A 55,069-nucleotide genomic window follows, 5' to 3' on the forward strand; every position below is an offset into this window, starting at 1 on the left:
TGGGCTGGATCGCCAGCGGGCTTCCCTTTGACTGCAACCATGCTGTGTTCAATTTCCTGCTTTGCCTGTTCCTGTACCGTCCTTTGCGGGCGGCGCTGGAAAAGCTGCAAAAGCAGATCGCGGGAAATCGGCAGGTATAGAGCAGGAAAATTTTTGACCTGCGATGGGCAGTGAAAGCGGCAGCCATCATAAAGCATACAAAAATTCCCCCGGAGACCCTCCGGGGGAATTTCCTGTGTTCTATGAGTTATTCTTCGTCATCTTCCTGCTGTTTCGGCAAAGGCTCTCCCTTGACGGATATCTCCTCCGTGCGGTTGCTTTCCGCCCGAAGCACGGTAAACAACAGCCCTTCATATTCAAAGGAATCTCCTGTTTCGGGGATCCTGTCCAGATTTTCCGTGAACCAGCCGTTGATGGTAGAGGCTTCCGTTTCGGGGTGAATATGGAAAAAGTCAAACAGATCGTCAAGGTCGGTGGAGCAGTGCACGAGATAAGTGTCCTCATTGAGCTTCTGGAAGCTTTCCTGGATCACCGTGTCGTGCTCGTCCCAAATCTCGCCTACCAGCTCTTCGATAACGTCCTCCAGCGTGACGATGCCCTCCGTTCCGCCAAATTCGTCCACGATCACCGCCATATGCAGCTTATTTTGCTGCAGGAGCTTCAAGAGGGCTGAAATTTTCATGGAAGGCGGGATAAACTCGGCGGGCTTCAAAATGCTTTCCACCGGCTGATCCGTGCCCCACACATAAGCGTAGAAATTCTTTTCGTGAATGACCCCGAGGATACTGTCGATGGTCTCCTCGTACATGGGCAGCCGGGAATATCCTGTTTCCCGGAACAGCCGGGCGATCTCCTCCTTGGGCGTATCTTTGGAAATGGCTTCCACGTCCACCCGGGGGGTCATGATGTCAATGGCTTCGATATCGTCGAACTCGATGACGTTCCGAAGCATGGCGCTTTCTTCTTGGTCAATGCCGCCCTCCTGCTCCGCTTCCTCCACGATGGTCAGCAGCTCGCTGTCTGTCACAGAATGCTCCGAAGTGATTCGGAACAGCTTTTTCAGCCCTTTTTTCAGCTGGGTGAACAGGAAGTTCACAGGCTTCAGCACCACGATCAAAATGCGTATCATGGGGGCGGAGACCATAGCGAATCCCTCGGCGTTTTCCTTTGCCAGGCTCTTGGGGGATACCTCGCCGAAAATCAGCACCACTACCGTCATGACAATGGTGGAAACCGTGGGACCGGCGCCATCGCCTAAAGCCGAGGTGAACAGTACCGTGGCAATGGCGGTGGAAGCGATGTTTACCAGGTTGTTCCCCACCAGAATGGTGGAAAGCAGCTCGTCGTAATTCTCAGAGAGGGCATAGGCGAGCTTTGCCCGTTTGTTTCCAGCCGCCGCAAGGTTTTTCAGCCGAATGCGGTTCAAGGAGGAAAAGGCGGTTTCCGTGGCGGAAAAATACCCGGAAAGAATGACAAGAGCGATCAGGATCAAAATAAGCGTCGTACTGTGACTGTCCATAAAAAGGAGAACCAACTGCCTTTCGTGTTTGTTTTTTCCCTGCCCAGTCCAGCGGTGTTTCCGCCGCCGGCAGGAATTTGTCTATTATTTTAGCATAGTCTATAGAACTTTTCAACTTTTCTTTTGGCTGGGAAGGTGATATAATGACAGCGGAAAAACCGATGTCATGAAAAGAGAAGGCATGGGGGAGAAAATGAAACGATTTTTTAGGATACTTGGAAAGAATGCTCTGTTTTTTCTTTTAACGCTGTTCGTGGGGCTGCTGTTTTCCGCCCTCAGCGTAAGCACGCCGCTTCTTTCCGGGAATCTGATCACTGCCGTCACTTCGGATTTTGCACATAGCGGAACAGCCTTTTTTCTTTTTTTATCTGCCAGTGTTGTCAGGATCATTTTCGCACAGCTCGACCAGTATATGGGCGAAAGCCTGAAAATACGGCAGAAATCCCAAATGCGGAAAAAGCTTTATGCCGCGTTTTCCATGGGATCCTTTGTACATGCCGATCGGAAATCGGAGATGATCTCCTTCATCAACAACGACGTTCCCAATATTGCCGAAAGCTATATTCTGGGTGCTGTCGACATTCTGAAATGTATATCGCGCATAAATCTGTGCAAAAATTAGCGCCGCTCTATGATGCGCATTATATTTTGAAGGACGGAGTTTTGCAGAAAGCCGATGAAAAGCCCGATGATTAGCTTTCGCTGTGCGGGCTGTCCGCTCTTTCTTATTTTTCCAAGAGAGGTCTCATCATGTCTCATAGAAAAACCATCAATTTGGGAATCGTTGCCCATGCCGACGCGGGCAAGACCACCCTGACAGAGCAGATTTTATATCAGACCGGGGCGATCCGCTCCGCCGGCAGCGTGGACGATGGAACCGCCAGCACTGACACCATGGAGATCGAACGCCGCCGGGGTATTTCCGTGCGTACCGCCTGTGCGTCCGTCCTGTGGAACGACGTCAGGCTCAATCTGATCGACACCCCCGGTCACGCCGATTTTCTCAGCGAGGTGGAGCGTTCCCTTTCCGTATTGGACGCCGCCGTGCTGGTGATCTCCTCCGTAGAGGGCGTCCAGCCCCAGACCAGAATGCTGCTGGAAGCTTTCCGCCGCGCCAAACTGCCCTGCTTCCTCTTTTTGAATAAGCTGGACAGGGCGGGCAGTAACTGGCAAGCCGCACTGTCCCAGGTGGAGCGGGAAGCCGGGCTGCCCTGCCTGCCGCTGTGCAGTGCCGCAGGGGAGGGGGAAAGCGGCGTGAAGATCGCTTCCCTGGGGTTTGCCGATCCCGCGTGGACGGAAAGCGCCGTTCTTGCCTGTGAGGACAACGCGCTGCTGGAAAAATTCCTGTCCGGCGAAGAAATATCCGGGCTTTTGCGGGAAACGCTTTCTCAAAAAATCAGCGCCGCAGAGCTGCTTCCGGCAGTGTGCGGCGCGTCAAAATGCGGGTTGGGCGTGCCGGAACTGCTTACCGCCCTCTGCTCGTTTTTGCGGGAAACCACGCCCCTGGGGGAAACCCTCTGCGCCCGGGTGTACAAGGTAGAGCGGGACGACGCCCTGGGGAAAGCCGCTTATGTACGGCTGTTCTCCGGCTCCCTCCAAACCCGGCAGACCGTTCCCGTGCTGCAAAACGGGGGGGCGCAGGAAAATGCGCCGGAAGAAAAAATCACCCAGCTGCGCCGGGTGGAAGGGCGCAGGACAGAGGATACCGACGCTGTAAGCGCCAACGATATCGCCGTGGTGTACGGCTTGTCCTCTGTCCGCGCGGGAGATTTACTTGGCACCGCTCTGCCCGGTTTGCGGGAATACCGGCTGGCGGAGCCCCTCATGCTCTGCCGCGTCCAGCCCGCGGACCCGGAGCAGCTTCCCCGCCTGACGGAGGTGCTGTTCCAGCTGGAGGAGGAAGACCCCGCGCTGCACTGCGAATGGAACCGGGAAAAGCGGGAGATATGGGTGCGCCTGACGGGAAAAATACAGGCGGAGGTCCTGCAGTCCCTGCTTTTGGAGCGCTGGGGGCTTTCCGTCACACTGGAAGAGCCCTCGGTCATCTACCGGGAGACCCCGGTGAAAGCGGGGGAGGGCTTCGACGCTTATACGATGCCGAAACCCTGCTGGGCGGTGGTGCGCTTCCTGATAGAGCCCCTGCCCAGAGGGGCGGGGTTCCAGTACGAATGTAAGGTGTCTCCCAACCGCTTGCCCTACCGCTACCAGACCCACGTGGAAACGGCGGTCCCCAGAGCCTTGGCACAGGGGCTGCACGGCTGGCAGGTGACGGATTTGAAGGTGACGCTCATCGACGGCGAATCCCACAATGTGCACACCCACCCGCTGGATTTCTTTGTGGCGACTCCCATGGGCATTATGGACGGTCTCCGCAATGTGGGCACCAAGCTTCTGGAGCCTATCCTGCAGGCGGAATTTTCCGCGCCCGAGGAGTATCTGGGCAAAACCGTCAGTTTGCTGGTCGCCCACCGGGCAGCCTTCGACACGCCGGAGGTGCAGGAGGGGAAATTCCGGCTGACCGCCCGGCTCCCCGCGGCGGAAGCTATGGATATCCCGGTGGAATTTGCCGCCTGCACTGCCGGGACCGGGGTGTACGGCTCCCGTTTCTCCCATTATGACGACTGCCCGGAGGGCATGGGGCGCGACCGCGCCCGGATCGGCGTTGACCCCCTGGACCGTTCCAAATTTATTCTGGCGTCCCGCTCGGCGCTCAGCCAGTGACCTCAGAGGTTCAAAAGCCATACCCCGGCATTCAGATATCCGGCAAAGGTCACCCAAAGCAGATAGGGCAGCATGAGCCAGCCAGCCGCCTTGTTTTCCTTGAAAAAGCGGACCGTGGTAATCAGGATCAGCACCCACAGCACGATGAGCCACAAAAGCGCCAGCCCGTAATTTTGCAAATTGAAAAATACCAGTGTCCAGCCGAAGTTCATGGCAAGCTGCAAGCCGTAAAACAGCAGCGCTCCGTTTCGCCCTGTGCTGTCCCGTACCCAGACAAGGTAAGCGGCAATGCCCATCAAAAGGAAAAGAATGCTCCACACAATGGGGAAAAGCCAGCCCGGCGGGGAAAGAGGGGGCTGGCGAAGGGTCCCGTAAACTTCCATGGAATCGGACGTGAGAAAAGCGGAAATCCCGCCCACAGTGAGCGGCAGAAAAAGATTGATTAAAAGCGCTTTCCATCGTATCATAAAAGTTTTTCCTTTCCGACAGGGAATCAAATTCATACCGTATGGCTACCATAAAGTATGCATCAAATTTCCAAAATAATACGGCAGCGCCCCCGCTCTCCATTTTCAGAGAGCGGGGGCGCTTTACGTAGATAGGCGTTAGAGATAGTCGCGCATATCCTCTACCAGCTTTTCCTCCAGGCTGATCAGCCGTTTGGCAATGTCTTTCGAGCGTTCGTCCGCCGCCGGGTACTCGTTGAGATAGCGGCTTAGGGATTTCACCCCCATGTTGCAGCCGTCGGTGATAAGGTCGGCGACGGTTTCGTCCTTTTCGTCCATGGAAAGCCTGACGTTGGTTTTCATCCAGGACATGGTCCGCGCCATGGGATTGAGCCGTTTCCCGCTGTCGCCGTATTCCTTCAGCAGGGTGTGGGTGTCGTCTCCCAGCTCGCCGTGCTTCTTTCGGCAGCGCTCCAGCTTTTCCCGCATTTCGCTGCTTTTCACCTTGGGAAGTACCTCGTCGATGGACGTGACGCCCATTTTAATGCCCGCGTTGCATTCCTGCAATAGCTTGACGGTATCTTCTTCCACCATGTGTTCCCGCTCCTTTCGCACTGTGTTTTTAACAGTATCCCCAAAGCGGGAAATTTTATTTCAGGCTTTTTCTTCCATGTTGGCAAGGGCAAAGGCAATGCACTGATTGATAAATTCGTTCCGGGATATTCCTGTCTGTGCCGCCTTCCTGTCGATTTCCGCCAGTGTCTCCGTAGAGATACGCATGGAAATTACTTCTTTTTCAAATTTTTTTGGAATAAACTTTTCCATGTTCACACCCCCTTGATAAATTGTATCTTTTCTGATATGCTAGAGCTATATTCTGTATTAGATATCAAAAATAGAATACAAAAGGAAGTGAAAAGATGTCGGGGTGGGAACCCTCCGAAATGGGGGTGCTGCTTCTTGCAGTAATTTTGGTGCTGGCTGTTCTGGCGGCGCTATGTATATCGGCTGCTTCGGAGCCTGCTGACCCTCTTGCTGGGCGCTGGGTCGTTTGGGAATATCAGATCCACGGCGCCGCCGTCAAGCCGGAGGAGCTGGAGACCATAGATAACGGCGCTTTTGCCCATTGGAATTCCCTTTCCTTCCTTTTCAGCGGGGGAGGAAATGTGCGGGCAGATTTCCCGGACGCGGAGGGCGGGGAAGTGATCCTGACCTATCAATTTGACGGGCGCTATGTGGAGCTGTTCCGCCCGGACCGCAAAAGCCAGTACCGTTTACTGGAGCTGTCGGAGGGCTGTTTGAGCTTTACTCCGCCCTACAGTCAGAAAATGATCATTTTCCTGAAAAAAGCATAAAAGAAAGCCCTGCTCCTGTCAGGGGCAGGGCTTTCTCCCAGCTGTATTTTTCTCAGACAGCGCCGCACAGCCGCGCCACTGTGGCAATGATAAAGCAGATCCCCAGCCCGCAGACCGTGGGGATCAAAAATGCGGCGGCGGTCCATTTCAGGCTTTTTGTTTCCTTGTAGATCGTCATGCAGGTAGTGGAACAGGGCCAGTGCATCAGGGAAAACAGCATGGTGCAGAGGGCGGTCACCCAGGTCCAGCCGTGATCCACCAGCAGCGCGTGGAGAGCGTTCAAATCTGTCATATCTACCAGACTGCCCTGGGAGAGATATGCCATGATGACAATGGGTATCACGATCTCATTGGCGGGCAGCCCCAGAAGAAACGCCAGCAGAATCACACCGTCCAGCCCGAATAAACGGGCGACCGGGTCGAGAAACCCGGATAAGTGGGCAAGCAGCGTCGTGCCGCCCAGAGAAACATTTGCCAGAATCCAGATGAGCAGCCCGGCAGGGGCGGCTACCGCCGCCGCCCGACCCAGCACGAACAGCGTGCGGTCAAAAATGGAGCGCACCAGGATTTTCCCCACCTGCGGCCGCCGGTAGGGAGGAAGCTCCAGCGCAAAGGAGGAGGGGATACCCTTCAGCACCGTGACGGACAGCAGCTTCGACACGCCGAAGGTCATGCCCAGCCCTAACAGAATTACCGCCATCAGCAGCAGCGCGGACAATGTAGAGCCGCCGAAGCCGCCGCTGGTGGAAATAAAGAACATGGTGATGATGGAAATGAGCATGGGCAGCCTGCCGTTGCAGGGTACAAAATTGTTGGTCAAAATGGCGATCAGGCGCTCTCTGGGCGAGTCGATGATCCGGCAGCCCACCACCCCGGCGGCGTTACAGCCAAAGCCCATCAGCGTGGTCAGCGACTGCTTCCCGCAGGCGCCGCATTTCTGGAAGCAGTAGTCCAGGTTAAACGCCACTCTGGGCAGATAGCCCAGGTCTTCCAGCAGGGTAAAGAGGGGGAAGAAGATCGCCATGGGCGGCAGCATGACGGAAACCACCCATGCCAGCGTTTTGTACATGCCGTCTACAAAAAGCCCGCAGAGCCAGGTCGGGGTATGGATAGCCAGCAGCAGTTCCCGTATTCTGTCCCCCAGCCAGAACAGCCCGGTGCTCAGCAGCTCAGAGGGGTAGTTAGCCCCGGTGATGGTCAGCCAGAAGATGAAGAGGAACAGCAGGAAAAGAATGGGAAAGCCCGTTGCTTTGCTGGTGAAGATTTTGTCCAGCCTTCTGTCCCGCGGGCTGTACCCGCCGTTTCCCACGACCACCACATCGTTTGCCAATTGCTCTGCCCGCAGGACGATGGAGGAAACGATGTCGTCCTGTAATTTTTCCGGCGAAATGCCAGCTTCTGCAAATTCTGCCCGGATGTCTGCCAGCACAGCGGCGATTTCCTGTTCTTCCCAAGGGGATTTGCCAAATTTCTTTTCCAGCCCCAGCTCCAATCCCTTGTCGCTGTGTTCTAAAAGCCGCAGTGCCAGCCACCGGGCGGGAAGCTTCCCATCGCAAAATTTTTCTGCTGCCGGAAGCAGCCGTCCCACAGCGGCTTCCAGATACTCCGGATAGGTAATGAGCGGCTCCCTGCTCAGCTTCTTGCCGTCCCATTCCGAAACGGTTTTCACCTGCGCCATCAGCTCGGTAAGCCCTTTTCCGCTCCGGGCGGCGGTGCCCACCACGGGCACGCCTAATAGACTGGACAGCTTTTCCAAATTCACCTTTACGCCCTTGTGCTTTGCCTCGTCCAAAAGGTTTACACATACCACTGTGCGCCCGGTGATTTCCAGCGCCTGCAGCACAAGGTTCAGGTTCCGTTCCAGGCAGGTGGCGTCACAGACCACCACCGCCGCGTCCGCTCCGCCGAAACAGAAAAAGTCCCGGGCGGCTTCTTCCTCGGCGGAATGCGCCAGCAGGGAATAGCACCCCGGCAGGTCCACTAAAACATACCCCTGTCCGTGAACGGTGCAGCAGCCCTGGGCGTTAGAGACGGTTTTTCCGGGCCAGTTCCCGGTGTGCTGGTGCATTCCCGTCAGCTCATTGAACACCGTGCTTTTTCCCACGTTGGGGTTTCCTGCCAACGCGATCACCCTGTCGCTGTCCTTCTGCCGGTGGATCACAAGCTCCTCTCCGATGGCGCCGGCTCCCGTTGAATCCTTGGAAAGCCCCATGGGAGCCTCCTAGCGTCCCGCCGTTCCCAGCGGAACGGTGGCGTGGGACCGAAACGGACAGACAGCCGGAGCCGCTTCCGCGCGCTCTATAGCAATGCTTCCGGCGTCGCTTTTCCGCAGGGCGACCACCGCGCCCCGGACCAGATAGGCGGCAGGGTCCCCCAGCGGGCTTCTGCCGATGCATTCTACCTGCGTCCCCTCGATCATACCCATATCCTGCAGCCTGCGGCGCATGGCGCCCTCGGCGGACAAATTTCTGATAACAGCCGTCTGACCCGGCTGTAATTCGCTCAATTGCGGTTTGCAGTTCATATCACAGCACGCTCCCGAATAAAAGTTAGGAGAAGGAAAGTTTTCTCATTTCCACTATATTCGGCAAGCGCAAAAAGGGTGAACGGGCTGTGCGCCCGGCGGAAGAGAATGTGACGGAGGCAGCGGCTATGAAAAAAGACGGATTTTATACGATGAAGGGCTACGCCCTGATAGAGCACGGGCTTTTGACGTCGTCAATGGAGGACTATCTGGAAATGATCTACCGCCTGTCGGAACAGAGCGGGACTGTGCGCGTTTCCACGCTGGCGCATTCCCTCCATGTCAAGCCGCCCTCCGCCTCGAAAATGGCGGGGAACCTCCGCGCCCAGGAGCTGATAGAATTCCCCAGGTACGGCTACATCACCCTGACGGAGCTTGGAAAGCGCATGGGGGAATACCTCCTGCACCGCCATGATCTGATAAACCGACTTCTCTGCCTGATAAACCAGACCTCCGACGAATTGGAGGAATCGGAAAAGATAGAGCATTTCCTCTCCCCCCGAACCGTAGAGAGCATCGAGAGGTTTTTGGGGGAAATACAGGAGTATGGGAAAGGGAGATGACTATTCCCAACTTATAATCAGATATGGCAGAAATAGAATTTCACAGCGCTTACCTGTGAGAAAAAATTGCCGATTTGAGTCCGATGTGGCAACAAAGCTGCCGCGCTGCGCTTGGCAGCTTTGCCGGAGTTTTCTGCGAAAACTCCTATCTTGCAACCGAATACAAAAGCAGCGGCATGACCTACTAGGTCATGCCGCTGCTTTTGGTCCGAGTGGCGAGACTTGAACTCACGGCCTCTTGACCCCCAGTCAAGCGCGCTACCAGCTGCGCCACACCCGGACAACGTACACTATTATAGAGGATATCTCCGAAAATTGCAAGTACTTTTTTCTTTTTCGAAAAAGTTTTTTCTTTCAGCAGCATAATTAAGACTGAAATATCATGCCTGATGAAATCAACCTATTTCCCCTTCCTTGCCGAGACAAAGCTGATCCGTTGATTTGCGGACACTGTAATGCCGCTGGATTTGGCGGACAAAGCATAATAGGTCTTCTTTTTCAGCAGGGGATAGAATACCTGCTGCTCCTGCAGGGTCAGCTCCATGGTGCGCAGGGCTTCCCTGTCAAAGCCGGTACTGTGCAGGGCGGCGTCATAGCTCTCATTTTTCAGCAGCAGAGGAGAAGCGGAGCTGTCAAAAGCCTTCAGCACATTGTAGGGGGTCACGCCGCCGGCGCGGAAGGTGTACAGGGCGGCTTCATAGTCTCCCTGCGCGATACGGCTGTTCAGCTCGCTTTCCGGCAGGGGAAGAATATTGAAGGCGCTCCCCAGTTTGCTGTTCCAGGACGCCAGAAATCCGTTTGTCAACGCGATGGACGCTTCATCGTCCGGGCACAATACGGTAATGCTGGGCAGCTTTTCCAGCCGAAGCAGCTGCAGCAGGGAGGGGATGGTCTGGACGATCTCGTCATTCTGGGCGGGATAGCGGCTTTCACCCGCGGAATAATAGGCTTTCCCGTCCCATAAGACGCAGCTTGGCATAACGCCCACGGCTTGCTCCTCGCTGTCGTAAGGGGCAAGCAGCGTTTCCCTGTCCAATGTTTTGAAAAACAGTTCCCGCATTCCCACATAGCTCAAAGCCTCCGACTGCGGGTTCAGCAGCAGCCCGGCGACCGCGTCTTCCAGCGCCAGCACGGACAGCTTCTGTTCCTCCGCTGCTTTCGCGTCCGTTTCAGACAGCGGCAAAATATCCACTGTCCCGTTTTTCAGGGCGGCAATGGGGTCGCTGTCAATGCTGCCGTCATAGTCGATGAGATAGGTGAGGGAAGCCGGAACCACTTTTCGGTCGCCGCGGTAAGTGCTGGAGCGCTCCAGGCTGATGCTTTTCTCGTTGTAATCCGTGTTCCAGGCGTAAATGTGGGGAAAGGTAAAGGGACCGTTCGTCAGCAGATATTCCGGGGAAAAGCCGTAATGCCCGGCGCATTCCTCAAAAAATTCCTGATTACAGGGGAAATAGTGGTTCCCGGCGGTCAGCGCGGGGAAATCGGGATAGCTGGATTCCAGCTGAAATATCAGCGTCCTGTGATTTTTCACAGTGACGCCCAGGGCGCTTTCCTCAGCTTCCCCGGCGTTTACCGCGCGGGCGTTCCGAATGAGGAACAGGTCGTCCGGCACAGCTGTGCTGGTCTCCGGGCGCAGTGCCCGCAGAATGCCGAACAGGAAGTCCTCCGCCGTCACTGCCGAGCCATCGCTCCACCTGGCAGAGCGCAGGTGAAAGGTAAATTCGGTATAGTCCTTGTTGTGCTCCCAGCGGTCCGCGACGCCGGGCTTTATTTCGTTGCGCTCATTTATGCGGCACAGCCCCTCAAAAATAGAACCGATGACAGCATTGGAAGCGCTGTCGGAGGCGGTCTGGGGGTCGAGGGAGGTCACGTTCTGGGGAAGGACCGCGGTAAAATCCATATCCGCCTTGCCACCGCACCCGGCAAGGGGCAGCAGGAACAGGGCTGCCAGCAGCAAAGCAATCAGCCGTTTCATAGGGTGCCCTCCTTCTCCTTGGAATGACAAAAACATTCTCATTACACCGAGTATACACAGCGGCTCAGGGAGTTTATTTCTTCTGCGGAAATTAAAGATATAAAATTTTTGTAAAGATACGGCAGCTTTCTGCCGCGCTGGGAAAATAAGGGAAAGAACGGGAGAGCCTTGCGCCGGGAAAAGGGAGAGAGTATACTTTTGGGAGAAGCTTCGTCAAAATAGAGCGAATGGGGCGGAAAAAGGCAACAGAAAAAATTTTTTCAAAAATATTTCCCTGAGCGGTTGCTTTTTCTCAGGGTGAAAACTCTATAGGGTAAGGGAAAAGGGGAGGTGAGCACTATTTTGGACAACGGACAGGTGACAGCGCTGGTGAAAAGCGCTGCGAAAGGGGAAAAGCAGGCGTTTGTAACGCTTGTCAATCTGTTTCGGCAGACCATGTACGCCACGGCAATGGCGGTTTCCCGCAATGAGGACGACGCCATGGACGCCATACAGGATACCATTTTAATACTTTGGGAAAAGCTGGATACCCTGCGGGACCCGCGGGTGTTCAAAACGTGGATGACCCGGATCCTGGTGAACTGCTGCTTTGCCCAGCTTCGGGGCAGAAAGCGGGAAACGCCCACGGAAGACATGGAAGCCGCCGGGCAGAGCGTGGCGTATTTGGAGCGAGACACGTCCCTGGACGTGCAAAACGCCATGGAGCAGCTTTCCAAGGACGACCGGCTCGTGCTGCAGCTGTTTTATTTTGAAGATATGTCCGTCCGGGAGATCGCGCAGGTGCTTTCCGTAAAGCCGGAAGCGGTGCGAATGCGCCTGACCCGGAGCAGAAAGCGGTTCAAACAGCAATATGAAACTGAGGTGCGCTATGAAGAATAAGCGAGATAGAAAAATGGTGCGTCGGCTGGAACAGGAGCTTCCCTATCCTAAGCTGACCATACAGGCGGAATTGAAATTTGACGAGATCCTTGCCATGCTCCCCGAAAAGAAAGCCTCCGCTCAAAAAGCAGAGGTCTATGAAGGCGCGCATTTTAAGAAAGGAAATCACGGGAAACACGCGAAGCCTGACGCAAACGGCGCCGGGGCTTCGGAAAACGTGGTATATCTTGAGCCGGTGATCCATCGCCGCAGCGTCCCGAAGACCATTGCGAAATTTGCCCTGGCTGCGGCGGCAATCTGCCTGGTCTCTCTGGCGCTGCTCCGGCTGCCCTCACTGGGAGCCCTTCGGAGCCAGCCCGGTGCGGGACAGTCCGCGCTGTCTACGCCGGTGTTCCCGAAAGAGACGGCATATACGGTCATGATCGAAAGCGCCGTGCAGAAAGGAAATTACCTGTTCCAGACTGTCCGGCTGGAATTTTCGGAGGATACCTGCCCCAGGACGGAGCAGCTTTTTACCAGCCTTACCGACGAATACGGCATCAGCGTCAGTGTAAACGGTACGCCCGCCATGCTGTACCGCGACCCTGTGTTTGAAAAAGTAGCGGGAAAGCCGGCGTTTGAGGGAAAGGTGATCTCCGTTCTTCCCGAGTATCCCAAAATCGACGCGCAGACAGGGGAAAGGGTGACCGCCACCGTGTCCATCGACCGATTGCTGGGCATCACCTCCGGGCAGAGACAGGACCCCTATGCCGACCCGGACATCTGCCTTTCCACTTCCGTGACCAGCGCGCCCTTTGAGCTGGGCTGTGATACTTCCTACGAGCTGGGCGAGGAAGGGCTTTTCACGTCAAACGGCATTACGCTGCTGGGCTATACCAGCAACGAGAGCGAGTTTGCCCTCAATCTCAGCTACCCTGCCATGAACCAGGCGGAGCCTTATGTATATATCAGGACGGCGGAGGACGATGCAGGGCTGGAATGCCTGTATCAGGGTGGGCAGACAGGAGACACCCGGGAATTGGGAGCCAGGGTGGGGAAAGAATGTACCTTTGCCCCTCTCCCGGAGGACACCTCCCAGGTTACCGTCATCGTGTTTGACCACGACCCGAACCAACCCTATGTGTATGTGAATGGGGAAATGTCGTTCCCTGTTGTGCTGTCGGAATTTACCATCTACCTTGACAGCGGAACGGTTTACGAGACCGGGTCTTCTCTGGGGCAGTTCAGCGACCAGTCCTGGTTCGTGCCGCTTTCCCGCTATGCGACCGTGATGGAAGCCGGGCTGCGGTTCGACCAGCATATTCTGGCTGCCGGGTGGGGGATTTCCAACATAGGGGGGCTGGGCTTTGACAGCGAAATGGCGCTGCATCTGCTGGCTGTCAGCGACCTGAATGCGGACCTGCCCCTGGAGATCGAGCTGTATGTCAACAGCGAGTGTGTGGAAACGCTGCCCACCTATCGGAACGCGGCAACAGACGTCATAGACGAGAACATGTATCGTGTGGCAGGCAGGTATGGACGTTTGGACGTGAGCCTTGTCGGCGAATTTGAGACGTTCGAGGCGGACGGGAGAGAGCGGGACGTCAGGGCTGTCAGCGGCGTTTCCCAAATGCGGCAGTACGCCTATACCCTGGACTCCCAGGCTCTTACAGAGGACTGGGGCGGCATTGACAATTCGCTGGAGATCGTGCTGCGGAACCCTGTTACCGGGAAAATATTGGCGTCTACCTGCAATCCTTTGGCAGAGGACAGCATCAATGCATATCTTGACGTTATCGGCACGCAGGAAGAGCTGCTGTGGAAAAGAGACTTTATTGATCCCCTGTCCGGAACTGTGATGGGAGACGATGGCGGCGTTTCCTCCATGTCGGAGCACAGGGAAAAAGAAGTGCCGGCAGAGGGAGCCGCTGATGACGGAAGCGCTTCCGCCACGCCGGAGCCGTACCCGGACCCGGACACGATATTTGTCGACCCAACGCCGCCGCCCCCGTCCACCTCCGAGGGCTTCCCCTCGCTGCCGGAGAGCAGCCTGCCGGTAGAAAGCACTTTGGACGATACGCAAGGCTGAATAGGAGAAAAACGCCCCGTTCCCGGCAGTGCCGCTGGGGACGGGGCGTTTCTATGACGAAGCACGGTTTTTACTCAAAACATATCACAGTGTTTTAGATACAGCCCGTCAGGGCAGGGTCATATACCAGGGAAACGGGAAAAGGAAAACCAGTTAATTGGTCCCGCAAAGGCTTCGGCATTCCCTCCAGCAGCCAAACACGCAGCTCATCCGGCGACCTGTTCATGCCTGAACGCACCCACTCAATAGACATTTCAATGCCTCCGCTGGTATACAGCCGCAGAAGGAAATCGGTCAGGGGATCCGGCTCCTTTCCTGTGTGGAAGCAGATGACCCGCCGGTATAATCCCTCCGTGTAGTCCCGCATGATTCGATACAATGTGTTGTCGTCTGTGCAGCGGGTCAGGCGGCGATAAAATTCCCGGCGGTTCTGTAGAGCAAAGGTCATTCGGTCGATCATTTCGTCCCAGACAATGTTTGTGCAATCTTGAAATGCGGCTGCAAAATCCTGCCCATAGACCCATCGCAGCAGATCGTCCCGCGTATGGAAATACCGATAAAAAACCTGCCTCGTCAAACTGCATTCTCTGGTGATATCCTGAACGCTGATGTGCCGCAGGTTTTTTCGTTTCAGCAGATTGGAAAGACCTTCGGCAAGGCGAATGCGGACGCTTTCCGTTGGCATAAAAAAACTCCTCTCAGGTTGACAGTTTTCAAAAAGTGCAACGGGACAAATGTCAGGGACTGTGTTACTATATTATCAAACTCGGGGTCACAAATGTAATTCCGGGAAATTCAATTCAAAGGAGAGGTTCCAATGAAAACTGCAATCATCACCGGCGGCTCCCGCGGCATCGGGGAAGCCATGACCCTGAAGCTGGGGGAAATGGGCTACAATGTGGTCGTCAACTACCGTTCCGACAGTTCCAAAGGGCTTACGGAAGCTGTGATCGCCAAGCTGAAGACAGAGTACGGCGTGGAGGGCTTGGCCGTTCAGGCAGACGTTTCCAAGTATGAGGACTGTGAAAAGCTGGTGAAAACCGCGGTAGAAGCTTTCGGCGAAAAGATCGACGTGCTGGTAAATAACGCGGGCATTACAAACAACGCCGCTTTCTGTGAGCTTCCCCGGGAAAGCTATATGGCGGTGCTGGAGACCAACCTGATCAGTGCGTTCCATATGTGCCACTTTGTAGTTCCCTATATGGTAAAAGCCAACGGGGGCTGTGTGGTGAACACCTCTTCCATCGGGGGTCTGATGGGCGTTGCCAATCAGGCGGACTATTGCGCTTCCAAAGCCGGTCTGATCGGCATGACCCGTGCTTTGGCAATGGAATTTGGCAAGCAGAATATCCGTTTCAACTGCATTTGCCCCGGCATGATCTGGACGGATATGCTCCGCGGCGTCAATCAGGACGAGGTAGCTGCTCTGGCTCAGTCCATTCCCATGGGAAAGATCGGCGATGTGGAAGATATTGCAAATGCCATGGAATTCCTTATCAAGGATAAATACATGACCGGACAGTATGTTTCCCCCAACGGCGGAATTTATATGCCGTGATCTTTCCGGGAAAAAATTGATAAAACAGTACCCTGGTTCTATGAAACCGGGGTACTGTTTTTTGATTCAGTTTTTGGGGCGGTCATAAACGCAGATACAGCGTATCAATGACAGTCTCTTATTTGATAATGCTCTTTCCCGTCATCTCATCGGGCTGGGGCAGCCCCAGCACTTTCAGCATGGTGGGGGCAATATCCGCAAGAACGCCGCCTTCCCGCAGCTCACAGGGATGATTGATGACGCAGAAGGGGACGGGGTTCGTGGTGTGGGCGGTAAAGGGAGTGCCGTCCTCGTCGATCATCTTGTCGGCATTGCCGTGGTCGGCGGTCAGCAGGACGCAGCCGCCCATTTCCTTTACGGCTTCCACTACGCGTCCCACGCAGGTGTCCACAGCCTCCACAGCCTTCACCGCGGCTTCAAACACGCCGGTGTGACCTACCATGTCGCAGTTGGCATAGTTCAGGATCAGCGCGTCGTATTTGCCGGACTTGACAGCCTCTACCATCTTGTCCGTCACTTCATAGGCGCTCATCTCCGGCTGCAGGTCATAGGTCGCCACGGCAGGGGACTTCACCAAAATCCTGTCCTCACCGGGATACTGCTTTTCCACGCCGCCGTTAAAGAAGAAGGTGACATGGGCGTATTTTTCCGTCTCGGCAATACGCAGCTGGGTCATGCCCTGATTGGAAATATACTCGCCGAAGGTGTTCTTCAAAGATTCCGGCTTGTACGCCACCTCTACGTTGGGCATGGTGGCGTCATACTGGGTCATGCACACATAGGTGAGGGGGAAGAAGCCGCGCTTCCGCTCAAAGCCGGAGAAGTCCGGGTCTACCAGCGTCCGGGTGATCTCCCTGGCGCGGTCGGGGCGGAAGTTGTAGAAGATCACGGAATCCCCGGCGGAAATGGGGGCGGCGCCCTCGCAGACCACCGGCACCACAAATTCATCGGTCACTTCCTTGTCGTAGGAATCCTGCACCGCGCAGACAGGGCAGGGGGCGTGCTCGCCCTCGCCGTACACCATGGCGGCGTATGCCTTTTCCACCCGTTCCCAGCGGTTGTCGCGGTCCATGGCATAGTAGCGCCCCATCACGGTAGCGACCCTGCCAACACCCAGCTCCCTGAGTTTTTCCTGCAATTCCTCCACATAGCCCTTGCCGCTGCTGGGGGGGACGTCGCGCCCATCTAAGAAGCAGTGGACATAGATATCCGTCAGCCCCATGTCCTTTGCCATTTCCAGCAGGGCATAGAGGTGGGTGTTGTGGCTGTGCACGCCGCCGTCGGAAAGCAGACCCATCAGGTGCAGCGCCTTGCCGTTTTCTTTGGCGGAGGTCATCGCCTTGACCAGCGCCTCATTCTTTGCCATGTCCCCGTCCTGGGCGGACTTGGTAATGCGGGTCAGCTCCTGGTACACGATGCGCCCGGCGCCGATGTTGGTGTGTCCCACTTCGCTGTTGCCCATCTGTCCATCGGGCAGACCCACGTCCATGCCGGAAGCCCCGATCTTTGTCACCGGGTTCTCCTTCAGGATTTTATCCAGATTGGGGGTTTTTGCGGCGACAATGGCGTTGCCCTCATCGGGGGCAATGCCGAAGCCGTCTAAAATCATCAAAACGAGAGGTTTTTTCATCGCTTTCTCCTTTATTTCTTTCTGTTTTATAGACCAGTACAGAGTCGGCTATAAGCAGTACAGCACCGCCTGTCAGGCAGATAGCAGCCATAGTAGGCAGGAAAGGTCCTACTATGTCCAGCGACACTTTGTACACATCACGCCCATTGGTCCCGGTCAGAACCGCTACTGCAATATACCGGGCAGCGCTGAAAATGGCTGCCATCAGCAACAGGGTGCAGGAAAGTCTGCTTAACCGATTTTCCATGGCTTATCCCTCGGTAGCGGCTTTCACGATGGTGGCAAAATCGTTGGGCTTCAGGGAAGCGCCGCCGATCAGACCGCCGTCCACGTCGGGCTGCGCCAGCAGCTCCGCCGCGTTGCCCGCGTTCATGGAGCCGCCGTACTGAATGGTGATGCCGTCGCCGGCGGTTTTGCCGTACAGCTCGCTGATAACTTCCCGAATGATATGGCAGACCTCGTTTGCCTGCTGGGCAGTGGCGGTCTTGCCGGTGCCGATCGCCCAGACGGGCTCATAGGCGATGATGACGCGCTTCAGCTCTTCCTCAGAAACGCCGCCCAAGGCGATCTTGGTCTGCATGGCGACCAGCTCGGCGGTAATGCCCTGCTCCCGCTGCTCCAGGGTCTCGCCCACACAGAGGATCACAGTCAGCCCGGCGTCCAGAGCCGCCCGGACACGCTTCTGCACGGTCAGATCGGTCTCACCGAAATACTGGCGGCGCTCGCTGTGCCCGATAATCACGATATTGACGCCCATGGAATGGAGCATCTCGGCGGAAATTTCGCCGGTGAACGCGCCGCTCTTTTCCCAGTGGCAGTTCTCCGCGCCAATTTGAATATTGGTGCCCTCCGCAGTCTTCAGAGCGGGGCAGAGGTCAACATAGGGAGTGCAGGCGATCACATCGCAGCCCGCGTCCTTTACCAGCGGGGCAATGGCGGAGATCAGCTCCTTTGCCTCCTCGGGGGTCTTGTTCATTTTCCAGTTGCCGGCAATCACGGCTTTTCTCAGTGCTTTGTTCATGTTTCTGGTTCCTTTCTGTGTTTTCTAAAATAAAGAAAGGGCGCACACGGTAAATCGTATGCGCCCCTGCAAAATCAGGTCAAGCTTCTGGCGCGGCACGAAATGACAAAAGTATCTCTCGCTTCAGCGCGAATTGGGTGCAGCGTCACGCTGCTTACTTTTCATTCAGGCAGGCGATGCCGGGCAGCTCCAGCCCCTCCAGGAATTCCAGGGAAGCGCCGCCGCCGGTGGAGATATGGGTCATCTTGTCGGCGAAGCCCAGTTTTTCTACAGCAGCCGCGGAATCGCCGCCGCCGATAATGGAGATCGCGCCGCTGTCAGCTACAGCCTTGGCAACGCCGATGGTGCCGGCAGCGAAGTTTTCCCACTCGGAAACGCCCATGGGTCCGTTCCAAACTACGGTCCCGGCGCCCTTGATGGCGTTAGAGAACAGCTCGATGGTCTTGGGACCGATGTCCAGACCCATCCAGCCATCGGGAATATCGTCGGAGGGAACCTCCATGCTCTCGGTGTTGGCGTCATATTCCTTGCCAACCTTGTTGTCCACGGGCAGCAGGAACTTCACGCCGTTCTTCTCAGCGTTTGCCATGGTTTCCCTGGCAAGCTCCAGCTTGTCTTCTTCACAGATGGAGGTGCCAATGGGGTGTCCCATGGACTTCAGGAAGGTGTATGCCATGCCGCCGCCGATAATCAGGGTATCCACCTTGCTGATAAGGTTGTCGATGACGCCGATCTTATCGGAAACCTTTGCGCCGCCCAGAATGGCAACGAAGGGGCGCTTGGGATCCTGAAGGGCGCCGCCCATGACGGTGATCTCCTTCTGGATCAGATAGCCGCACACTGCGGGCAGATAATGGGAAACGCCCTCGGTGGAAGCATGGGCACGGTGTGCTGTGCCGAACGCGTCATTGACATAGATATCAGCCATAGAGGCAAGCTCTTTGGCAAAGGCGGGGTCGTTTTTAGTCTCCTCAGCGTGGAAACGGATATTCTCCAGGATCATCACGTCTCCGTCCTTCAAAGCGGCGGCCTTTGCCTTGGCGTCGGGACCAATGCAGTCGGCAGCCATGATAACGTCCTTGCCCAGCAGCTTTCCAAGCTCTGCGGCAACGGGAGCCAGAGAGAATTTCTTCACATCGCCCTTGGCGGCTTCCAGAGCCTTTTCCGTGGCGGCAGCCTGCTCTGCCTCGGGCAGCTCGGCGATCTTCTTTGCCTCTTTCTTGTCCAGCTTCACAGTGTCGTTCAAAATGTTGTGGGGACGACCCATGTGGGAGCAGAGGATCACCTTTGCGCCGTGGTCAGCCAGATACTTTACGGTGGGCAGGGCGCCTACGATGCGTTTGGTATCGGTGATGGCGCCGTCCTTCATGGGGACGTTGAAGTCGCAGCGAACCAGCACGCGCTTGCCGCTGACGTCGATATCCTCGACGGTTTTCTTGTTCAGATAGTTCATGTTGCTTACACTCCTTTATGAAAATTGAACTAAATAAGGGGACATAAGGTGTTTCTACTGACAATTGTATAACAAACTGCGACGCTTTTCAAGCCAAAATTTGGGAAACGCGCCCACTTTTTTTGAAGTTCTATTTCTCTCCTGTTTTTTTTCAGAAAAGCCAGGGCTTTTGCTCCGCGTGGTTCCCCTGCCGGTATTATACTGTTTTAAGCTGCAGTATCCTCTGCGGCAGTACGAGTTTTTTTGAAAGGGAAGAAGCAAAGTCGGTTTTACCGACGCTGCCGAAGAAAAAATTTGTGTTCAAAATTGCAGAAAGCCTCTTGATTTCAAAAGCTGACCCGCATATAATGTACATATGTAGATAAAAACGCATAGAAAAATTTTGCATCTAACAGAGTTTTTATGGAATATATAGCCTTTTGCGAAAGCTTTGCGCGCCGTACCGCCGACCCGTTTTGCGGATTCAGTAAAATGCACAAATTTTTAGGAGAATTTGAAATTCCACTGGAAGCACTCACAATTTACTTTTCCACGGAAGAATGTTAAAATATTATCAAAGTTTCAATGGGAGACGTCGCCGCTGCAAAAACTCTGCTGAAGAACGCTTCTCCGACAGAATACAACGGTCTTTGGAGAGAGGAGAAAGGGTATGGAAATGGAAAAAAGCATTTCCAGGCAGACATTGCTGCGTCTTCCCAGATACTTGAATTATCTCAAGGGCTTATCTGACGATGGCGCCCAGTATATCTCTGCCGCCGCCATTGCTGAAACGCTTCATTTGAATCATGTGGTGGTGCGCAAGGATCTGGGCGTTGTCAGCGGCTCCGGCAGACCGAAGGTGGGCTACGTCCGCACAGAGCTTGTCCATGAGCTGGAAACGCTTCTGGGCTATGATAAGACAGACGAGGCGGTTCTGGTAGGCGTGGGGAAAATGGGGCAGGCGCTGCTCGCCTATGAGGGGTTTCGCCATTACGGGCTGAATATTGTCGCCGCTTTTGAAATCGACCCCCGGCTGATCGGTACGGAGGTCAGCGGGTGCAAGGTGCTGCCGCTGGAAAAGGTCAGCGACCTGTGCGCCCGTATGGGGGTCCATATGGGGATCATCGCCGTGCCCGGGACGGGCGCTCAGGAGGTCTGCGACCTGCTGGTTGACGGCGGCGTGAAAGCCATTTGGAATTTTGCCAATGTTTATTTGGACGTTCCTGATGATATCCTGGTGCAGAATGAAGATATGGCGCTGTCCCTTGCCATTCTGTCCAATCATCTGAAGGAGCGGTTCAGTACAAAAAAAATCAAGTAAAGGATGGTTCGTCTCATGGAAAGCAGAACGACTTACGAGATCGTGGAAAACTCGGAAACCTTTGAGCGGATGCTTGCCCGTGTCCGGGAAGCGCAGAAGCTCTATGCGTCCTATACGCAGGAGCAGGTCGATGAGATTTTCCGGGCTGCGGCAATGGCTGCCAATTTGCAGCGCATTCCGCTTGCCAAGATGGCGGTCGAGGAGACCGGCATGGGCGTGGTGGAGGACAAGGTCATTAAGAACCACTATGCCGCCGAGTACATCTACAACACCTACAAGAACACGAAGACCTGTGGAGTTGTGGAGGAAGACAAGGCTTTCGGCATTCGCAAGGTGGCGGAGCCCATCGGCGTGATCGCCGCCGTCATTCCCACCACCAACCCCACCTCCACCGCGATCTTCAAAACCCTGCTGGCGCTGAAAACCAGAAACGGCATCATCATCAGCCCCCACCCCCGCGCGAAGAAATGCACCATTGAGGCGGCAAAAGTCGTGCTGGACGCCGCCATTAAGGCTGGCGCTCCCGAAGGGCTTTTCGGCTGGATCGACATTCCCTCTCTGGAGCTGACCAATCAGCTTATGGCGGAAGCCGATATCATTCTGGCAACAGGCGGTCCCGGCATGGTGAAAGCCGCGTATTCCTCCGGCACCCCCGCCCTGGGCGTGGGCGCTGGCAATACCCCCGCTATCATTGACGACACTGCCGACATTGTCCTGGCGGTAAACTCCATCATTCATTCCAAGACCTTCGACAACGGCATGATCTGCGCTTCCGAGCAGTCCGTTATCGTGCTGGATAAGGTCTATAAGCAGGTGAAGGAGGAGTTCCAGAAGCGCGGCTGCTATTTCCTGAATAAAGCCGAAACCGAAAAGGTACGCAAGACCATCATTATAAACGGCGCCCTGAACGCGAAGATCGTGGGGCAGAAAGCCCACACCATCGCTGAGCTTGCCGGGGTAAAGGTGCCCGAGGAGACGAAAATCATCATCGGCGAAGTGGAGAGCGTGGACATTTCCGAGGAATTTGCCCATGAGAAGCTTTCTCCCGTGCTTGCCATGTATAAGGCAAAGAGCTTTGACGACGCCATTGAAAAAGCGGAGCACCTCATTGCCGACGGCGGCTACGGTCATACCTCGTCCCTGTACATTGACCCCACCGAGGAAGAAAAGCGGGTAAAGCACCAGGAAGCCATGAAGACCTGCCGTATCCTCATCAATACCCCGTCCTCCCAGGGCGGCATCGGCGACCTGTACAACTTCAAGCTGGCGCCTTCTCTCACGCTGGGCTGCGGCTCCTGGGGCGGCAACTCCGTCTCTGAAAACGTGGGCGTGAAGCACCTGCTGAATATCAAGACGGTCGCCGAAAGGAGAGAGAATATGCTGTGGTTCAGAGTGCCCGAGAAGGTCTATTTCAAAAAGGGCTGTATGCCCGTGGCTTTAGATGAGCTGAAAACAGAATACGGGAAAAAGAAAGCGTTTATCGTCACCGATACTTTCTTGTACCAGAACGGCTATACCAAGCCCATTACCGATAAGCTGGACGAAATGGGGATCCGCTATTCCTGCTTCTGGAACGTCCAGCCCGACCCGACCCTGGGCAACGCGCTGGAGGGCGTCAAGCAGATCCGTGATTTCGAGCCGGACGTCATCATCGCCCTGGGCGGCGGCTCCGCCATGGACGCTGCCAAGATCATGTGGGTGCTCTACGAGCACCCGGACGCCGATTTCCAGTCCATGGCGATGGACTTCATGGATATCCGCAAGCGTATTTACAAATTCCCGAAGATGGGGGAAAAGGCAATGTTTGTGGCGATCCCCACCTCTGCCGGCACCGGCTCCGAGGTAACGCCCTTTGCCATCATCACCGACGAAAAGACCGGCACCAAGTGGCCCCTGGCTGATTATGAGCTGCTGCCCAACATGGCGATCGTGGACGTGGACAACATGATGAACGCCCCCAAGGGCTTGACCAGCGCTTCCGGCATCGACGTTATGACCCATGCGCTGGAAGCCTATGTTTCCATCATGGCAACCCAGTTTACCGACGGTCTGGCATTGAAAGCGATGAAGGCGGTTATGGAATACCTGCCCTCCGCTTATGAAAATGGCGCGAAGGACCCGGTTGCCCGCGAAAAGATGGCGGAAGCCTCCTGTATGGCGGGTATGGCGTTCGCCAACGCCTTCCTGGGCGTGAACCATTCCATGGCGCATAAGCTGGGCGCTTATCACCACCTGCCCCACGGCGTTGCCAACGCGCTGATCCTCACCGAGGTCATGCGCTACAACGCCGCCGATGTTCCCGTCAAGATGGGCACCTTCTCCCAGTACCAGTACCCCCATGCCAAGGAGCGCTATGTGGAAGCCGCCCGCTTCTGCGGCATTCAGGGCAAGAATGACGATGAAGTGTTTGAGAACTTTATCAAGGCACTGGAGGACCTGAAGGAGAAAATCGGTATCAAGAAGACCATCAGGGACTATGGCGTAGACGAGAAGTATTTCCTCGACACCCTGGACGAAATGGTGGAGAACGCCTTCAACGACCAGTGCACCGGGGCAAACCCCAGATACCCATTGATGAGTGAGATCAAAGAAATCTACCTGAAGTGCTATTACGGGAAATAAGGAGGAGCTTTTTATGAAACTGGATAAGGTTATCGCAGTCAGAACTTCCAAGACCATCTACCGCGACGGTCAGTATGCCATCAAGGTTTTCGACGAGGAATATTCCAAGGCGGATATTTTGAACGAGGCGTTGAACATTGCCAGAGTAGAGGAGACCGGCATTTCCATTCCCGGCGTGGAGGAGGTCACGAAAATCAACGGGAAATGGGCGATCGTCACCGATTTTGTAGAGGGTAAGACCATTGCCCAGCTCATGGAGGAGCACCCGGAGAAGAAAGACGAATATCTGGAGCGCTTTGTGGATATCCAGCTGGAAATGCACAAGAAAACAGCTCCCCGCCTGAACAAGCTGAAAGACAAGATGAAGCGGAAAATTTCCGAAACCGGGCTGGACGCCACCACTCGCTATGAGCTGGACGCCCGCTTGGGCAGCATGCCCAAGCACAATAAGCTGTGCCACGGCGACTTCAACCCCACCAACGTGGTGATCCGGGAGGACGGCAGCTATTCCATTCTGGACTGGGCGCACGCTACCCAGGGAAACGCCAGCGCTGACGCGGCCCGTACCTATCTGCTGTTCTGCCTGTCCGGCGATCAGGAAATGGCAGATCGGTACCTGGATCTGTTCTGCAAAAAGAGCGATACCGCCAAGCAGTATGTGCAGAAGTGGCTGCCCATCGTGGCGGCTTCCCAGTCCGTCAAGGGAAAGCCCGAGGAGCGGGAGTTCCTGATGCGCTGGGTCAACGTGGTGGAGTACCAATAAGAATGCGCTGAAAAGCATTCAGGAGGATTCAAATGAAAGTGACCATCTGTATCGGAAGCTCCTGCCATCTGAAAGGCTCCCGCCAGATCGTGGAGCGGCTTCAGGCGCTGGTGAAGGAGCATCAGCTGGAAGACAGGGTAGAGCTGGCTGGCACGTTCTGCATGGGGAACTGCGTCAATGGCGTCAGCGTCACGGTGGACGGAAAGCTCTGCTCACTGTCCCCGGAAACTACGGAAGAATTTTTCCAGCGTGAGGTTCTCGGCGCGCTGAACGCCTGAAGCGCTTCGGAACAGGAATTGTAATTGAGAAGGCTTCTCCGCGCACGCGTTTTCGGGGAAGCCGCTCTTTACCTATCACAGGGAAAGGGGAACGCCCATGACAGAATACCTGAAGCTGAAAAAATCCAACTGCGTCAACTGCTACAAGTGCATTCGCCACTGCCCGGTGAAATCCATCAAATTTTCTTCGGGGCAGGCGCATATCGTAGGGGACGAGTGCATTCTATGCGGCAGCTGCTTTGTGGTCTGCCCGCAGAACGCCAAGGAGATCCGCAACGATATCGTGCGGGCGCAGGAACTGATAAGGTCCGGCAGGACCGTAGTAAGCCTGGCGCCGTCCTTTGTGGCAAATTATCCCGGCGCTACTGTCAGCTCTATGGAAGCCGCCCTGAAAAAGCTGGGCTTTGCCGCCGTAGAGGAGACCGCCATCGGGGCAGCCATCGTCAAAACGGAATATGAAAAGCTGGTGCGGGAAGCAAAGATGGACGTTATCATTTCTTCCTGCTGCCATTCTCTGAACCTGCTGATCCAGAAATACCACCCCGAGGTGCTTCCGTATCTTGCGCCGGTGCTGTCGCCCATGCAGGCGCACTGCCGGAAGCTGAAAAAGGAAGACCCGGAGGTACATACCGTCTTTATCGGACCCTGCGTGTCCAAAAAGGCGGAAGCGGAGGAATACCCCGGCGATGTGGACTGCGTCCTCACCTTTGAGGAGCTGACCCAGTGGATGAAGCAGGAGGGCGTTGCCATTGAAGCGGGGGAGGACCATTTGGAGGAAAGCCGCGCCCGGCTGTTCCCCACCACCGGCGGTATTCTCCGCAGCATGGCGCAGGATTCCCCGGAATACACCTATCTGGCGGTGGACGGCGTGGAAAACTGTATCCACGCCCTGGAGGACATCAAGCATGGCAAGCTTACAAAATGCTTTGTGGAAATGTCCGTCTGCGCCGGCAGCTGTGTGAACGGTCCCGCCATGGAAAAAAGCCATCGGCTGCCGGTGACGGATTACGTCGCGGTGAACCGTTACGCCGGAAAAAAGGATTTTCAGATATCCATGCCGGCGGAGGAAGACCTTTATAAGAACCACAAATTTTTAGGTCTCCACCGCCAGATGCCCAGTCAGCGGGAAATCGACGCGATCCTGCTGAAGATGGGCAAGGATTCCCCGGAAAAGGAGCTGAACTGCGGCGCCTGCGGATACAACACCTGCCGGGAAAAGGCAATGGCGGTCTATTTTGGCAAGGCAAGCATTGAAATGTGCCTGCCTTTCCTGAAGGACAAAGCGGAATCCTTCTCCGACAACATTATCAATAATTCACCCAATGGCATTATCGCCCTGAATGAGGGGCTGGAGGTGCAGCAGATAAACTCCGCCGCCTGCCGTATTATGAATATCCGCCACGCTTCCGACGTGATGGGGGAGCAGGTCTTTCGCGTTCTGGACCCTGAAATTTTCCTGAATGTCATGCAGACCGGGCAGAGTATCCGGGACGAAAAGGTGTATCTGGCGGAATATAAACGGTATGTGGAAGAGTCCGTGATCTACGACAGGAACTACCATATCATCATGTGTATCATGCGTGATGTCACCGACGAGGAAAACGAGCGGAAGCGGAAAGAAGAGCTTCGCCGCTCTACCGTTACGGTGACCGACCAGGTCATCGAAAAGCAGATGCGCGTGGTGCAGGAGATCGCCTCCCTGCTGGGCGAGACCACGGCGGAAACCAAGATAGCATTGACAAATTTGAAGGATTCTCTCCATGAGGAATGATTTTTGTACCGATATCGGATATAGCAGCCTGAATAAATGGGGCGAACAGCTCTGCGGCGACCGGGTAGAGGTGGTGGAGCAGGGGGAAAATTCCAGCGTCATCGTGCTGGCGGACGGCATGGGCAGCGGCGTAAAGGCGAACATTTTGTCCACGCTGACCTCCAAAATCATCTCCACCATGATGGCTGCCAATATGCGGCTGGAGGACTGTGTCGCCACCATTGCCGCCACCCTGCCGGTCTGCGCCGTGCGGGAGGTGGCGTACTCCACCTTTACCATCATTCACATTATTGACAATGAGGAAGCGGAGATCATTCAGTACGATAACCCGCTGCTCATTCTCATTCGTGACGGGAAGTTTGCGGAGATCCCCAAAACAGGCAGCGAGATCGAAGGGAAAATGATCTACCGCTCCCGGATACGTTTGCAGGAAAATGATTTTCTTGTCACCATGAGCGACGGCGCGATCCATGCCGGGGTGGGGGAAAACCTGAACTTCGGCTGGCAGCGGGAGGACATCATCAAATTTCTGGAAATGATGTACGACAGCTCCTACACCGCCAAGACCTACGGCGCGCTGCTGCTGGAGGAATGCAATCAGCTCTATGGCGGCAAGCCGGGGGACGACACCACCGTATGCGTGGTGAAGATACGCAGCCGTTCGCAGGTGAATTTAATGATAGGTCCGCCCTCCGACCGCCGGGACGTGAACAAAATGCAGTCCCTGTTTTTCTCAAAGGAGGGTAAGCACATCGTCTGCGGCGGCACCACCTCCACCATCACGTCGGAGTATCTGGGAAAGCCCATGATTGCTGAGCTGGATTATCTTGACCCGGAAATCCCGCCCACGGCAAAGATCGAGGGAGTGGACCTTGTCACAGAGGGCGTGATCACCATCAGCAAGGTGCTGGACTATGCCAAGGACTACCTCAAGGACAACGATTCCTACCGGGACTGGGGCTATAAGCGGGACGGCGCTTCCCTGATCGCCAGAATGCTGTTCGAGGAAGCCACGGATATCAATTTCTTTGTAGGGCGGGCAGTGAACCCTGCCCACCAGAACCCCAATCTGCCTATCAATTTCAATATCAAAATGAGACTGGTAGACGAGCTCAGCGACTGCCTGAAAAAAATGGGGAAGCGGATCAAGGTCAGTTATTTCTAAACAGGGAAAGGAGGGGGCAGCATGCCGGGAAAGCCCCTGCAGGACAGAAAATTTGACACCAAGGTGCAGTACCTGAAATACAAGGTGCTCCGCGCCGTGGCGTACTATGCCTTTGAAGATAAGCTTTTGGACGCCTACGCGGAGATTCCCAAGCTGATCGTCCAGAAAAAGCCCACAATGCGCTGCTGCATTTACAAGGAGCGCGCCATTGTGGAGGAGCGTATCCGTCTGGCTTTAGGCGGCGATAAGAACAACCCCAACGTGATCGAGGTCATCGACATCGCCTGTGACGAGTGCCCTGCCAGCGGCTATGTGGTCAGCGAGGCGTGCCGCGGCTGTCTGGCTCACCGCTGTGAGGACGTTTGCCCCAAGGGCGCCATTTCCTTTGACGAGAACCAGAAAGCCCACATCGACAAGACGAAATGCGTGAACTGCGGCAAATGCGCGAAGGTCTGCCCCTACAGCGCCATTATTGACCATAAGCGCCCCTGTGAGCGCGCCTGCAAGATCGGCGCCATCAGCATGAGCGAAAGCGGCGAAGCCCATATCGACAACGACACCTGTATTTCCTGCGGCGCCTGCGTCTATCAGTGCCCCTTTGGCGCCATTGTGGATAAATCTTTTATTTTAGATGTGGTCAACCTGATTAAGAACAGCAACGGCAATCAAAGCTACAAGCTGTATGCCGTGATAGCGCCCTCTGTTTCCAGCCAGTTTTCCTATGCCCGGCTGGGGCAGGTGATCTCCGGCATTGAAAAGCTGGGCTTTTTCCATGTGGTGGAGGCGGCATTAGGCGCCGATATGGTGGCGTACCAGGAATCAAGGGAGCTTTCGGAAAAGGGCTTTTTGACCAGCTCCTGCTGCCCGGCATTTGTAGACTATGTGGAAAAGAAATTCCCGCAGCTGAAGAAGCACGTTTCCCACAACCTGTCCCCGGCGGCGACCATCGCAAAATATATCAAGGAAACCACCCCCGGGGCAAAGGTGGTCTTTATCGGTCCCTGCACCGCGAAGAAAATGGAGTTCCAGAAAGAAGAAGTGCGGCCCTACATCGACAGCGCCATTACCTTTGAAGAGCTGCAGGCGCTGTTCGACAGCAGGGAGATCGACATTGCCGGATTGGAAGACGGCGTACTGGACAACGCTTCCTATTACGGTCGGATATTTGCCCGCAGCGGGGGCTTGAGCGACGCTGTCGCCCAGGGCTTGAAGGAGCAGGAGATCGACTTTGATTTGAAGGCGGTCCCCTGCGACGGGATCGAAGCCTGCCGCATGGCGCTGCTGAAAGCCTCCAAAAATGTGCTGCCCGGCAATTTTATCGAGGGCATGGCGTGCGTGGGCGGCTGTATCGGCGGCGCGGGCTGTTTGACCCACGGGGAAAAGAACCGGGCGGACGTGGACCAGTACGGTCGGGAAGCGTATGAAAAAACTATCACCGAGGCGATCGGGCTCCTCAAAAAATGAGCGGTGACGGCTGTAAATGATCTGCTGTCGGCAAGCTGTTTTCCGGGTTCCCGTATCCGGGACCTGAAATATTGTATTGACAAATCCTCTCCTGCATGGTATGAAAGAACCATATCTGCAAGGGAGGATTTTTTATGCGAGCTTCATTTTTTCTGGGAAACAAAACCTTTGAGGTGAGGGAGCAGGAGCTTCCCCGCGCCGGAGCCGGGGAAGTCGTTATTCGGAACATGGCGTGCGGCGTGTGCGGCACTGACGTGCACATTTACCACGGCGAACCCGGCTCAGCGGACGTGACCCCGCCGGTAGTGCTGGGACACGAATATTCCGGCGTAGTGACGGAAGTGGGGGAGGGAGTTACTTCTCTGCGCCCCGGCGACCATGTCACGGTAGACCCCAATATCTACTGCGGAAAGTGCGACTACTGCCGTGTGGGGAAAAAGCAGCTCTGCGAGCATATGGAAGCCATCGGCGTTACCAGAAACGGCGGTTTTGCCGAATACAGCGTCGTGCCGGAGGGACAGGCGTTCCTCCTTTCCCCGAAACTGCCCATGGAATTTGGCGCGATGGCGGAGCCGGTCGCCTGCTGCCTGCACGGGATCGACCGGGCGGAGATATGCGAGGGAGACACGGTCTGTATCGTAGGCGGCGGCGCCATCGGGCTTATCATGGTACAGCTGGCAAGGCTGGCAGGCGCGGCGAAGATCATTCTCAGCGAACCCAATGAGAAGCGCCGGAGCGTGGGGCTTTCTCTGGGCGCAGATATCACAATCGACCCTGCCGCGCCCGGTGCCATGGACGGTTTTCGGAACGCCGCCGACGTGGTCATCGAATGCGTAGGCAATCTTCCCGCTGTGAAAAGCGCCTTTGCCTATGCCAAGAAGGGAGCCAACATTGTGCTGTTCAGCGTGCCGAAGGTGGATTCCAAGTTCGACTTGCCCCTCTTTGACGTGTATAAAAAGGAGCTGACCATCAAAGGCTCCTTTGTCAACCCGGACACCCATAGCAGGGCGGTGGCGCTCCTGAACGCGGGAAAGCTCAATTTTGACCAGATCATTACCCACCGCTTTCCTCTGGCACAAATGCCGGAAGCAATTGCCATGCAGATGAGCGACCAGTCCATCAAGGTCATTGTCACGCCGCAGGAATAACGGCAAAAGAAGAAAGCCGGAAGCATAAAATAAGTGCTTCCGGCTTTTTAACGTTTTTTGTCAGAATTTTCCTGTGGAACAGAAAAAAGAATTGGAAGCGGCAGCTACAGCTTGAGCTGCGTCCACTTTCCCTTGCGGAAGCGGATAAACGCCATGCTGAACCGCACCACCTGGTCGCAGAAGGTCCCCAGCCACGCGCCCAGCAGCCCCAGCCCGAGAGGATAGCACAGCAGCCAACTGATGCCCGGGCGGACGCAGGTCACGCTGATGAGGGAGACAAGCGCTGTGAACCGGGTATCCCCCGCGCCGCGGAGACAGCCCAGCAGCACTACCTGCTCGATCTGCAGGAACAGCATCAGGCTCAGAATGCGCATGATGATGACTCCGTATTCCAGAATGGGCGCTTCATTGGTGAATAAAGTAAAAATGTTCCGCCCGAAAATGAAGTATACCGAGGAAATGACAAAGGCGCAGATCAGCCCGGTTTTCTGGCACACATTGCCGTAGATCTTCGCCATGTCGGGGCGCTTTCGTCCCAGGCTCTGCCCGATCAGCGTCACCGCCGCTACCGAGAAGCCGTCGCCGATAGAGAAGGACATGCTCATCATGTTCATGCCGATCTGGTGGGCGGCAAGCTCCGTAGTGCCCAGCCGGGCAACAGTCATGGAGAACAGAAGGAAGCCAATGCGCAGGCAGATCTGTTCCACAAAGGCGCTGGAACCTACGCTGATGGTGGAATGAATGCTTGTCCGATCGGCGATCCAGCCCTTCACCGCCCGCAGACAGATGAAACCGTCTCTCCTCATAACAGAGGCAATGCTCAGCGCGCAGGCGCAGACGGTGCCGATCACGGTGGCAATGGCTGCGCCCCGAATGCCCAAAGCGGGGAAGCCGAAATTCCCGCCGATCAGCAGGTAGTTGAACACCACGTTGACGCTGTTTGAGATCACGTTGGTGATCATGGCAATCCTGGTGTTCCCCGCGCCGCGCTGGGCAGCGTTCAGCACCAGAGAAACCGTGGAAAAGCCCATGCCGCCCATGATGATCTGCAAGTACGCCACGGCGGATTCGTGAGTGTCTGGCTGGGAGCCCACCAGAGAAATGATAGGGCTTGCGAACACCACAAACAGAGTGCTGATAATTGCAGTGAGCAGCAGGGTAACCAGCAGCAGCATTCGCACCAGCCGGTTGGCGCTTTCCCGGTCGCCCTCGCCCTTCCTGCGGGCGACAATGGCGGAGACCGCCACATTCAAGGACAGGAAAACAGCCAGCCCGAGAAATTTCGGCTGGGTGGTCAGCCCCACCGCTGCAATGGCATAGGAACCAAGAGACCCCACCATGATGGTATCCACCACGCCCGCGAGGTTGACGAAAAAGGATTCCAGCACCGAGGGCCATGCCACGTGCAGCGCGTCCTTAATAATTTGCCGTTCGGAGGGAATTTCGCCCAGTTCCATTCCCTTGCAGACCTTTTGAGCATTGACAAAATGCACGATACCCCTCCTATAATAGTTGTGTTTACAACTATTATACCATAAGCACGGAACGTGCGTTGGTATAATGTGCCGATTGCCCGTTGCGCTGAAAGCGCAAACTGGGCAAGGCAAATTGAAATTCGTATAATAACCGCTTTGCGGTTATTATACCAGACAAGACAGGATAGGGCAACCCTGATTTTTAGGGAATGAGTGAGTGTTTTTCCCCGCTGTGTTGTATAAGGAGTAAAATTCAAACCCTGAGGGGGAAAGCATCGTGGAAAAAAGTAAAAAAACACTGCTCGTCATGAACAGGAAGAATGAATAACATACAGGTGTGTGCGATGGAGATTGTAAACGAGGAAATCATTTACACATAGTGTTTGATGTATTTTTAGGTTTTTTCGTCTGAAAAGTCCTTAAAAACAGACAATGCAACCTGTAGTTTACATTTAGAACCTCAATGATGGTGGCTTTTTAGACATCAAAAAGGTATCATAAATACGAATAGAATATTCAGATTGGAGGACGCACTATGACATTAGGCGGTAAATTATCAAAACTACGAAAGGAAAACAATTACACGCAGGAGCAGCTTGCTGACATTCTCGGAGTATCTAGGCAGGCAATCAGCAAATGGGAAAGCAACATTACATATCCCGAAACTGACAAACTAATACGAATGAGCGAGTTATTTGACTGCTCGTTGGATTATCTGCTCAAAGACACAGAAGAAACAGACCGCAAAAATCAACCCAATGAAGAAATCCTATTTTTCAGAAGGCGCCTGCGTGAAAGAAAAAGTGAAAAAACAGTATGGGGTATGCCCCTATGGCATATTGGCAGGAACGCAATGGGCTTTATTGCTGTTGGCTTAAATGCCCGTGGAGTAATTGCAGTCGGACTAAAAGCAAAAGGAATTGTTTCCCTCGGTATGCTATCCATAGGAGTGTTATCTCTCGGTATGTTTTCGATTGGCTTGCTCTCAATCGGTATGTTTGCCCTTGGACTTTTGTCCGCAGGATGTTTTTCAATCGGTGTATTTGTGACAGGGGCAATCAGCTTGGGTATTATTTCTATCGGTGCAATCGCAATCGGAGATTTTTCTGTCGGTGCGTTATCCATTGGAAAATATTTTGCCCTTGGTGACAATGCTAGAGCGATGATTGCTATAGGCGATACAGAAGCTGCAGGAAGCGTATTTCAGAAAATCGGCGAGCTTTCCGCACAGGATATTACCACTGTAAAGCAATCGCTTGATACTATTGTTCCGACTTACCTTTTGTGGGCAAAAGAAATCATCAATATTTTTTTATAAGCAAATGAGTTTTACAAAATGAGCAAGATAGTGACTCTATGATTACAAAGCTGTCTCGTTCTGCTCGGCAGCTTTCCCGGAGTTTGCAAAGGGCGCGCAAACTCCTATCCGACCGCAACAGACAAGGGAGAACGGAGTAGCCTTTTAGGCTACTCCGTTCTCCCTTGGTGCCGGTGGCCGGACTTGAACCGGCACGGTATCGCTACCGGTGGATTTTGAGTCCACTACGTCTGCCAATTCCATCACACCGGCAAGTGCATGGTACAGCAGAAGTAATTATATCTCATAGCGGGAAAAAAATCAAGACTTTTCTTCTTCGATTTTTGGACGTGGCGCTTTTCGGGAAAAGCGAAAAAGAGGGGCGTTTCGGGAAAAAGCCGTAGACTTTCTTCACAAAATCATCATAGCAGCCGGGTGTTGTTGATGACCAGCTCAAATTGCAGCCCCAGCACCTGCGCCGCCTTCCGGCAGAGGACCATGCGGTCCAGAAATATCTCGAAGTATTCCATAACGGGGCATATCTCCGTGGCGATGGTAATATTAAATAGACAGACCTTTTTCTCCCGGTCGATCTCCAACCGGGTGTTTTCCACGGCATAATTGACCCTGTCGTGAATGTCTGCGGTCAGCACGGCATTTTTCCGCACCCTAGTGCGGCGCACATCGCTTTTGTCGGAGAGGATCAGCGCCGCCGCTACCGGGTTGACGGGATACGCCGTCTTTTCATCGTGGTGCCCGATGGCGGAGCAGATCAGCCCGATCTCCTCCGGGGGCATGGAAAGCTTATTCAGCAGGGTGAACGCCATCAACGCGCCGCTGTGGGCGTGGTCCGCGCGGTTCACCGTGTTCCCGATATCGTGGAGATACCCGGCAATCGCTGCCAGTTCGCAGGTCCGGGCGGGATAATTCAGCGAGGTCAGGATATGCCGGGCGGTGTCGCCGCTGCGCTTGGCGTGGGCAAGCCCGTGCTCTGTGAAGCCGATGGCTTCCAGACAGTCGTTGCCCTGCTCGATATAGCAGAGAACTTCCCTGTTTGCGAAAATTTCTTCTGCGGTGAGCCTTTGATAGTCCAATGAAGCAACTCCTTTTTTTATGGTAATGGGGCGTTATTCCGCCGTCAGCATTCTGTACATGGATTCCAGACAGATCTTCGCGTGGATTTTGAACTGCTCCAGATCAATGTTTTCGTTTACATCGTGCGCGTGGCTGTCCTCGCCGGGAAAGCCGGGACCAAAGGCAACGCCCTTGCCATGCATCTGCCGGGCATAGGTGCCGCCGCCCATGGAAAAGATGCTGCATTCCTCGCCGGTCACGTCCCTGTACGCGCCGGAAAGCAGGGTGATAAGCTCGCTTTCCTTGGGCAGGTACAGCGGCGCGGCGTCGGACAGCAGGGTATAGGTCAGCCCATATTCCTCCGCAGCCTTCTGGATCGTGTCGGAAACCACAGCGCCCTGCTTCGTGGCAGGATAGCGGATATCCACCACAAGGCTGCACTTCTGTCCGTCCGCGTGAACCAGACCGAGGTTAAAGGTCAGCGCGCCGCTGGGCTCGTCGCTCATATCCACGTGGAGAAGGCTGCCGTCATAGGTCAGCCCGATTTTTTCCTGAATGAAGCGGAAGAATGTCCCCAGCCGCTCTGTGCCGAACACCTGGCTCAGCAGCTTTATGAGATGGGCGGCGGCATTGCAGCCGCCGGAGGGAGCAGCCGCGTGGGCAGCCTTTCCTTTTGCCAGAAGCTTCGCGCCGTCTGCCGTAACGGTCACGTCGATTTCCGTCTCCGCTTTTTTTGCGGCAGCCGCCAGCTTTTCCGCTTCTTCCTTAGAACAGGAAATCTCACATTCCGCCTTGGAGGGAACGGCGTTGGTCACCGTTCCGGCGGCAAAGCTTTTGATAAGCTCGGAATCGTTCCTGCCCGTGATCTTCAAATTAATAATGCCTTTTTCGCAGTGGCAGATCCCGTAGCCGGAATCGGGCGTAAAGCCCATGTCGGGCAGCTGTTCGCTTTCAAAATAGTGGGGGATATCACCCATGCCCACCTCTTCGCCGGAGCCGAAGATCACCCGCAGCTTCCGGTTTCCCTTGACCCCGGCGTCCTTCAGCGCCCGCAGGCAGTGCAGCGCTACGATGGCGGCGCCTTTGTCGTCGGAAACGCCGCGGCCATAGGCATGGTTGCCGTCAATGACAAGGGTAAAGGGATCGGTAGACCAGCCTTCTCCGGCAGGCACCACGTCCACGTGCGCCATGACCACGGCGTTGCCCTCGCCCTCGCCGTATTCGGCGTGCCCCGCGTAGTAATCGGTATTTTTTGTTTTCAGCCCATAGCCCTCAGCCATGGAAAGCACCGTGTCCAGCGCTCTGGCGCACTCGTCGCCGAAGGGGTGCCCGTTTGTGGCTTTTCCCGCCACGGAGGGAACCGCCACCAGCGTGCCCAGGTCCTTCAAAATGTCGTCCCAGTAGTCCAGAATTTTTTCTCCAAACAACATCAAAAACGCCTCCTGTTTTCGCGATTTCACATTTACTTATAGTATTCTTTTTCGGCTGTAAAGTCAAGCAAAAGCCGGGGAAAGGGGAAATCCATGTTAAACGCGATTTGGTTCGGTATGATACTTGCCAGCGTTATCTGTGCCGCCTGCACCGGGAACCTGGGCAGCCTTTCCACGGCTGTCATGGGCGGCGCGGGGGACGCCGTGGAGCTGACGGTTTTTCTGCTGGGCAGCATGTGCGCCTGGCTGGGCTTTTTACGCATTGCGGAAAAAAGCGGGCTGACCGATCTTCTTGCCAGCGCCTTTTCCCCTGTGATCGACCGCCTTTTCCCCGAATATCGGGATGACCCGGAGATCAAAGGCAAAATGTGCATGAACCTGTCCGCCAATTTCCTGGGTCTGGGCAACGCCGCCACTCCGCTGGGACTGGCGGCAGTCAGCGCCATGGCAAAGAAAAACAGGGGAGACACGCCCACAAAGGGCATGATCCTCTTTGTGGTGTTCAATACGGCTTCTATCCAGCTTCTGCCCATCAATATGGCGGCAATGCGCAGCTCCTGCGGCAGCGCGGAGCCCTTTGCCATTCTGCCGGAGATATGGATCACGTCCTTGCTGTCCCTTTTGACCTGCGTGCTGTTCTGCAAGCTGGCAGAGCGCCGCAGCCTGAACTGACGAAAGGGGGAGGGGCACATGGCGCAGGTAGGCGCGGCAGCCATGCCGGTCATCATCGGCGTGATCGTCTTGTACGGCTTCTTAAAAAATGTGGACGTGTTCGACAGCTTTTTGGAGGGGGCAAAGGAGGGAATATCCTCGTCCTTCCGTATTTTGCCCACCCTGATCGGGCTTATCGTCGCGGTGTCCATGGTGCGGGCTTCCGGGCTGCTGGACATTCTCTGTTCTCTGGCGGAGCCTTTGACCCGCGCGGTGGGAATTTCCCCGGAAATCCTTCCCCTTGCCATACTGCGTCCCATCTCCGGCAGCGGTTCTTCCGCCTATACGCTGTCCATTTTGCAGCAGTTCGGCGCGGACAGCGAAACCGGGCGCATTGCTTCCGTGCTGGCTTCCTCCACGGAAACCACTTTCTATGCGATCGCCGTGTACTTTGGCGCCTGCCACTACAAAAAGCTGCGCTATACCGTTCCCGCCGCCCTGCTGGGAGATTGCGCCGCCCTGGTCTTCGCCGTGCTTACCGTAAAGCTCTTCGGATAATCCCACAAAAAAGGAAGCCCTTGAGGCTTCCTCAATTTTTTCAAAGCTCCAGCCGGTAGCCTGCGCCGGTTTCTGTTTTCCCAGCTTCCTGAAAGCCGCAGGAAAGAAACAGCCTTTGGGAAACGGTGTTGTAGCTGAAAATATTTTGCACCTGCAAATGGGACCAGCCCAGCTCCCTTGCCCGCTGGATCAGCCTTTGCAGCACAGCCTTGCCGATCCCCCGTCCTCTGACATCGGGAGACCCCAGGGCGATGGGCAGGTCCCCCTGCCACATAGTCACGTCGCCGATGGGGACAAACTCCCCGTTTTGCAGTTCTTCGATCCAGTACAGCTCTCCATGAGCGTCCAGATAGGTGTACATACGCTTGAGATTTTCCAGCGTGTAGGGCTTTGCTTCAGCCCCCTCAGACATTTTCAGGACCACCGGGTCCCGGTACCAGGGCAGGGCAAAATCAAAAACGCCGTAATATTTGTGCAGCCGCAGGGTGGGGGAGACCACCAGAAATTCCGGCTGTTCCACAGCTTCGATTGGCATGAGACCGCTCCTTTATAAAACCGTAAGATTTCCCTATTTGCATTCTAGCATAGAGCGTGGTAGAATACCAATTACAACATTGTAATGGAGCGATGTGCTTTGACAGACGAAAACAGACAGCAGGAGACCTGCCCCACGGGGAACCCCCTCCGCAAAAAGCGGAAGATTCCATGGGGAATGCTATATATTTTTGCAACGATAATCGCGCTTATCATTTTCGGTATCTGCAATCAGGAATTCGGCAATGTGTTCCGCACCATTTCCAACCTGATCCCCGGCTTCCTGATCCTCGCCGTGGTGATTACCGTGATCTATTTCCTGTTCGAGGGTGGTATCATCTGCCTGCTCATGCGCAGCCAGAATATCCCCATGAAAATCGGCAGCGCCATGAAAATCGGGATCATCGGTATCTACTATTCCTACATCACCCCCAGCTCCACCGGGGGACAGCCCATGCAGGCGGCATACCTTCGGCGGGACAAAATCCCCGTTGGCGTTTCCACCGCCGTGCTGATCGTAAAATTCTTCTGCTTCCAGTGCGCGTTTTTCCTTTGCTCGCTGGTGAGCTTCCTCTGCATGTACGGCAAGCTGACCGTGGACAACCCAGGCATCATTCCGCTTATCATTCTGGGGCTTATCATAAATGGCGGCTCCATCATCTTTTTTCCCTGCCTGTTCATCAAGCCTGTGCTCCATACCATCTGCCGCTTTGCCAAGTGGCTGGTGAACCGTTTTAAGTTCCTGCGGAACCACTTTCATCTGCTGGACTCTATCGACAAATTTGAAACGGATTTCGGCAGCTACCGGGAAACCTTCCGAGAAAACAAGCGCAGCGTCCTGTGGGGCGTATTGCTCTCCATTCCCCAGTTCCTGCTGCAAATGAGCGTGATCTATTTTGTTTTCCTTGCCTTTGGATACAGGAGTATCAGCTATTGGGAGGTTTTCGCCGTACAAAGCCTGTTGCAGGTTTCCGTGTCCTTTATGCCCATGCCCGGCGCCTCCGGCGCACAGGAAATAGGCTTTTCCGCCTTCTTCCGCAATTATTTTGCCAAGGACGATCTCTATTCCGCCGTGATGGTCTGGCGGTTCTTTACCTACTATCTGGTGGTGATTGTCGGCGCGCTGCTGGTGGTAGCGGATCAGTTCCTGTACGGAAAAAAGCAAAAAAAAGAAAATAGGGAAATCTGAAAACAGCAGGGCGATATTTCGCCCTGCTGCTCTTGTTTAACAACTAACTACTCACGACTAACGACTAACGACTAATATCGCACCCCAGCTCGTCGATCTTTTCCCACAGCTTCAAAAAGTCCTCGAAAGCGGCTGTTTTTTTCGGCGGTGTTAACCGCTTTTTCGGTTTACCCTTGTAAATGACTTTTCCCCGTGATATGATAGAGTTGCGTCGAAAGACGCAGGAGCTTGCCATATCACGGTAGGCGGTTTTGGCTACACCACCTAAAAAGGGGGTGTTTCCATGCCTGTTACATTGACCTTTCACATTCTTTTCTTGACTGTGACGATCACTGTAAAAAGCAGAAACCGCCACTCGGCAAAGTGACGGTTTCTATAGACATATAGAAATAATCTCTTGAGCCAAACCGTCTATCGGCAAGCTCTTTTCTGTCTTTAGTATACTCGCTTCTCCCCGGTGTGTCAACCACTTTTTTAACCTGACCTCTTATAAAGGATTATTCTTTCGCAATATCCAGCCCTAACTCATCGATCTTTTCCCGCAGCTTCAAAAAGTCCTCGAAAGCGGCGGGCTTCTGGTTGGAGTTGCGCAGCAGCGCGGCGGGGTGGAGGGTAGGCATCATCAGCACGCCGCCCTTTTCAAAGAAAATGCCGTGCTCTTTCGTGATTTTCAGATCGGGCTTTATCATTTTCATGCCGGCGACCCGACCGAGACAGACAATGATTTTTGGGCGCAGCAGCGCAAACTGGTTCCGCAGCCAGCCGATACAGGCTTCCTGCTCCTCCGGCAGCGGGTCCCGGTTTTTAGGCGGGCGGCATTTTACAATGTTGGCGATATAGATGTTTTTCTTTCGGTCCAAATCTACGGCGGCGAGGAACTTGTCCAGCAGCTGTCCGCCCCTGCCCACAAAAGGCTCGCCCTGTAAATCTTCGTTTTCTCCCGGACCTTCTCCCACAAACAGCACCTTCGCCTGCGGGTTCCCCACGCCGAACACCACGTTGTGCCGCGTTTCGCACAGCCCGCATTTTCTGCATTCCAAGCAGCTTTCCCGAAGCGTTTCCCAGTTATCTATCATGGTAGACCCCCAAAATATCGTCTTTTGTCCAGTATAGCAAAGTCCTTTGGAAAACGCAACGAAAGACAGTTGAAATTTTTTTCGGCAAGTAGTACAATAAAAATGCGAAAATTGCAGAATCACTGATGGACCCTCTGCACGCTTCCATGGGATCAGTGGTTCCCTGAATGAATTTTTAGGAGGAATTTGCGATGAAAGTCATGGTAGAAACATCTGCCCATCATGTCCATGTTTCCGACGCCGATCTGGGGACCCTGTTCGGCAAGGGCGCGACCCTGACCAATAAGAAGGATCTGTCCCAGCCCGGGCAGTTCGCCTGTGCCGAAAAGGTGGAGGTGGTAGGACCCAAGGGCTCCATGTCCATGTCCATTCTGGGACCCACCCGGAAAGAGACCCAGGTGGAAATTTCCCTCACCGACGCCCGCAAGCTGGGCGTGACCGCCCCCATTCGGGAATCCGGCGACCTGGAGGGCACCCCCGGCTGCATTCTGAGAGGACCTGCCGGAGAGCTGGAGCTGCAAAAAGGCGTGATCGCCGCCAAGCGCCACATTCATTTCAGCCCGGACGATGCTGCCAAAGCCGGCGTTTCCGATAAGCAGATCGTATCCGTCAAGGTAGAGTATAATGGCAGAAGCCTGGTGTACGGCGATGTGGTGTGCCGTGTCAGCCCCTCTTACGCGCTGGCAATGCACGTGGATACCGACGAATCCAACGCAGCCGCCCTGCCCGGCACTGTGGACGGCGAGATCATTCTGTAACCTATGGCGACCCTCACTGTCTTTACCTACAACCTGCGCACCGACGTGCCAGAGGACGGGATCAACTCCTTCCAGAACCGCCGGGACTTTATCCGTGCCCGGTTCCCGGCATATCAGGCTGATTTAATAGGCTTTCAGGAGACCGAGCCCCATATGCGCCAGTGGCTGATGGAGGCTTTCCCGGAATATGAGGTCTGCGGCACCGGGCGGGAAGCGGCGCTGGACGGAGAAAGCAATGTGATCGCCTACCGCCGCAGCCTGTTTGACCTGGTTTCTCTTGACACCTTCTGGCTGTCCGATACACCCTATGTGCCGGGAAGCAGGTTCTCTACCGACCAGAGCCTTTGCCCCCGTATCTGCACCTGCATCACGCTTTGCCATAAGGAAACGGGAAAGCTGCTGCGCCACTACAACACCCACCTTGACCACGAGGGCGCTATGGCGCAGGCACAGGGCATTTCCCTGGTGCTGAACCGCATGGCGGCGGACTATGCCCGGTGGCAGGCGCCCGTTATCCTCACCGGGGACTTTAACGTTGTCCCGGAAAGCCCGGTGTACCGTTCGGTGCAGGGCTTCTCCGGCTGTGGGAAGCCCCTTGTGGACGTGACCGCCGGGGTGGGGGACACCTTTCACAATTTTGAGCCCCAGAACCCGGCGGAGCAGATGAAGATCGACTATATCTTTACGAACCTGCCCTGTGACCCGAAAAAGACCGTCAAGGCAACGGACGAGCAAAACGGTCAGTATCTTTCCGACCATTACCCGGTGGGGGCATATCTGGCTTTTTAAGCTTGTAAAGCAGCGAGTGCGGCACCTCCCGCACCCGCTCTTTTTTTCGGACAAAAGAAAGCGGAAAAAGACAGGAGTTATTTTTTATTTTGGGCTATTCTGACAAAGAAAAGGAGGGAAGCCTATGGAATGGACGGAGACCCTGCGGTCCGCGATCAGCTACATGGAAAGCCATATGGAAGACGCGATTACGGCGGAGGACGTGGCAGCCCATGTGCACTTGTCACCATTCTATCTGCAAAAGGGCTTCGAGGTGGTCACGGGATATTCCGTGGCGAAATATCTTCGCTGCCGCCGCCTGTACCTTGCCGCGCTGGACCTGGCGCAGAAGGGGGAAAAGGTCATCGACGTGGCGTACCGCTACGGCTTTGAAACGCCGGAAAGCTTTACTAAAGCCTTTGTGCGGTTCCATGGCGCCACCCCCACCCAGGTCCGCCGAGACCCCCGGAAGATAAAGCCCTTCCTGCCCCTGAAGATCGCGGTGTCCGTGGTAGGTGGGGAAGCGCTGGAATACACGATAGAAGAGGAAGAAGCTTTTACCGTCATCGGCATTTCCCGGGAATTCTCCTTTGACAGCGGCTATGCGGAGGTGCCCGGCTTTTGGGACGAATTTAACGCCCGGTACTTTTCCGCCGGCGGTTCGGAAGCCCCTCAGTTGGAAGCGGTGCTGCGGCACGGCATTGGGGAGTTCGGCGTCTGTATCGACGAAAATTGCGCCCCCGGAACATTCCGCTATCTGATCGCCGGGCGGTACCGGGGAGGAGAAGTGCCGGAGGGCATGGAGCTGTACCGATTTCCGGCGCTTGCCTGGGCAAAGTTCCCCTGCTGCGGACCTCTGCCCGGCGCGCTGCAGGCGCGAAACGCCCAAATTTTTCAGGAATGGCTGCCCGGCAATACGGAATATTGCACCGCTATGGACTGCACCGTAGAATGGTATTCCGAGGACGACAGCAGCAGCCCCGACTGCCGCTCCGCCATCTGGCTGCCTGTAAAAAAGCTGTAAAAGCATAAAAAACGATCCCGGCTGCACACACAGACAGCCGGGATATTTATTGCTGTTTTGACAGTTTTCCGGCTTCCCCCAGCAGGGATTCCCGTTCATTGGGCAGCGTCCCTGCCAATACGCCGTCCAAAAGCTCTTGTAAGATGTGACCCAGCGCCGGACCTTTCGGGACACCCAGCTCCAGCAGGTCGCTGCCGTTTACCGCCAAATCCCGCAGAGTTAGGCATTCGCCGGCGCGCAGGATTTCCTCTGCCAGCGCGCTTGCCTGTTGCAGAAGCTCCAGCCGCTCCGCCCGAATTGCCGGGGACTGCGCCGAAACATCGGCGTTTATCAGCTCCAGCAGCCGGAACAGCTGCGCTTCGCCCAATTGCCCCAGCAGCCGTTTCATGCGCTTTTCCGAAATGGGCAGCACCTCGCCGTGGCGGGCGATCAAAGCACAGACAGCTTTCCGCTCCCTGTTGGAAAACCGCAGCCGTTCGCAGCAGGCTTCCGCCAGCTCCACGCTTTTTTGACCGTGCCCGTAAAAGTGGGCGGCGCCGTCGGCTGACAGTGTCTTTACCGCCGGCTTCCCGCTGTCATGGAACAGCGCCGCCCAGCGCAGGACAGGGTCAGGGGGGACCGTTCCCACCGCGTGGAGGGTATGCTCCCACACGTCATAGCAGTGGTAGGGCGTTTCCTGGGCGCAGCCTTTCATCGGCGCAAGCTCCGGCAGCACGGTAAAGATCACGCCGCTGTATTGTCGCAGGATTTTTTCCGCGCCGCCTCCCAGCAGCAGCTTTTCCAGCTCTGCTTTTGCCCGCTCATGGGAAATTTCCAGCAGCAGCGTCTTTTTTCTCTGCAAGGCTTCCGCAGTGCCCGCTTCCGGCAAAAAGTCGAGCTTTGACGCGAACCGCAGACAGCGCAGGATCCGTAGCGCGTCCTCGGAGAACCGCCTGTCCGCGTCTCCCACACAGCGCAGCTTCTTATTTTGCAGGTCGGCAAGCCCGCCGAATTTGTCCACCAGCCCGCGCGCCGGGTGGTACGCCATAGCGTTTACGGTAAAATCCCGCCGGGAGAGATCGTCTTCCAGCCGCCGGGAAAATTCCACCTTTTCCGGGTGGCGGTGGTCAAGATACACGCCGTCACTGCGATAGGTGGTGATCTCCACCGGGCTGCCATCGATCAGGACCGTCACGGTGCCGTGCTGAATGCCGGTCTCAATGCAGCGGAAGCCGGAACAGCATTTCAAAATCGCACCTGGGGGCGCGTTGGTGGTGACGTCCCAGTCGCCGGGGGAAAGCTCCAAAAGGGAGTCTCTCACGCAGCCGCCCACGAACCAGGCTTCCCAGCCCGCCGCTTCCAGACAGCGCACCGCCCGCACAGCATATTCCGGCGGCGTGACGGCAAGCTTTCCCTGCATGTTTCGAGCCCCCCTTTCTGAAAAATTTTTCTTACTAACAGTAACATATCATTCTTTTCGGCTTTTTTCAAGAAAAAAGCCAATTTCGGCGGCTGGATTCGTTGACAGACAGGGGAAAAGATGGTAAAATTCTGGCGGCAAGACAGAAAAATTTGAACGAGGGGTGACAGGTCATGGCTTTGTTGGAGCAATGGCGCAAGTACGCGGAGGAACAGCAGCAGGGGAAGGACGGTCAAAAATTCTGGAAAGAATATTTTGACGCGGAAACGGAAATTTACAAGAAGATTCTGAAAAGCAAGCCCAGAAAGAACACGGTAAAGGGCTTTGCGGAAAAATACGGCGTGGACGTTATGACGATGGTGGGCTTTCTGGACGGTGTAAACGACAGCCTGAAGGAGAAAAATCCGCTGGAAGAAATCGAAGAGGACAGCGAAGTCAACCTGAACTACGACAAGGAGCTGCTCTATAAGAATATGGTGGAGGCCAAGGCAGAATGGCTCTACAATCTGCCTGAATGGGACGAGCTGATCCCCGAGGACCGCCGGAAAGAGCTTTATAAGGAGCAGAAGCGCTCCAAAACCGTGGTCAAGGGGAAGAAGATCGGCAGAAACGACCCCTGCCCTTGCGGAAGCGGAAAAAAGTACAAGAAATGCTGCGGCAGGGACGCATAACGCAGGTCGGTGGAAGCCTTTCCGCCCGCGGAAAAAAGTACAAGAAATGCTGTGGCAGGGACGCATAACGCAGGTCGGCGGTAGCCTTTCCGCCCACGGAAAGAAATACAAGAAGTGCTGCGGCAGAGACGCATAACACGCGGTTCCTGACCCGCTTTGGAAAGCAACGCAAAAATAATTTCAGCGCGGCGCACTATATTATTTTTCTCAATAAAGCCCCATGTCGCCCTGTTTCCAAATGGAAGCGGGGCGATTAAACTATCTGAAATATGCAAAGAATACCTTCGTAAGAAAATTTACGGAGGTGTTTGTATGCAGGGCAAGGTTGAAATTTGCGGCGTGAACACTTCCCGTCTCAAGGTGCTGAAAAGCGACGAGATGCGGGAGCTTCTGGTAAAAAGCCATGAGGGAGATATGGAAGCCCGGGAGAAGCTGATAAATGGCAATCTCCGGCTGGTTTTAAGCGTCATTCAGCGGTTCGGCAACCGGGGGGAAAACCCGGACGACCTGTTTCAGGTGGGCTGTATCGGGCTCATCAAAGCCATCGACCATTTCGACGTGACGCAGGGAGTGCAGTTCTCCACCTACGGCGTGCCCATGATCATTGGCGAGGTGCGCCGCTTCCTGCGGGACAACAATTCCGTGCGGGTCAGCCGCTCCATGCGCGACACGGCTTATAAGGCGATCCAGTGCAAGGAGCGCCTCACCGCCGAACGGGGACAGGAGCCGACCATCGAGGAGATCGCCGAGAAGCTGGAAATGCGCCGGGAGGACGTGGTCGTGGCGCTGGAAGCCATTGTAGAGCCTGTTTCCCTGTACGAGCCGGTGTTCTCCGACGGCGGCGATACCATTTATATCATGGATCAGGTTGGGGACGGCAGCGACGACGGGGACTGGCTGGAGGAAATCGCCATCAAGCAGGCGATCCGGAATTTGAGCGACCGGGAACGCAACATTCTTTCCATGCGCTTTTTAGACGGCAAGACCCAGATGGAGGTGGCAGGGGAAATCGGCATTTCCCAGGCGCAGGTCTCCCGGCTGGAAAAGGGCGCGCTGGGGAAGATCAAAAAAGAGATACGGTAATAAAACAGACGGGGCGAAAATCATTCGCCCCGTCTGTTTGTCAGGAAATCCACATATCGGTGATTTCCGCAAAGACCCATTGTCCGTTTTTGTCCAGTGAAGCTGTGTTGGAATAACCGGCGACGCCCAAGCCGCTCCGCCATTTTTGGACGGAATAGGTAACTTTACCGCTTTTGACCTCTTTTTCTTCGATGGTGAAATGTAAGCCGTCCTCCCAATAGAGGTTTTCTTCGTCGATGTACCCCTCGTCCATCAGCTCCCGGAGCGTGCCCTGCAGGGATTCGACCCCGTGGGCTGAGGAAAATTCAAAGGCTAACAGCTGCTTCTCACTTTCGCTGAGTGCGGAAACCTCCGTAAGATCAAATCCAAATTTGGATACGTCTCCGTTGAGACCATCGTCCTCCTTCAGAATATCCTCCAGAATCTGGTAATAGAGAGAAAAATAGTCCGTCTGCTGTTCCTTGAAGGTGACGGTATCCGCATGGATCTGGGCGGGCCAGGTTTCCAGGACGGTCCCGTCAAAGCCAATTTCCACCACCATGCCGGGCAGAGGAGCTTCAGCGCCGCTGAGCTGTTCCGGCGCACAGGAGAAATCGTAGACCTCGGAATATGCTTCCGAAAGCCCCACGCCCCGGACGCTGCTGCCGTTTACCGTGCAGATTTTCATATCCATAGCGGCAGGGGTTTTTGCAGGCTGGGAGCTTTCCGAACCGGCTTGGGATCCGGCGCTTCGCGGCACACTGCCAGTGCCGCTCCCGTTTCCGGCAGGGAGACCATTGTTTCCGCAGGCTGCCATAGTGATAAGAAGCGCCAGCGCCAATACAAGCGTGTATACTGTTTTCAAAATCTTCATTGCAGTGTCCTCCTTTTTCCTTTTATACAACGAAGCGGGAAAAAACACTCACCTAAATGAAAATTTCAACGGCAGAAATCGTTCAAGTACCGTTCCAGGCAGGAGGAGATCACGTCCTTTGCGTCCTCAGGACCCTTCACCTCGCTGATGTCCGTTGTTTTTCCACCCTCCAGCTGCTTGTATACCGAGAAGAAATGCTGCATTTCCTCAAAAATATGGTCCGGCAGCTCTTTGATATCCCGATAGCTGTTGTAGGTGGGGTCGTCAAAGGGGATCGCGATGATCTTTTCGTCCTTTTTGCCGCCGTCGTCCATGATGATGACCCCGATGGGGTAGCACCGCACCAGGGACATGGGCAGGATATTTTCCGAGCAGAGCACCAGCACGTCCAGCGGATCACCGTCGCTGGCATAGGTGCGGGGGATAAAGCCATAATTTGCCGGGTAATGGGTGGAGGTGTACAGCACCCGGTCCAGCCGCAAAAGCCCGACCTCCTTGTCCAGCTCGTACTTTGCCTTGCCGCCCTTTGTGATTTCAATGACCGCGAAAAAATCGTCCCGATTGATCCGCTTTGGAGAAATGTCGTGCCAGATATTCATGCTGCTTTCATCCTTTCCAAACATTTGCCTTGCCGCAAGTATACCATTTCAGGGATAAAAAATCAAATCAAACATACAGTTGCTATATGAGGAAAGGAGGCGGTTTTCATGAACTGTCGAATGGGAGATTTGCGGAACAAGGAGATCATCAACGTGAAGGACGGCGCAAGGATCGGCTTTGTTTCCGATATCGAGCTGGATACCCAAACGGCGGAGCTGACCGCGGTAGTGGTGTACGGCAGGCTGCGGCTCTTCGGGCTTTTGGGCAGGGAGCCGGATTTCGTGATCCCGTGGAAAGATATTTCTCTGATCGGCGACGACACCATGCTGGTAAATTACCACAGACCGGAGCTCGAGAAAAAATCCGGCGTTTTCGCAAAATTGCTGGATAAAATCTCTCTTTAGAGAACGAAGCGCTTCAAATTGCGGAAAGGGTAGAGAAAAAAGCGAAAAAAACCTTGATTCTTCCAAAAAGGCGTGCTATAATATTCCAGCAAAATACGCACAGTCTGCCTCTCACGCCACAGGCGAATTGAAATAAACGGCAGGCTGGAGGAAAAACCAAGGAGGTTTTCAAACATGGCAGTCGTATCTATGAAACAGCTTCTGGAGGCTGGCGTCCACTTTGGCCACCAGACGAGAAGATGGAACCCCAAAATGGCTCCGTACATCTTCACCGAGCGCAATGGTATCTATATCATTGACCTGCAGAAGACCGTGAAAAAGCTGGAAGAAGCGTACAACTTTGTGCGCGACCTGTCCACCGAGGGCAAGAGCGTGCTGTTCGTTGGCACCAAGAAGCAGGCGCAGGAGTCTGTAAAGGAAGAGGCTCTCCGCGCGGACGCTTATTATGTGAACGCCCGCTGGCTGGGCGGTATGCTGACCAATTTCACCACCATTCGCAAGCGCATTCAGCGTTTGGCGCAGCTGCGCAAAATGGAAGAGGACGGCACCTTTGAGCTGCTGCCCAAGAAGGAAGTCGCACAGCTTCAGCTGGAAATCGAGAAGCTGGAAAAGTATCTGGGCGGCATCAAGGATATGAAGGAATTCCCCGGCGCTCTGTTCATCGTCGATCCCCGCAAGGAGCGTATTGCCGTGGCGGAAGCCCGCAAGCTGCATATCCCGATCGTTGCTATCGTGGACACCAACTGCGACCCCGATGAGATCGACTATGTGATCCCCGGCAACGACGACGCTATCCGCGCTGTGAAGCTGATCGCCGGCGCCATGGCTGACGCCATCATCGAGGGCAGAGAAGGTCAGATGGGCGCCGCTGCCCGTGACGACGGGGAAGACGAAGGCGAAGCAGCCGAGGTCGAAACCGGGGAAGCTCCTGAGCAGGAGTGATCCGGAAGCACCAGATTCTCATGAAAAATTAGGCCCCGGCGGCTGCCGCCGGGGGAAAGGATTGAATATCGTATGAATTTTACTGCGAAGGACGTTGCCGCTCTGCGCGAGAAGACCGGGTGCGGCATGATGGATTGTAAAAAAGCCCTGACCGAGTCCAACGGCGACATGGATAAGGCGGTTGACTTTCTCCGGGAGAAGGGGCTTGCCGCCGCTGTGAAGAAGGCGGGTCGTATCGCCGCCGAGGGCGTTGCCTTTGCCACCACCAGTGAATGCGGCAAGGTTGCCGTTGTCATCGAGGTCAACGCTGAGACCGACTTTGTGGCAAAGAACGCTGAGTTCCAGACCTTTGTCAAGATCTGTGCCGACACCATCATTCATCAGAATCCCGCCGACGTGGAAGCTCTGCTCCAGTGCAAGGCTGAGGGCTCTGAGCAGACGGTGGACGCTCTGCTGAAGGAAAAGATCCTCACCATCGGTGAGAACATCAAGATTCGCCGTTTTGACCGCTTTGAAGGCGCTGTGACTTCTTATGTCCACGGCGGCGGACGTATCGGCGTCATCGTGAAGTTCGACACCACCGATGAGATCGCTGCGACCGAGGGCTTCAAGACCTATGCCCACAATGTGGCAATGCAGATCGCCGCCCTGAATCCTGAGTTCCTGGACGAGGCTGCCGTTCCTGCTGAGCGCAAGGAAAAGGAAAAGGAGATCCTCACCCAGCAGATCGTGGACGAGGGCAAGCCTGCCAACATCGCGGAAAAGATCGTTGCCGGTCGTCTCAGCAAGTTCTTCAAGGAAATCTGCCTGGTCGATCAGCAGTATGTGCAGGACAGCAAAATGACTGTCCAGCAGTACACCGACAGCGTTGCCCAGGAGCTGGGCGGTTCCATCAAGATCACCGCCTATACCCGCTTTGAAAAGGGCGAGGGCTTGGAGAAGCGCGAGGATAATTTCGCCGAGGAGATCGCCAGCCTGGTGAAGTAAGCCAATCATTTGACAGCATGAAACAACGCCCTGCGGAGAAATCCGCAGGGCGTTGTTTGTCGTCCACAAAATATTTTTCCCGGTGCGGGAGGGAAGGTCTGCTGTTTTCCTGTAAGCTGGACCTGCTTTTATCTCATTGGTTTATCCGTTTTGCCTGATTCGATTTTTTATCATATAGTATCACAACGAACAGAGACAGCAGCTGCCCAAGTATGATTCTGACGATTTGCATGGAGTCCGCTTCGCCGTTGGAGATCACGTGCAGCAAATTCGTCACGACAACATTGTTGAACAAATGGTCGCCAAGCCCCACCCACAATGAACCTGTCATCTGATATAGAAGCGACCATTTTATGCTCATAAGCCCAGACAACAGGATATATCCGATCCCCATTGCAAGCAGGTTGGCAAGCGAAGCGTTTCCGTCCAGATAATCTCTGAAAGGCATGACCCAATGCCAGATCCCGAACAGAAAAGCAATCAAGAGCGCAGCATGGATAAAGGATAATTTCCCGGAAAGGATTTTCATAAATAATCCGCGGAACACACCCTCCTCCATCCAAACGTTTATCATATTGAATGCAATACATAATAAGAAAAAGAGGGGGCTGTTGTGTTTTACTGTTTCTCCGCTTAGAGAAAAACCGCTGATGTAAAAGGCAAGGGATACGTTTCCGTTGATGCAATAAAGGATAAGGCATTCTATGGAATAAGCAGCGATAAAGCAGCCGCCTCCCAATAGAAGCCCTTTTGCAGCGCCGGATAATATCTTATCCCCGGTAAAGCCGATGCTTTGCCAGCTGCTATGTAGTAAATGCAGAATGATCGCTAAAAGTACGATCCCAAAAACCTTATGCAGGAAATTTTCTGCGAGGACAGTTTCGTCTGTTCTTATTACAAAATATTCTGCCAGTCTGGCAGACCCGCATAGAGCAAATATGATCGCACAGCTCAGGATAGGCCGTTCCTTGATATTCTTTTCCATCAGTTCTCCTTTCACGAACGCTGCTTTTGTCCCGGCAGGGCTTTCCATAGCATTGCGTTTTCTGTTTTGCAGTACAGCAGGGCGGTCTTTCAAAGCGCTTTTGATTGCCGGTATCGCCGCAGCGCGATGCTTGATAGAGTCGGTGCTATCAAAAATCCCGGAAAGTACACAGGCTTCCCGGGATTTTTGATTTTTTACCCGATTTCTTCTGTCAGCTGGCAGATTTCCTCGATCATGCCGCCGATGGTCTCAATGGTATCCAGCAGGGGGGCGTCGGTGGAAATGTCCACGCCGGCAAGCTGTGCCAGCTCCATAGGCGTTTTGGTGCTTCCGGCGGCGAGAACGCGCTTCCAGTCCTCCACAGCAGGCTCACCCTCTGCCTCAATGCGCTTGCAAGCCTGTGTTGCCACGGTCAGCCCGGCGCTGTAAGTGTAAGAGTACAGACCCATGTAGTAATGGGGCTGGCGCATCCAGGTCAGCTCCGAGCCCTCCGGCAGCTCCACGGCGTCCCCCCAGAACTTTTCCAGGGTCTCCCGCATAATGCGGTTCAGGGTTTCCGCCTGCACGCTGCCCCCGGCGTCCACGATTTTATACACCTCCCGCTGATAGGCGGCTTCCAGCAGATGAGTGACAAAATTGTGGTAGTAGGTGTTGCCGATCATACAGCTCAGCACCCAGCGGCGGAAGCGCTTGTCGGGGTTGGTTTTCAGCATATAGTGCCCCATCAGCAGCTCGTTCATGGTGGAGGGCGCTTCCACAAAATAGGTGGACACCTCCGTGTCGAACACAGACTGGGTATGGTTGCAGGACTTGAAATGCCCCGCGTGCCCCAGCTCGTGCGCCAGGGTAAACACGTCGGACATTCTGTCGTGCCAGGTCAATAAAATGAAGGAATGGCTGCCGTAGGGGCTGGCGCAGAAGCCGCCGGTAGATTTTCCCTGGTTCTGGGCAAAGTCCACCCAGCGCTCCCGGTATGCTGTGCGCACCATTTCCTGATAGTCCGCGCCCATGACGGAAAGCCCTTTTTCGATATACTCCCTGGATTCCGCAATGGTCACCTTGGGGTCGTATTCCGGGTCCACCGCGAGCTTCAAATCGGCATAGGTCATCTTGTCCAGCTTGTGGATTTTTTGCAGCAGCCGGGCATATTTCCGCATATGGGGCGCAAGCTTTTCCATAATCAGGTCGATCTGCCGATCATACATTTCCCGGGTGACCTTCTGCCCGAACAGCAGGCTGTCGAACACGGAGGAAAATCCCCTTGCGGTCGCCATGGTCTTTTCCGTCTGTACCTGGCTTTGATAGGCGGCGGCGGTGACGTTTTCATATTCCCGCAGCTTCTGATAAAAAGCGGTAAAGGCGTTCCGGCGCACCTGTGTGCGGGCGTCGTATTCGTAGTCGTCTTCGTAAAGGGAATAGCCCAGCGGAAATTCCTTTCCCTCCGCCGTAAAGGACGGGAAATTCATATCCGCCAGCTTTGCCATATTGTAGACCTGATAGGGCGTGTTAAAGGTGGGGGACAGGGAAGCCAGCACCCGCTCCGTTTCCGGCTGCAGCTGATGGGGCTTTTGCCGGAGTACGTCCTTCAAATAGCCGCTGTTCCCGCCGCCGGAATTTATGGAGCTTTCCAGTACAGCTTCGCTTTGCTCCAGCAGCTCGCTGTCGATAAAGCTCAGCCTGCTGGAAATTTCCGACGCCAGCCGGGAGATTTTTTCGCTTTCCTCCTGCAGCGCCCCGTCACTGTAATCCACGGAAGCCGCCAGGTCCCGGTAATTTACGACGGGGATCAAAATTTCGTACAGCGCCCGCAGTTTGTCGAGACAGCGGTTGACCGCTTCCGGCGTGCAGAGCGTCCCCTTGCAGGTTTCCAGCTCCGCCGCCAGCGTTTTCAGCTTTTCCACGTCCTGTTGCCACGCTTCCTCCGTGGGGTAGATCGCGGACAAATCCCAAGTGAGTTCCACGGGAACGTCTTTTCTTTTTGCCAGTGCCATATAAAATGCTCCTCTCCAGTGCAAAATCAAATTCCAAGTCAAATTCTACCATTCTGAGGGTCAGATGTCAATTTTTGCAAATCCCGCGGAATTGGTTATAATAGAAGAAAGAAAGGGGTGGGTCCCATGCTGCCACAGAGCTTTTTTGCCCGGGATACGGTGCAGGTCGCCAGAGAGTTGATAGGGAAATATTTGATCCGCCACTATAATGGCGTCACCCTGGCGGCGCGCATTACGGAGACGGAAGCCTATATTGGGCGCATGGACAAAGCCTGCCATGCCTACCAGTACCGCAGAACCGAGAGAACGAAACCGCTGTTTTCTTCCCCCGGCACTGCTTATGTCTATCTCATATACGGAATGTACTACTGCCTGAACCTGGTGACAGAGCCGGAGGGCGAACCGGCGGCGGTGCTGATCCGTGGGGCAGAGCCAAGGTACGGAGTGGATATTCTGGCACAGAACCGTTTCGGGTGTGGGGCAGGGGAGATGACAGACTACCAGCGGAAAAATTTTATGAACGGTCCCGGAAAGCTCTGCGCCGCCCTGAACATTGACCGCGCCCTGAACGCCCTGCCTTACGGCTCCCCGGAGCTGGAGGTCTGCGAAAAGCTTTCGGAAGCGGGTCTGCCAGATTTCCCATTGGACAGCAGCCCGCGGGAAATCAAGGTCAGCAAGCGCATCGGCATCGACTACGCCGAGGAAGCAAGGGATTTCCTTTGGAGGTTCTATTGCTGAGACCTCCTCCGCTTTTTCCGTCCCGATTCTCCCACAGCGAGAGGTGTATCGTCACACAAAGACAGCGTGAAAATATGAAAGCACGGCGTTTCTGTTCTCCTTGGGGGAGAGAGAAACGCCGTGCTTGCGTTGTGCTCCGTCCTTAATTTTTCCTTTGCCCCATGCGCCGATATCCGGGCTTGCAGAGTGCTGGGCAGTATCACAAGGCGTTTTCCCTCACAGTGCACTGGTGGAATCCCACTGGAAATCCCGCGCGCCGCCTGTCCAGTACAGCTTTTGAGAGGATCAGCCTTTTCGATAAAATAAAATACCCGCCTGACCGTAATGTGCGTCTCAATAACCTGCTACAAAAAAGCAGGTGGGTGTCCTCCCATGTGGTTCACGCTCCCTTCGTCCAACCCCGGTCAAAGCCGGAGCCGGGAGGTCTGCAATCCGCACACGGAGCGGGACTCCCTGAGATTTGAGTGTAGGGTTATTTGTGCACAGTCCGCGAATCAGGCAGGCAGAAAAGCCGCTGTTATTTCTATAATTTGACGTAGTTTAAGAAAAAAACCGTCCAGGTTTTTCCAGCCGCAAAAAGCCGCTTATTCTTCCGAATCCTCGTAAAACGCTTCGTTAAAGCGGGACTCGAAAATTTCTGCCAGCTCATCAAGCAGCTCGTCATCGTCCACTTCCTGCAGCTGCTCCTCGCCGTCCTCCTCGATCACCTCAAAGATATAATAGGTGCCGGCGTCGGAGGAAATTTCCTCCGGGTTCTGCTGGGTGGGAACCAGTGCCATGTAATGCCCCTCGTCCTGTACCAGCTCATCAATAATTTCAAATTCGTGCTCCTGACCTTCATCGTCGATCAGAGTCAAAAGGTCGGCTTCATATTCGTGATCCATGTTGTGCGCCCCTTTCCGAAGACGCGCTGCGCCCTCTGCGTCTTATTGTGATTCTATTGTACTGACTTTTTGAGGGAAAGTCAAGAAAAAACCGGGAACGCTTTTTCCAGAGGGAAAAAGTCCTGCCTGTGAAAACGCGCTTTTCTCTTTCATTGAGAACCGCCCTGTTATCTTGCCCGAAAACACCGATTCTACTCTGGAAAACAGGCGTTGCAGCGTGGATCCTCCGGTAAAAAGCCCCAATAGAGAGCAGTTTAGAAAAAATCATAAAAATTTTTTATTTTCTGGAAAAAAACTATTGACAAAGCGAAAACTACACTGTATAATAAAGACGAAGAGAAAGGAAGAGGACAAAAAAGTTCAGGATTGAACTGAAAGGAAAAGTCTGAACCGGGTTCTTCACACATCATATTCGCAGAGCCGGAAGTAGCCGAAAGGGTTCGGATGAAAACGGTTGGGAAGGGAATTTGAGAAGAAAAAGCAAGATTTGAAGTCGCTGCGAAAGATGAAATCATTGTGGGAAAGGCGGATGAGTCCAATGGAGAGTACAGAAGCACAGCAGAACAGTGTCCGTGGGCTCGTGGTCCGCGGATAAATACAACAGAAAGAGGTACATGTTTCTGAAGCCAACACAGAACTTTGGAACTCAAACAGGCACGGGCTTACAGTGACGCCGCATTTTTCAAGCTTCGCAAAAGCATTCCGCCTCAGGCGGATCACAAGCGGGACAGGTCGGGTAACACAGATGTGCCGGAACGTGGAGAGAAAACCAATGTACTACGCATTCAGAACCGAGCTTTTTCAGATAAAACTTAATATATAGTTCGCAATCGCAACTAAAAATGACTTCAAGAGCTTTCGGGAAACCGAAAGCTCTTTTGTGTCTTACCCGGGGTTCCTTTTTGCATGGCAAAAATAGAAAAACGGAAAGCTGTTTCCAGCCAGTAATTCCCAGCGGAAAGCCCTTGTGCGGCGTGCGGCTTTTTGATATACTAAAAGCATGCTCTGACAAGGTCACTGTACAAAAGCTTCCCATAAAGCTCGGCTTTGAGATGTATGCCTTCTGTCTTTGGGAACACGCCTAAAAAGCAGGAAGCCTGAATAAGCTGTTTCCAGTATGATCCGCGCCATAAAGAAAGGAACCACGATGAAACGTCATTCTGAAAAGCGGCTTTTCCGCGCCGCCCTTTTCCAAAAATATTATCGGGAGCTTTCCGCTGTTTCCAATTTGCAGCAGATCGCCCAATTTCCCCAGCATGGAACCACCTCCCGGCTGCTTCACAGCGCGGCGGTCGCCTATTACAGCTATCGCCTTGCCCAGCTGAGCCGTCTTACCTTCCACGCTGAAGACCTGATCCGCGGCGCTTTGCTCCACGACTATTTTTTCTATGACGCGCAGGACGGCGACCCAGCCCGCAAAGGGCACTGGTCGAAGCACCCGGCTGTCGCGCTGGAAAATGCCGGGCGGGAGGTAG

General features: G+C 54.7%; 53 protein-coding genes, 2 tRNA genes and 1 other RNA gene (2 of these 56 only partly in view). 30 read left to right on the plus strand and 26 right to left on the minus strand.

Annotated features, from left to right (window positions below; genetic code table 11):
• Positions 1–140, plus strand: the end of a protein-coding gene (locus AB8996_RS06290) for a hypothetical protein (protein ID WP_369298122.1). It extends 373 nt beyond the left edge of the window; the window shows 140 of its 513 coding nt (coding positions 374–513); the start codon falls outside the window, past its left edge; it ends in the stop codon at positions 138–140.
• Positions 141–247: 107 nt separating this feature from the next.
• On the opposite strand, the gene AB8996_RS06295 is transcribed toward AB8996_RS06290, so the two are convergent.
• Positions 248–1,519: an HlyC/CorC family transporter gene (locus AB8996_RS06295; protein WP_369298123.1), complete on the minus strand. Its 1,272-nt coding sequence runs from the start codon at positions 1,517–1,519 to the stop codon at positions 248–250.
• A gap of 193 nt (positions 1,520–1,712) precedes the next feature.
• Here AB8996_RS06295 and AB8996_RS06300 point away from each other — a divergent pair, with 193 nt between their 5' ends.
• On the plus strand, positions 1,713–2,141 hold the full coding sequence (locus AB8996_RS06300) for a hypothetical protein (RefSeq protein ID WP_369298124.1): 429 nt from the start codon (positions 1,713–1,715) through the stop codon (positions 2,139–2,141).
• A 128-nt stretch (positions 2,142–2,269) separates the two neighbouring features.
• Positions 2,270–4,240, plus strand: a complete 1,971-nt coding sequence (locus AB8996_RS06305; protein ID WP_369298125.1) for a GTP-binding protein — start codon at positions 2,270–2,272, stop codon at positions 4,238–4,240.
• Between the two features lie 2 nt (positions 4,241–4,242).
• On the opposite strand, the gene AB8996_RS06310 is transcribed toward AB8996_RS06305, so the two are convergent.
• From AB8996_RS06310 to AB8996_RS06320, 3 genes are all read right to left on the minus strand, one after another.
• Positions 4,243–4,707: a TspO/MBR family protein gene (locus tag AB8996_RS06310; RefSeq protein WP_369298126.1), complete on the minus strand. Its 465-nt coding sequence runs from the start codon at positions 4,705–4,707 to the stop codon at positions 4,243–4,245.
• 138 nt (positions 4,708–4,845) lie between these two features.
• Complete coding sequence (locus tag AB8996_RS06315; protein WP_369298127.1) at positions 4,846–5,280, minus strand: hypothetical protein; 435 nt, start codon at positions 5,278–5,280, stop codon at positions 4,846–4,848.
• Between the two features lie 60 nt (positions 5,281–5,340).
• The gene (locus tag AB8996_RS06320; RefSeq protein WP_369298128.1) at positions 5,341–5,511 is read right to left on the minus strand and encodes a ribbon-helix-helix protein, CopG family; all 171 of its coding nucleotides are present in this window, start codon (positions 5,509–5,511) and stop codon (positions 5,341–5,343) included.
• 95 nt (positions 5,512–5,606) lie between these two features.
• Between AB8996_RS06320 and AB8996_RS06325 the strand changes: the two genes are divergently transcribed.
• Positions 5,607–6,041: a hypothetical protein gene (locus AB8996_RS06325; RefSeq protein ID WP_369298129.1), complete on the plus strand. Its 435-nt coding sequence runs from the start codon at positions 5,607–5,609 to the stop codon at positions 6,039–6,041.
• Positions 6,042–6,093: 52 nt separating this feature from the next.
• On the opposite strand, the gene feoB is transcribed toward AB8996_RS06325, so the two are convergent.
• Together feoB and AB8996_RS06335 are read right to left on the minus strand one after the other, a co-directional pair.
• Positions 6,094–8,253: a ferrous iron transport protein B gene (gene feoB, locus AB8996_RS06330; RefSeq protein WP_369298130.1), complete on the minus strand. Its 2,160-nt coding sequence runs from the start codon at positions 8,251–8,253 to the stop codon at positions 6,094–6,096.
• Positions 8,254–8,262: 9 nt separating this feature from the next.
• Positions 8,263–8,565, minus strand: a complete 303-nt coding sequence (locus tag AB8996_RS06335; RefSeq protein WP_369298131.1) for a ferrous iron transport protein A — start codon at positions 8,563–8,565, stop codon at positions 8,263–8,265.
• A gap of 128 nt (positions 8,566–8,693) precedes the next feature.
• Between AB8996_RS06335 and AB8996_RS06340 the strand changes: the two genes are divergently transcribed.
• Complete coding sequence (locus AB8996_RS06340) at positions 8,694–9,128, plus strand: metal-dependent transcriptional regulator (protein ID WP_369298132.1); 435 nt, start codon at positions 8,694–8,696, stop codon at positions 9,126–9,128.
• 204 nt (positions 9,129–9,332) lie between these two features.
• Here AB8996_RS06340 and AB8996_RS06345 read toward each other — a convergent pair.
• Both AB8996_RS06345 and AB8996_RS06350 read right to left on the minus strand, forming a co-directional pair.
• Positions 9,333–9,408, minus strand: a tRNA-Pro gene (locus AB8996_RS06345).
• Positions 9,409–9,528: 120 nt separating this feature from the next.
• Positions 9,529–11,103: an ABC transporter substrate-binding protein gene (locus AB8996_RS06350; RefSeq protein WP_369298133.1), complete on the minus strand. Its 1,575-nt coding sequence runs from the start codon at positions 11,101–11,103 to the stop codon at positions 9,529–9,531.
• Between the two features lie 330 nt (positions 11,104–11,433).
• Between AB8996_RS06350 and AB8996_RS06355 the strand changes: the two genes are divergently transcribed.
• Complete coding sequence (locus tag AB8996_RS06355; protein WP_369298134.1) at positions 11,434–11,982, plus strand: RNA polymerase sigma factor; 549 nt, start codon at positions 11,434–11,436, stop codon at positions 11,980–11,982.
• Positions 11,972–14,050 (plus strand): hypothetical protein, encoded by a 2,079-nt coding sequence (locus AB8996_RS06360; protein WP_369298135.1) that lies wholly within the window; start codon positions 11,972–11,974, stop codon positions 14,048–14,050. The genes AB8996_RS06355 and AB8996_RS06360 overlap by 11 nt, the downstream gene beginning before the upstream one ends.
• 94 nt (positions 14,051–14,144) lie before the next feature.
• Here AB8996_RS06360 and AB8996_RS06365 read toward each other — a convergent pair whose 3' ends face one another.
• The gene (locus tag AB8996_RS06365; RefSeq protein ID WP_369298136.1) at positions 14,145–14,735 is read right to left on the minus strand and encodes a TetR-like C-terminal domain-containing protein; all 591 of its coding nucleotides are present in this window, start codon (positions 14,733–14,735) and stop codon (positions 14,145–14,147) included.
• 132 nt (positions 14,736–14,867) lie between these two features.
• On the opposite strand from AB8996_RS06365, the gene AB8996_RS06370 reads away from it, so the two are divergent.
• Positions 14,868–15,608 (plus strand): SDR family NAD(P)-dependent oxidoreductase, encoded by a 741-nt coding sequence (locus AB8996_RS06370; protein WP_369298137.1) that lies wholly within the window; start codon positions 14,868–14,870, stop codon positions 15,606–15,608.
• A 118-nt stretch (positions 15,609–15,726) separates the two neighbouring features.
• On the opposite strand, the gene gpmI is transcribed toward AB8996_RS06370, so the two are convergent.
• From gpmI to pgk, 4 genes are all read right to left on the minus strand, one after another.
• Positions 15,727–17,238, minus strand: a complete 1,512-nt coding sequence (gene gpmI / locus AB8996_RS06375; protein ID WP_369298138.1) for a 2,3-bisphosphoglycerate-independent phosphoglycerate mutase — start codon at positions 17,236–17,238, stop codon at positions 15,727–15,729.
• Positions 17,183–17,485, minus strand: coding sequence for a hypothetical protein (locus AB8996_RS06380; RefSeq protein ID WP_369298139.1), 303 nt, complete (start codon positions 17,483–17,485; stop codon positions 17,183–17,185). The genes gpmI and AB8996_RS06380 overlap by 56 nt, the downstream gene beginning before the upstream one ends.
• A gap of 3 nt (positions 17,486–17,488) precedes the next feature.
• Positions 17,489–18,259: a triose-phosphate isomerase gene (gene tpiA, locus AB8996_RS06385; RefSeq protein ID WP_369298140.1), complete on the minus strand. Its 771-nt coding sequence runs from the start codon at positions 18,257–18,259 to the stop codon at positions 17,489–17,491.
• 154 nt (positions 18,260–18,413) lie between these two features.
• Positions 18,414–19,712: a phosphoglycerate kinase gene (pgk, locus tag AB8996_RS06390; RefSeq protein ID WP_369298141.1), complete on the minus strand. Its 1,299-nt coding sequence runs from the start codon at positions 19,710–19,712 to the stop codon at positions 18,414–18,416.
• A gap of 649 nt (positions 19,713–20,361) precedes the next feature.
• Between pgk and AB8996_RS06395 the strand changes: the two genes are divergently transcribed.
• The 8 genes from AB8996_RS06395 (at position 20,362) to AB8996_RS06430 (ending at position 30,223) form a co-directional block, all read left to right on the plus strand.
• Positions 20,362–21,012 carry a redox-sensing transcriptional repressor Rex gene (locus tag AB8996_RS06395; RefSeq protein ID WP_369298142.1) on the plus strand — a complete coding sequence of 217 codons (651 nt, stop codon included), beginning with the start codon at positions 20,362–20,364 and terminating at the stop codon, positions 21,010–21,012.
• A gap of 3 nt (positions 21,013–21,015) precedes the next feature.
• Positions 21,016–23,634, plus strand: a complete 2,619-nt coding sequence (adhE, locus tag AB8996_RS06400) for a bifunctional acetaldehyde-CoA/alcohol dehydrogenase (RefSeq protein ID WP_369298143.1) — start codon at positions 21,016–21,018, stop codon at positions 23,632–23,634.
• A gap of 13 nt (positions 23,635–23,647) precedes the next feature.
• Positions 23,648–24,397 carry a phosphotransferase family protein gene (locus AB8996_RS06405; RefSeq protein WP_369298144.1) on the plus strand — a complete coding sequence of 250 codons (750 nt, stop codon included), beginning with the start codon at positions 23,648–23,650 and terminating at the stop codon, positions 24,395–24,397.
• A 32-nt stretch (positions 24,398–24,429) separates the two neighbouring features.
• Positions 24,430–24,675 (plus strand): (2Fe-2S) ferredoxin domain-containing protein, encoded by a 246-nt coding sequence (locus tag AB8996_RS06410; RefSeq protein ID WP_369298145.1) that lies wholly within the window; start codon positions 24,430–24,432, stop codon positions 24,673–24,675.
• A gap of 97 nt (positions 24,676–24,772) precedes the next feature.
• Positions 24,773–26,446 (plus strand): [Fe-Fe] hydrogenase large subunit C-terminal domain-containing protein, encoded by a 1,674-nt coding sequence (locus AB8996_RS06415; protein WP_369298146.1) that lies wholly within the window; start codon positions 24,773–24,775, stop codon positions 26,444–26,446.
• Positions 26,436–27,611: a SpoIIE family protein phosphatase gene (locus AB8996_RS06420; RefSeq protein WP_369298147.1), complete on the plus strand. Its 1,176-nt coding sequence runs from the start codon at positions 26,436–26,438 to the stop codon at positions 27,609–27,611. Before AB8996_RS06415 ends, AB8996_RS06420 begins: the two co-directional genes overlap by 11 nt.
• A 21-nt stretch (positions 27,612–27,632) precedes the next feature.
• Positions 27,633–29,075, plus strand: a complete 1,443-nt coding sequence (locus AB8996_RS06425; protein ID WP_369298148.1) for a 4Fe-4S dicluster domain-containing protein — start codon at positions 27,633–27,635, stop codon at positions 29,073–29,075.
• 134 nt (positions 29,076–29,209) lie between these two features.
• Entirely contained in the window at positions 29,210–30,223 is a 1,014-nt protein-coding gene (locus tag AB8996_RS06430) for a zinc-dependent alcohol dehydrogenase family protein (protein WP_369298149.1), read from the plus strand.
• Positions 30,224–30,327: 104 nt separating this feature from the next.
• Here AB8996_RS06430 and AB8996_RS06435 read toward each other — a convergent pair whose 3' ends face one another.
• Positions 30,328–31,716, minus strand: a complete 1,389-nt coding sequence (locus AB8996_RS06435) for an MATE family efflux transporter (RefSeq protein ID WP_369298150.1) — start codon at positions 31,714–31,716, stop codon at positions 30,328–30,330.
• Positions 31,717–32,233: 517 nt separating this feature from the next.
• Here AB8996_RS06435 and AB8996_RS06440 point away from each other — a divergent pair.
• Complete coding sequence (locus AB8996_RS06440) at positions 32,234–33,016, plus strand: helix-turn-helix domain-containing protein (protein WP_369298151.1); 783 nt, start codon at positions 32,234–32,236, stop codon at positions 33,014–33,016.
• Between the two features lie 165 nt (positions 33,017–33,181).
• Here the strand turns inward: AB8996_RS06440 and AB8996_RS06445 are convergent.
• The 3 genes from AB8996_RS06445 to AB8996_RS06455 all read right to left on the minus strand — a co-directional run bounded on the left by AB8996_RS06445 (position 33,182) and on the right by AB8996_RS06455 (position 35,499).
• Positions 33,182–33,268: transfer RNA gene (locus AB8996_RS06445), tRNA-Leu, on the minus strand.
• Positions 33,269–33,417: 149 nt separating this feature from the next.
• Positions 33,418–34,089, minus strand: coding sequence for a phosphohydrolase (locus AB8996_RS06450; protein ID WP_369298152.1), 672 nt, complete (start codon positions 34,087–34,089; stop codon positions 33,418–33,420).
• Positions 34,090–34,122: 33 nt separating this feature from the next.
• Complete coding sequence (locus AB8996_RS06455; protein WP_369298153.1) at positions 34,123–35,499, minus strand: Sapep family Mn(2+)-dependent dipeptidase; 1,377 nt, start codon at positions 35,497–35,499, stop codon at positions 34,123–34,125.
• Between the two features lie 93 nt (positions 35,500–35,592).
• On the opposite strand from AB8996_RS06455, the gene AB8996_RS06460 reads away from it, so the two are divergent.
• Entirely contained in the window at positions 35,593–36,171 is a 579-nt protein-coding gene (locus tag AB8996_RS06460; protein ID WP_369298154.1) for a nucleoside recognition domain-containing protein, read from the plus strand.
• An 18-nt stretch (positions 36,172–36,189) separates the two neighbouring features.
• Positions 36,190–36,708 (plus strand): spore maturation protein, encoded by a 519-nt coding sequence (locus AB8996_RS06465; protein ID WP_369298155.1) that lies wholly within the window; start codon positions 36,190–36,192, stop codon positions 36,706–36,708.
• A 40-nt stretch (positions 36,709–36,748) separates the two neighbouring features.
• On the opposite strand, the gene AB8996_RS06470 is transcribed toward AB8996_RS06465, so the two are convergent.
• Positions 36,749–37,243, minus strand: coding sequence for an N-acetyltransferase family protein (locus AB8996_RS06470; RefSeq protein WP_369298156.1), 495 nt, complete (start codon positions 37,241–37,243; stop codon positions 36,749–36,751).
• Between the two features lie 177 nt (positions 37,244–37,420).
• On the opposite strand from AB8996_RS06470, the gene AB8996_RS06475 reads away from it, so the two are divergent.
• Positions 37,421–38,431 carry a YbhN family protein gene (locus tag AB8996_RS06475; protein WP_369298157.1) on the plus strand — a complete coding sequence of 337 codons (1,011 nt, stop codon included), beginning with the start codon at positions 37,421–37,423 and terminating at the stop codon, positions 38,429–38,431.
• 497 nt (positions 38,432–38,928) lie between these two features.
• Here the strand turns inward: AB8996_RS06475 and AB8996_RS06480 are convergent, their stop codons facing one another.
• Positions 38,929–39,507 (minus strand): uracil-DNA glycosylase family protein, encoded by a 579-nt coding sequence (locus AB8996_RS06480; protein ID WP_369298158.1) that lies wholly within the window; start codon positions 39,505–39,507, stop codon positions 38,929–38,931.
• Between the two features lie 191 nt (positions 39,508–39,698).
• On the opposite strand from AB8996_RS06480, the gene pduL reads away from it, so the two are divergent.
• From pduL to AB8996_RS06495, 3 genes are all read left to right on the plus strand, one after another.
• Entirely contained in the window at positions 39,699–40,265 is a 567-nt protein-coding gene (pduL, locus tag AB8996_RS06485) for a phosphate propanoyltransferase (protein ID WP_369298159.1), read from the plus strand.
• Between the two features lie 3 nt (positions 40,266–40,268).
• On the plus strand, positions 40,269–41,054 hold the full coding sequence (locus AB8996_RS06490) for an endonuclease/exonuclease/phosphatase family protein (protein ID WP_369298160.1): 786 nt from the start codon (positions 40,269–40,271) through the stop codon (positions 41,052–41,054).
• Between the two features lie 124 nt (positions 41,055–41,178).
• Positions 41,179–42,057, plus strand: coding sequence for a helix-turn-helix domain-containing protein (locus AB8996_RS06495; RefSeq protein WP_369298161.1), 879 nt, complete (start codon positions 41,179–41,181; stop codon positions 42,055–42,057).
• Positions 42,058–42,103: 46 nt separating this feature from the next.
• On the opposite strand, the gene AB8996_RS06500 is transcribed toward AB8996_RS06495, so the two are convergent.
• The gene (locus AB8996_RS06500) at positions 42,104–43,456 is read right to left on the minus strand and encodes a CCA tRNA nucleotidyltransferase (protein WP_369298162.1); all 1,353 of its coding nucleotides are present in this window, start codon (positions 43,454–43,456) and stop codon (positions 42,104–42,106) included.
• 173 nt (positions 43,457–43,629) lie between these two features.
• Here AB8996_RS06500 and AB8996_RS06505 point away from each other — a divergent pair, with 173 nt between their 5' ends.
• Both AB8996_RS06505 and sigG read left to right on the plus strand, forming a co-directional pair.
• Positions 43,630–44,127: an SEC-C metal-binding domain-containing protein gene (locus AB8996_RS06505; RefSeq protein WP_369298163.1), complete on the plus strand. Its 498-nt coding sequence runs from the start codon at positions 43,630–43,632 to the stop codon at positions 44,125–44,127.
• A 312-nt stretch (positions 44,128–44,439) separates the two neighbouring features.
• On the plus strand, positions 44,440–45,210 hold the full coding sequence (gene sigG, locus AB8996_RS06510) for an RNA polymerase sporulation sigma factor SigG (protein WP_369298164.1): 771 nt from the start codon (positions 44,440–44,442) through the stop codon (positions 45,208–45,210).
• Positions 45,211–45,250: 40 nt separating this feature from the next.
• Here the strand turns inward: sigG and AB8996_RS06515 are convergent, their stop codons facing one another.
• On the minus strand, positions 45,251–46,063 hold the full coding sequence (locus tag AB8996_RS06515; protein WP_369298165.1) for a hypothetical protein: 813 nt from the start codon (positions 46,061–46,063) through the stop codon (positions 45,251–45,253).
• Positions 46,064–46,128: 65 nt separating this feature from the next.
• Complete coding sequence (locus AB8996_RS06520) at positions 46,129–46,662, minus strand: inorganic diphosphatase (RefSeq protein ID WP_369298166.1); 534 nt, start codon at positions 46,660–46,662, stop codon at positions 46,129–46,131.
• Between the two features lie 108 nt (positions 46,663–46,770).
• Between AB8996_RS06520 and AB8996_RS06525 the strand changes: the two genes are divergently transcribed.
• From AB8996_RS06525 to tsf, 3 genes are all read left to right on the plus strand, one after another.
• Complete coding sequence (locus tag AB8996_RS06525; protein WP_369298167.1) at positions 46,771–47,067, plus strand: YlmC/YmxH family sporulation protein; 297 nt, start codon at positions 46,771–46,773, stop codon at positions 47,065–47,067.
• Between the two features lie 174 nt (positions 47,068–47,241).
• Positions 47,242–48,009 carry a 30S ribosomal protein S2 gene (gene rpsB, locus AB8996_RS06530; protein WP_369298168.1) on the plus strand — a complete coding sequence of 256 codons (768 nt, stop codon included), beginning with the start codon at positions 47,242–47,244 and terminating at the stop codon, positions 48,007–48,009.
• A gap of 72 nt (positions 48,010–48,081) precedes the next feature.
• Positions 48,082–48,996 carry a translation elongation factor Ts gene (gene tsf / locus AB8996_RS06535; protein WP_369298169.1) on the plus strand — a complete coding sequence of 305 codons (915 nt, stop codon included), beginning with the start codon at positions 48,082–48,084 and terminating at the stop codon, positions 48,994–48,996.
• Positions 48,997–49,129: 133 nt separating this feature from the next.
• On the opposite strand, the gene AB8996_RS06540 is transcribed toward tsf, so the two are convergent.
• Positions 49,130–50,029 (minus strand): CPBP family intramembrane glutamic endopeptidase, encoded by a 900-nt coding sequence (locus tag AB8996_RS06540; RefSeq protein ID WP_369298170.1) that lies wholly within the window; start codon positions 50,027–50,029, stop codon positions 49,130–49,132.
• 146 nt (positions 50,030–50,175) lie between these two features.
• A complete protein-coding gene (gene pepF / locus AB8996_RS06545; RefSeq protein ID WP_369298171.1) occupies positions 50,176–51,972 on the minus strand; it encodes an oligoendopeptidase F in 1,797 nt (598 codons plus the stop codon).
• A gap of 126 nt (positions 51,973–52,098) precedes the next feature.
• Between pepF and AB8996_RS06550 the strand changes: the two genes are divergently transcribed.
• Positions 52,099–52,710, plus strand: a complete 612-nt coding sequence (locus AB8996_RS06550) for a DNA-3-methyladenine glycosylase (RefSeq protein ID WP_369298172.1) — start codon at positions 52,099–52,101, stop codon at positions 52,708–52,710.
• A 304-nt stretch (positions 52,711–53,014) separates the two neighbouring features.
• On the opposite strand, the gene ssrS is transcribed toward AB8996_RS06550, so the two are convergent.
• Positions 53,015–53,218, minus strand: a non-coding RNA gene (gene ssrS, locus AB8996_RS06555) — 6S RNA.
• Positions 53,219–53,294: 76 nt separating this feature from the next.
• Positions 53,295–53,594, minus strand: coding sequence for a DUF1292 domain-containing protein (locus tag AB8996_RS06560; protein WP_369298173.1), 300 nt, complete (start codon positions 53,592–53,594; stop codon positions 53,295–53,297).
• A gap of 1,147 nt (positions 53,595–54,741) precedes the next feature.
• On the opposite strand from AB8996_RS06560, the gene AB8996_RS06565 reads away from it, so the two are divergent.
• Positions 54,742–55,069, plus strand: partial view of a phosphohydrolase gene (locus tag AB8996_RS06565; protein WP_369298174.1) — the 5' portion only. 182 nt of this gene lie beyond the right edge of the window; 328 of the gene's 510 nt are visible here — the first part of the coding sequence; the start codon lies at positions 54,742–54,744; its stop codon lies beyond the right edge, outside the window.

This window comes from uncultured Neglectibacter sp. (genome assembly GCA_937958185.1).
GTDB lineage: Bacteria > Bacillota > Clostridia > Oscillospirales > Acutalibacteraceae > Acutalibacter.

What these genes read in the sequence shown, in the direction of transcription:
- AB8996_RS06515 (WP_369298165.1), bottom strand. Translation starts at nt 46,063, where the DNA reads ATGAAGATTTTGAAAACAGTATACACGCTTGTATTGGCGCTGGCGCTT.
- AB8996_RS06315 (WP_369298127.1), bottom strand. Translation starts at nt 5,280, where the DNA reads ATGGTGGAAGAAGATACCGTCAAGCTATTGCAGGAATGCAACGCGGGC.
- AB8996_RS06500 (WP_369298162.1), bottom strand. Translation starts at nt 43,456, where the DNA reads ATGCAGGGAAAGCTTGCCGTCACGCCGCCGGAATATGCTGTGCGGGCG.
- AB8996_RS06425 (WP_369298148.1), top strand. Translation starts at nt 27,633, where the DNA reads ATGCCGGGAAAGCCCCTGCAGGACAGAAAATTTGACACCAAGGTGCAG.
- AB8996_RS06415 (WP_369298146.1), top strand. Translation starts at nt 24,773, where the DNA reads ATGACAGAATACCTGAAGCTGAAAAAATCCAACTGCGTCAACTGCTAC.
- AB8996_RS06560 (WP_369298173.1), bottom strand. Translation starts at nt 53,594, where the DNA reads ATGGATCACGAATATGAAGCCGACCTTTTGACTCTGATCGACGATGAA.
- AB8996_RS06360 (WP_369298135.1), top strand. Translation starts at nt 11,972, where the DNA reads ATGAAGAATAAGCGAGATAGAAAAATGGTGCGTCGGCTGGAACAGGAG.
- AB8996_RS06505 (WP_369298163.1), top strand. Translation starts at nt 43,630, where the DNA reads ATGGCTTTGTTGGAGCAATGGCGCAAGTACGCGGAGGAACAGCAGCAG.
- AB8996_RS06335 (WP_369298131.1), bottom strand. Translation starts at nt 8,565, where the DNA reads ATGAACTGCAAACCGCAATTGAGCGAATTACAGCCGGGTCAGACGGCT.
- rpsB (WP_369298168.1), top strand. Translation starts at nt 47,242, where the DNA reads ATGGCAGTCGTATCTATGAAACAGCTTCTGGAGGCTGGCGTCCACTTT.
- AB8996_RS06405 (WP_369298144.1), top strand. Translation starts at nt 23,648, where the DNA reads ATGAAACTGGATAAGGTTATCGCAGTCAGAACTTCCAAGACCATCTAC.
- AB8996_RS06465 (WP_369298155.1), top strand. Translation starts at nt 36,190, where the DNA reads ATGGCGCAGGTAGGCGCGGCAGCCATGCCGGTCATCATCGGCGTGATC.
- AB8996_RS06310 (WP_369298126.1), bottom strand. Translation starts at nt 4,707, where the DNA reads ATGATACGATGGAAAGCGCTTTTAATCAATCTTTTTCTGCCGCTCACT.
- adhE (WP_369298143.1), top strand. Translation starts at nt 21,016, where the DNA reads ATGGTTCGTCTCATGGAAAGCAGAACGACTTACGAGATCGTGGAAAAC.
- AB8996_RS06365 (WP_369298136.1), bottom strand. Translation starts at nt 14,735, where the DNA reads ATGCCAACGGAAAGCGTCCGCATTCGCCTTGCCGAAGGTCTTTCCAAT.
- AB8996_RS06470 (WP_369298156.1), bottom strand. Translation starts at nt 37,243, where the DNA reads ATGCCAATCGAAGCTGTGGAACAGCCGGAATTTCTGGTGGTCTCCCCC.
- AB8996_RS06410 (WP_369298145.1), top strand. Translation starts at nt 24,430, where the DNA reads ATGAAAGTGACCATCTGTATCGGAAGCTCCTGCCATCTGAAAGGCTCC.
- AB8996_RS06395 (WP_369298142.1), top strand. Translation starts at nt 20,362, where the DNA reads ATGGAAATGGAAAAAAGCATTTCCAGGCAGACATTGCTGCGTCTTCCC.
- AB8996_RS06455 (WP_369298153.1), bottom strand. Translation starts at nt 35,499, where the DNA reads ATGTTGTTTGGAGAAAAAATTCTGGACTACTGGGACGACATTTTGAAG.
- AB8996_RS06350 (WP_369298133.1), bottom strand. Translation starts at nt 11,103, where the DNA reads ATGAAACGGCTGATTGCTTTGCTGCTGGCAGCCCTGTTCCTGCTGCCC.
- AB8996_RS06300 (WP_369298124.1), top strand. Translation starts at nt 1,713, where the DNA reads ATGAAACGATTTTTTAGGATACTTGGAAAGAATGCTCTGTTTTTTCTT.
- sigG (WP_369298164.1), top strand. Translation starts at nt 44,440, where the DNA reads ATGCAGGGCAAGGTTGAAATTTGCGGCGTGAACACTTCCCGTCTCAAG.
- AB8996_RS06440 (WP_369298151.1), top strand. Translation starts at nt 32,234, where the DNA reads ATGACATTAGGCGGTAAATTATCAAAACTACGAAAGGAAAACAATTAC.
- AB8996_RS06490 (WP_369298160.1), top strand. Translation starts at nt 40,269, where the DNA reads ATGGCGACCCTCACTGTCTTTACCTACAACCTGCGCACCGACGTGCCA.
- AB8996_RS06295 (WP_369298123.1), bottom strand. Translation starts at nt 1,519, where the DNA reads ATGGACAGTCACAGTACGACGCTTATTTTGATCCTGATCGCTCTTGTC.
- AB8996_RS06475 (WP_369298157.1), top strand. Translation starts at nt 37,421, where the DNA reads ATGCTATATATTTTTGCAACGATAATCGCGCTTATCATTTTCGGTATC.
- AB8996_RS06430 (WP_369298149.1), top strand. Translation starts at nt 29,210, where the DNA reads ATGCGAGCTTCATTTTTTCTGGGAAACAAAACCTTTGAGGTGAGGGAG.
- feoB (WP_369298130.1), bottom strand. Translation starts at nt 8,253, where the DNA reads ATGGGGCTTTCCAAGGATTCAACGGGAGCCGGCGCCATCGGAGAGGAG.
- AB8996_RS06460 (WP_369298154.1), top strand. Translation starts at nt 35,593, where the DNA reads ATGTTAAACGCGATTTGGTTCGGTATGATACTTGCCAGCGTTATCTGT.
- pepF (WP_369298171.1), bottom strand. Translation starts at nt 51,972, where the DNA reads ATGGCACTGGCAAAAAGAAAAGACGTTCCCGTGGAACTCACTTGGGAT.
- AB8996_RS06320 (WP_369298128.1), bottom strand. Translation starts at nt 5,511, where the DNA reads ATGGAAAAGTTTATTCCAAAAAAATTTGAAAAAGAAGTAATTTCCATG.
- tsf (WP_369298169.1), top strand. Translation starts at nt 48,082, where the DNA reads ATGAATTTTACTGCGAAGGACGTTGCCGCTCTGCGCGAGAAGACCGGG.
- AB8996_RS06305 (WP_369298125.1), top strand. Translation starts at nt 2,270, where the DNA reads ATGTCTCATAGAAAAACCATCAATTTGGGAATCGTTGCCCATGCCGAC.
- tpiA (WP_369298140.1), bottom strand. Translation starts at nt 18,259, where the DNA reads ATGAACAAAGCACTGAGAAAAGCCGTGATTGCCGGCAACTGGAAAATG.
- pduL (WP_369298159.1), top strand. Translation starts at nt 39,699, where the DNA reads ATGAAAGTCATGGTAGAAACATCTGCCCATCATGTCCATGTTTCCGAC.
- AB8996_RS06540 (WP_369298170.1), bottom strand. Translation starts at nt 50,029, where the DNA reads ATGGAAAGCCCTGCCGGGACAAAAGCAGCGTTCGTGAAAGGAGAACTG.
- AB8996_RS06325 (WP_369298129.1), top strand. Translation starts at nt 5,607, where the DNA reads ATGTCGGGGTGGGAACCCTCCGAAATGGGGGTGCTGCTTCTTGCAGTA.
- AB8996_RS06480 (WP_369298158.1), bottom strand. Translation starts at nt 39,507, where the DNA reads ATGATAGATAACTGGGAAACGCTTCGGGAAAGCTGCTTGGAATGCAGA.
- pgk (WP_369298141.1), bottom strand. Translation starts at nt 19,712, where the DNA reads ATGAACTATCTGAACAAGAAAACCGTCGAGGATATCGACGTCAGCGGC.
- AB8996_RS06550 (WP_369298172.1), top strand. Translation starts at nt 52,099, where the DNA reads ATGCTGCCACAGAGCTTTTTTGCCCGGGATACGGTGCAGGTCGCCAGA.
- AB8996_RS06340 (WP_369298132.1), top strand. Translation starts at nt 8,694, where the DNA reads ATGAAAAAAGACGGATTTTATACGATGAAGGGCTACGCCCTGATAGAG.
- AB8996_RS06420 (WP_369298147.1), top strand. Translation starts at nt 26,436, where the DNA reads ATGAGGAATGATTTTTGTACCGATATCGGATATAGCAGCCTGAATAAA.
- AB8996_RS06495 (WP_369298161.1), top strand. Translation starts at nt 41,179, where the DNA reads ATGGAATGGACGGAGACCCTGCGGTCCGCGATCAGCTACATGGAAAGC.
- AB8996_RS06370 (WP_369298137.1), top strand. Translation starts at nt 14,868, where the DNA reads ATGAAAACTGCAATCATCACCGGCGGCTCCCGCGGCATCGGGGAAGCC.
- AB8996_RS06380 (WP_369298139.1), bottom strand. Translation starts at nt 17,485, where the DNA reads ATGGAAAATCGGTTAAGCAGACTTTCCTGCACCCTGTTGCTGATGGCA.
- AB8996_RS06525 (WP_369298167.1), top strand. Translation starts at nt 46,771, where the DNA reads ATGAACTGTCGAATGGGAGATTTGCGGAACAAGGAGATCATCAACGTG.
- AB8996_RS06520 (WP_369298166.1), bottom strand. Translation starts at nt 46,662, where the DNA reads ATGAATATCTGGCACGACATTTCTCCAAAGCGGATCAATCGGGACGAT.
- gpmI (WP_369298138.1), bottom strand. Translation starts at nt 17,238, where the DNA reads ATGAAAAAACCTCTCGTTTTGATGATTTTAGACGGCTTCGGCATTGCC.